The organism is Pseudogracilibacillus auburnensis (assembly GCF_003201975.1).
Classification (GTDB): Bacteria; Bacillota; Bacilli; order Bacillales; family Amphibacillaceae; genus Pseudogracilibacillus; species Pseudogracilibacillus auburnensis.
Window position 1 is genome coordinate 57,672 of sequence record NZ_QJJQ01000005.1, and the last position, 57,671, is coordinate 115,342.

Here is a 57,671-nt window from a genome sequence, read left to right on the forward strand (position 1 = left end):
TTTTGCTGGAACTGTGCATTCCTATTTTGAACCCTGCATTTTTTGCTGGAAATGCGCATTATTGTACTGAACTCTACATTTTTCGTTGGAAATGTGCATTATTGTACTGAACTCTGCATTTTGCTTCTGACTTTCCTTAGCGAAGGGTGAAAGCGAGGACGGAGACCCCGAAACGAGTGAGGCGGGTTAAGGTCGCAACGTCCTTTCGCAACACCCGAACTAGCACGTTCTAGGACTGCGATTACTCGTCGCAATAAACATTGTGCGTTAGAGGCTTAGCAGCCGCCCACGGAAAAAAAGACACTGTGAAAGTGACCAAAGGGAGCTTGAAAAGATGTCGCGCTATTGACTGTAGTGAAAGCGTAGTGCATTTCCGTAGCGGTTGGCTAAAATGTTAATGCGCAGTTTATTTCAATTGTGTGTTAATAGCGACAAACGTAAGAAAAGAGCTAGTGGAGTCTAGATGTATACAAACTGCTTAGATCCGAAGTCAACTTGAGCACTGTATCTTCATCCCACTTAATTCTATGATGGCTTTTTATCAATGTCACTCTGCGAAAGTTGAGTTAATCATTATTATACAGTCGGTATGTTTGATTGATTAGCTGTTGTAGCAAGATATTGGCTAAGTAACTGGCACAAAAGTATTATTCCTTCTTCTAGTAATTGATCTTCTACTGAGGAAAAACATATACGCATATGATTCGTTTCAGGTTCTCCTGGGTAACAAGCTGAACTAGGTAAAAAAGATAGCCCTAATTTATTTGCTTCGATAAAGATTTCATCTGTATGATAAAAAGGAGGAAGCGTTAGCCAAATATTGAGTCCTCCTTGACAAGTATTCCAATGAACCCCGTCTGGAGCATATTGATTAAGCAATGAAACTACATGGTCCCTTCTAATCTTCAAAGTAATTCTAAGCTTCTGCAAATGACTTTTCATTTTGTTTGATTTAATAAAAGATAAGATAGCTTTTTGAGTTACTAAAGGACTTCCCAGATCAGCCATCGTTTTAGCTGAAAGTAATCGATTATAGATCGTGCCAGACGCAGCCACTACACCGATACGGCATCCAGGTGATAAAGTTTTACTAAAACCTTTTAAATAGATTACATGCCCTTCCTCGTCCATACTTTTAAGGGGCAGTGGAGGTTTGCTGTCAAAATATAGCTCACTCAATGAATCATCCTCAACAATGATAGCGCCGTGCATCTGGGCATACGTAAGTAACTTAGATCTTCTTTTATTGCTAAGTACAGTTCCTGTTGGATTTTGAAAAGAAGGAATTGTATAAATCAATTTTGGTTTTTTGTCTATTTTAGAAAGAAGTTCTACTTTCATTCCTTCTTCATCAACAGGAATCGGTATAATTGTTGCACCCCGTCCACGAAATACATCAATTGCTACTGCATAGGTAGGTCCTTCCGTAATTACGATATCTCCTGGGCCGATAAAACTGCGAGCAACTAGATCAATTCCTTGTTGAACACCATTTGTAATCAAAACTTCTGATGGAGCGAGTTTCAATTTAAATTGCTTTAAATAATTGGTTAGCTCTTTTCGAAATTGAAAATCTCCTTTAATATCTCCGTAAGTTGATAAAATCTGTGGATCGTCGGAAAGAACCTTTTTTATTTCTTGTTCAAGATGACGATTCGGAAGTAGTCCGGGATAAACTGTTGATTGAGAAAGTTGAATTCTTTCGTGTCTATTATTGAATCGAATAGACTGTGCCCTTGGTAAATAGTCTGAAATTGTTAATTGCCAGTTAAATGATGGTGACTGTTCTTCTAATCCTGAAAGTGCTTTATTTGTCTTTTTTTGGACAAACGTTCCCTTTCCCTGGATCCTTGTAATTAATCCTTCTTTTTCTAACGTTTCATATGCTTTATTGGCAGTCATCATACTAACGTTACATTTTTTAGCCAAATTTCTAATGGAAGGTAAGGGACTATTTTCCTTAAGAAGATTGGAGCGAATACGATCAGCAATATGATCATGAATTTGTTGACTAAGGGAAATATCAGATTTTCTATTTAATACAATTTTCATTATTCCACCCCCAAGTGTTATGCATACACCTTGACTGTTATAGCTATTATTATTGTAAAATATGATAAAACAATTATAACACATAACAGTAATGGAGTTATAGAGGGAATGGAGAGTAGAAAATGGTAGAAGAGAATGTGCAATCTCTACAAGAAATGAATAAAAAAGATTCTTTTGTCGCTGGTGTTCATGCTTGTCTTCCAACAATTTTAGGATATTTAAGTATTGGATTTGCAGCAGGAGTAGTTGAGAAAACGGCTGGGTTAAGTATTTTGGAAATCGCATTAATTTCTTTATTAATGTATGCAGGCTCTGGTCAATTTATTGCCGCAAGTATGATTGCCGCCTCTTATTCTCTCACGGCTATTGTCATGATGATTTTCTTTATTAATCTCAGGCATCTATTAATGAGTGCTTCGATGGTACCATATTTTAAAAATCTAACGGTAAAACAGAACATCCTAATTGGCTCTCAAATAACAGATGAAACTTTTGGAGTCGCAACAACTGAAATAAATAATAAAAATGTAAACCGCTATTATTGGATGCTTGGTTTAAATTTAGCTGCATATATAAATTGGGTTTTTGCTAATATCTTAGGTGGATTATTTGGAGAACTAATTTCAAACCCGAAAGCTCTTGGTATAGAATTTGCCTTACCCGCAATGTTTGCTGGGCTTCTTATTTTACAATTGATTAGTCGTGGCAAATTAAGAGTGGATTTCATCGTGATTGTTATTTCCGTTATCTTGGTCGCATTTATTCATTTAATTATTCCTGGTAGCTGGGTTGTAATTTTGGCAACGATCATAGCCACTACAGTTGGGATGTTGATTCAAAAATGGAAATAAACACATATATTTTATGGATCATTATTGGAACTGCAGTCGTTACTTTTATTCCAAGGGTTCTTCCCTTCATTATTTTAAGTCGATTAGACCTCCCGGAGTGGGTCTTAAAATGGCTTGAATACGTTCCTGTCGCTGTAATGGCTGCATTACTAGCTCAGGAAGTGCTGATATATGATAATGAACTTAGTTTTTCTTTTCAGAATTTAAAATTGTTGGCGATTGTCCCAACATTTATTACCGCCATCATTACTCGTAGCTTAATAGGAACCGTTTTAGTAGGAATCTTATCCATGCTGATCTTACAATATGTTTTTATATGAGTTATATCTTTAAAATAAATCATGCATCTACTTATCTGAGAAAAGATGAAGATCAAGCACCGAATATTGGCATCAGGAAAATTGAATTCTTTCTGAATACGTAAAGAAACCGACTCAAATAAGAGTCGGTTTCTTTAGTGTCCTAGCAATACATGATGTAGCCCATGTATATCTATATTACAAAGTCTAACCGTAAAGTACAAGACTTAACTATTATGTTGGTTATTTGTCACAAACTGTTCACTAATTACTCAATTGATCTTTTAATTCGTCTGAGGTGTTTTCCCACATATCTTCATTAAAATCTTGCAAAAAATGTTCAAGTAGTTTTTTCGATTTTTCATCCATATGCTCGACGACTACTTTTCCTTTTAATGATTTCTCCATATGTGTCACATGTTCAGGCATTGATTTATAGGCACGTTTATTCGGACGATCGACCCGTAACTCGCTAGCAGCTACTCCTGCATAATATGGCCCATTTTCTCCACGTTCAACTGTCACCCAAACGATCCAGTACAATAACCCATCTGGTACTTCATTTCGATCAGAGTAATAACGAACTCTCCGTTCAATATTACTACGAGCATGCATGGCATCCATATCAACGTATGCTTTGTTTTCATTTGGGTCGACAATAACAGATGACATATTTTCCAATGAAATAGAGCCCATCCCATAACCACCATGCCCATCTGTTGAATCATCTTTAATAATCGTGAACTGTTGTTTTTGCTTTTTATTTTTTTCCATTCAGTCAAGGCTCCTCCTCTCACATATTATTCTATAAGCTATTGTATCATATTCTAATGGTCACGAAAGTTTAACAACTTAAATATTTGCTCCTTGATCGCATGATCCTCAATTGACCTTATCTTTTCAATAGGAAAATATAGTTTATGATCTTCACGGGTTTTCCCTGTAATCGCATCAACAATGACAGAATGTGTAGATAATTCCTTTTCTTCTCCAGAAGGCATTTGAAGATAAATTGGTATTCGCCCTTCTCCAGAGCGATAAACATCATATGGGAGGTCGGATGAAGAATCAATGACTAAATAATAATTTGGATCAATCTGTACCATTTCAAAAAGTTCGCATAATCGGTCATATGTATCCCGTTCTATTTCATGATTAAATTCGACATATTTAAACAACTTTCGATCAATAAATCGGCTACATAAATCGTTTAAAATCGGGTCTGTTTCTTCTTTCCATCTTTGAAAGTAAAAGTAAACGGCAGGATCATCTAATTGTAAATAATCTTGTAATTCCACATCATTTTGAAATAGAGACAAGAGTAAAGTAGGCTCCATTTGAAATTTGTATCCATTTTCATATAAATATTTTGCTCGATGGAATATTTTTGTTAAAATAACTTCTGCACTTCTTGTTACAGGATGAAAATAAACTTGCCAATACATTTGATAGCGTGACATAATATAATCTTCCACAGCGTGCATTCCAGTTGATTTAATGACAATTTCATCTTTTGTTGGACGCATGACGCGTAATATTCTTTCCATATCAAACTGACCATAGCTTACTCCAGTATAGTAAGCATCGCGTAATAAATAATCCATTCGATCGGCATCAATTTGGCTTGAAATAATGCTTACGACGAGTTTATCTTCATATGTTTTATCTATTACTTTAGCAACCTTTTCGGGAAAACCATCCTCTACTTGGCGTAGAATGGTGTGTACATTCGTATGTTCTAAAATGATTCTTTGTGTAAATTGCTCATGATCCAATGAGAATACTTTCTCAAATGAATGGGAGAAAGGGCCATGTCCTAAATCATGTAATAAAGCGGCACATAAACAAACGAGTCGTTCGTCTTTATTCCAGTCTTCTCTATGTTCAATCTTTTTTATTATTCGTCGGACAATTTCATACACACCTAAAGAATGATTGAACCTACTATGCTCAGCCCCATGAAACGTTAAATACGTTGTTCCTAATTGTTTAATTCTTCTAAGACGTTGAAACTCAGGCGTGGCAATTAAATCCCAAATGACTTGGTCTTCCACACGAACATACCGGTGAACAGGGTCTTTAAACACTTTTACTTCATGTAATTGTTCATCTTTATATGCCAATATTATCAACCCGTTTCTTTTCATACTTTTCACTTAGAGTGCGTGTTCAAAAAGGTCGATAAAAAGACCGAGAAGTTCAAGGCGGCGTAGCTCCCGGGAACAGAGCGTATGTTTTTACATACGCGAGTACCAGAAAAGCAAGCCAACGTAGAAATTCGATGTGTCATTTTTGTTGGACTTTCTGAACATCCTCTTATATTATATAATAGTTTCAGAATAGTTTAAACAGCGTAATGATAAGGAGTTTATTCGTGAAAAATAATAATCAACTAATTAGTAAATCAACTATCCGTTTTATTGATCATTCAAATGACAAACTTATTTTTAATGTTCCCAATAACGCTTTAGCTTCTTTTGCAATCGATGATGCCATTGCTACAACGGTTGGAGAAAAAGTTGCACCTGTTACAGTGAGAATTTGGGTTCATGATCAAACAATCGTCCTTGGTATTCCGGATTCTAGACTTCCATATCTTGAAAGAGGATTACAATATATAAACGATAAGGGCTATCATGCAGTGATTCGAAACTCTGGAGGGCTTGCTGTTCTTTTAGATAAAAACGTACTTAATATGTCGCTTATTCTCCCGGGTGATCATCATCTTTCTATACATGATGGGTATCATTTGATGTATTATTTCATTCAAGAACTATTTAAAGAGGACACAAATGAGATTAAAGCATATGAAATAAAAGGATCCTATTGTCCAGGTGATTATGACCTTAGTATTAATGGGACGAAATTTGCTGGCATCTCACAGCGCCGAGTTCGACAGGGAATCGCCGTTCAAATATATATCGATATTGCAGGTAGTAGTTTTGCGCGTGCTTCGATCGTTAAAGATTTTTATCGCATTAGTAAACAGGATGAAGTAACAAAACATCATTACCCTGAGATTAATCCATCTGTAATGGGATCAATCAATGAATTGTTTCACAAAAATTATACGGTGGAACAGATAACTAGCAGGATAGAGCAATTGTTTATTGATAAAGGAAATGAGCTTGCTCCTAATCGATTATTGCAGCATGAACAAGAAATTTTCAACAAGCGTTTAGAGCAAATGTGGAAAAGAAATGAAAAAATAGCCGCTTTTAATCCATGAAGAGAAAAGGTCAAGAATTTCCATTCCTGACCTTGTTGTTTTTCCATTACAATAGACACTCAAATGAAGAATGTCCTTCATGCGAATCCTATACCTTTTTAATCATTACATCAAGTAAATGACCGTATTTGACCGGAATATCATGAATAAGTTTAAATGTTCCATATGAATAACGAGCGAACGTTCTCTCCGTCACCTATGTCGCATTGTAAATACTAGTGTTAATTATTTTTCCAGGAAGAAGAAATTTTCTATGCTTTCCATTTTTATTCGATCGTTTACATGTTCAAAGTAGTGAATTTATAATAAAGGGAAGGTAGTACAATACTTATCAAAACAAAAAAGCGTATTCCTATGAAAATGGTCGTTTTTTCATTTTACACCTATTTATTTACATACTATTATTATGCTAGTCTACTTAACATACAACTTTTTTTATACGTAAAAAAGGTTGCCCGTTAAGTAGACAACCTTTTCGTTTTACTCGACTTGTGCCGCTGTAATTAATGCCAATTTATACACATCTTCTTCACTACAACCACGAGATAGGTCATTTACTGGTTTGTTTAACCCTTGTAAAATTGGACCAACTGCTTCAAAGCCACCTAAACGCTCCGTAATTTTATAGCCGATATTTCCTGCTTCAAGACTTGGGAAAACAAAAACAGTCGCATCGCCTTTAATATCAGAATTTGGCGCTTTTTTTGCCGCCACACTTGGTACGAATGCTGTATCAAATTGGAATTCTCCATCGATTAAGAGAGATGCATCCTTTTCCTTGGCGATTTTTACCGCTTCTATGACACGTTCTGTTTCTGCAGACTTTGCAGATCCTTTTGTTGAAAAACTTAACATAGCAATCCGTGGGTCAACATCAAATAATGTTGCTGTTCGGGCGCTTTCAATTGCTATTTCAGCTAAGTCATCACTCGTTGGCGCAATATTAATCGCACAATCTGCAAACACATACTTTTCTTCGTCACGTACCATGATGAAGACACCAGAAGTTTTACTGACTCCTTCTTTCGTTTTAATAATTTGTAGAGCAGGACGAACTGTATCGGAAGTTGAATGTGCAGCACCACTTACTAACCCATCCGCCTTATTTAAGTGGACCAACATCGTACCAAAATAATTTTCATCTCTTAACACATGTTGGGCGTCTTCTTTTGACACTCTTCCATTTCTTCTTTCTATAAATGCATCTACCAATTCATCAAAATGTTCATAGGTGTTCGGATCAGTGATGTCACAACTATCAATATCAACGTTTAGCCTTTTCGCTAATTCATTCACTTCATTTACTTTTCCTATTAACACTGGTGCAACTAATTCCTCTTTTGCTAATCTACTAGCAGCAGTTAAAATTCTTTCATCTGTCGCTTCTGGAAATACAATTTTTTTGCGTGTTTTTTCCCGTAAACTTTGCTTTAATCCTGTAAATAAATCACTCATCCGTAATTCCCCCAATAATAAATAATAAAGACTTGCTAAGAATAATAATGCATTACCTGAATAATTAGATAAATCTCATTATAACAACGATACACGATAATTCAAGAATTCTTTGTGACATTATTTTCAAATGTCGAATTTCCTGCTTGAATTGTGGTATAGTATGGTTGTCTACAATCTTGTGAATGGAGGAAAATAATGATGGTTGAAGCAGTTGAAACTTTTGACGGATGGTATAGTTTACATGATTTACGCTCCATTGATTGGACTGCCTGGAAGTATGCAAAAGAAGAGGAACGCCAAAATGCAATAGCTGAATTTACCGAGCTACTTTCAAAATGGGAAGCAGTGGAAGAAAACAAGCAAGGTAGTCATGCTTTTTACAAAGTTGTCGGCCAAAAAGCAGACTTTATTTTTATGTTTCTTAGACCAACGATGGAAGAATTGAATGAACTTGAAACTGAATTAAATAAATCAAAATTTGCAGAGTTTCTAATACCTGCACATTCATATGTTTCCGTTGTAGAAATCTCTAGATATCAACCAGAAAAGCCAGGAGAAGATTTAGAAAATACTCCTTATATTCAAGGGCGTCTATATCCTACCCTTCCAAAATGGGACTATATGTCGTTTTACCCAATGGATCGAAGACGTGAAGGAAATGATAATTGGTATACGCTTGAAAAAGATGTACGGGGAAAATTGTTATATGAACATAGTAAAACAGGTAGAAAATATGCAGGGAAAATACAACAAGTAATCACTGGTTCAATTGGATTTGACGACTGGGAGTGGGGCGTTACATTGTTTGCACACGATGTCATCCAGTTAAAGAAAATTGTCTATGAAATGCGCTTTGATGAAGTAAGTTCACGTTACGGTGAATTTGGTGAATTTTTTGTCGGTACAATTATGAACAAAGAAGAACTAGCTAACTATTTAGCAGTATAGATTAATTAAATAGAGAGTAGGACATAAGTGTTTCAGTCCTAGAAAAATCCGAACGATGATGCAAATCTTCAATAAAAATTTGCATTCGTTCGGACTTTTTATTTGCTGCTGTTAAATACGTGTTGCCAATTGTCCATGAATTGCGCAATATTCCCATGAACTGTGCATTCCTGTATGGAACTCTGCATTATTTCCATGAACTGTGTAGTAACTTCGATTAGTGAATGTCCCATCGCTTCGAAAATATGGTTTTAATCGTACAAGACATTTTTGTTTCCATTTTCCGATGGTTGTTTTTTGCTATCGATCATTTTAAATGCGTGAAAATGTCGGAAAAACATGCACATTTTCAACAATGATGTGTCATCGTAGAGGATATATGGCGGTTCTTTGCGATTATATGGCGCATCTTCGCAATTATATGGCGCATCCTCGCAATTATATGGCGCGTCTTCGCAATTATGTGGCGATTCTTCGCAGTTATATGGCGCATCTCGAATTATGTTATGTGCCACAAAATTCAATTATGTGCTGGAATCGTGAATTATGTTGGTCTTCCGCAACGGTGGACCAAGCAGTTATTGCACAGTTTAGTTCAACTACGTCTATACTTAAAACCCAACCACTTTAAAACTAGCCACCCTGTAACCGTTCTTCTTTTAGAGTAGAATCTTTTGTTATAGCCCGCCCTTTTTTAATGTGCTTTAAACTTACCATATGATTCATATAATGGATAATGCTCACATATATTTACATCAACACTAGAAGAAGAGGGTTGATAACTATGCACCATCAACGTGACAAATACAATCAAATTAGTATCGTTTCGCTTCTTCTTGCATTCCTTATTGGACTCTTTGCAATGATCAAGTCATATCAGCTAATTATTTTATTTTCTCTTTACCTACTTACATTAAGTATTGTGACGGAAGCACTACTATTAAATATGTCACTCCGAAAGACAGAAAGTATCAAACAACTTATCCGTGGTCTAATCTTATTTATTTTAATATCGTATTTATTCATCAAATTTGTCAGAGGCTCATAACAGTTTCATCATGGCATAGCCAAATAAAATCCATCCAATCAAAAACACGATCCCACCAAAAGGAGTAATCATCGCCAAAGAGCGAACCCCTGTTGTAGAGTATAAATATAAGCTGCCGGAAAATAAAATAATTCCTAATATAAACAACCACCCAGCCCATAATAGTGCACTAGACTGTAGTTTAAATAGGGCAACCCCTGTAATAAGTAAACTAACAGTATGAAACATTTGATAATGTACCGCTTTTTCCCATGTTTTCAATGCTTGATCAGAAATTTTTCCTTCTAAGCCATGTGCTCCAAATGCTCCTAGAGCGACAGCCAAAAAGCCATTTACTGCACCAATTACTAAAAATGCCTTCATTCTATTCTATCCTTTCTTCTCAAATTTTTTGTAAAAACAGTTATACCCTTCTTAGAAATCGAAAATAGACGATTGGTCATCTGGAATGTGTTTCGTGGCGGTCTGTCCCTCCGCACTTTTCTGTTCATTGTTTAGAGTAGTAACTTCATTTATTTTCGGTTGATGTTCCCCTTCATATTCATCTAAAATTAACTCGCTTAAAAGTTTTACCTTCGATATATGATTGATCACTTCTAAGTTATTATGCATGGAATTTTTGGCTGCTTGTAGTTCTTCCATCATTTTATTGATCACTGTATCTTTTGATATTGTCATAGTTTAAACCTCCACTTATCAGTATAGCATTATCGCTTTTACATTTGCATTATATACTTTCCAACGACGAATAAGTCTTATCTTTATAAGATAAGACTGGTGATCTACCTCTATTTATTTGGTTTCCATTTTTAACTCTTCTTCCTTCTTATGCTTCTCATAAACCCACTTCAAAAAATCAATTTCTTGTTGTTTCAGTTCCCTGTCGAGTTTCTTCTTTGTCATTTCATACATTTCTATCCATCCGACCACACGACAGACCCCTTTCCACAAAACACCAATTTTCATTTATTATACAATTGACTATCTAATTTATCAATATGTTTTCTGGATAGATGATAAAAAAATGTGCTCTAAATGGGGCACCTTCATAAAAGAAGAACGTTTTTTTCATTTTTGAGACACATGTCCTTTATCTCTGAATAGCTATTGTCTTATAATGAGATAACTACGTAGGGAGATGTAAATGCATGATAAAACTTTTTAGATGACGAATTACGTACCTCATATATAGATCAATATAACCTTGCTTCCATATTTCCAATTTCAAACCTGGATATGTCGCTATATGCGTTCAAATCAAAAAAAATTTTATGCATGGAGGGAGAGCAATTAAAAAACATTTTTTACTTGTGAAAGGAAAAGTAAAAAACTATAAATCTCTCCTAGATGGAAAACAACTCATTGTCGCATTTAATTCTCACAATTTTCGATATTCAGATGAGGAAGAATGCTAACTGCTTAACATGTGCAGTTACTTGGGGAAGCCACTCCAAAGAAAAGCTTCAAAGTGAAAATCCAACATATCTTATTGATGATGTACAAGCTCTTCTAAAAATATAACCGTAATGGTAGTTTGGTGAGATAAAATAATATGGAAGAACAATACTATTTTAATCAGTATTGTTCTATTGCTATATTCATCAACCGCTTAGGCAGTATGATTATTTTTTTACTGTAACGACTACTTAATAAACAATTTTCTCTCTACATCAGCAAGTACTTCACAACCGTTTTCAGTGACACGGAATGTTTCACTAATTTCAATTCCGTAAGTATCCATCCATATTCCTGGAATCATATGGAAAACCATATTCGGTTGTAAGATTGTCGTATCCCCAGGCCTTAAGCTTGCAGTATGCTCACCCCAATCAGGTGGGTAGTTTAACCCTGTTGAGTAGCCGATACGTGATTCTTTTTCAAATCCTCTTTTTTCAATCGATTTTCGCCATGCAAGTTCTACCTGTTCACAAGTTGTACCAGGCTTAATAACATCTAGTGCTGCTTCAATTCCTTCAATTGCTGCATCTGCTAATTCTTCCATTTCAGGTGTCGGCTGTCCAATAACCAATGTTCGTGCTAATGGTGAATGGTAACGTTTATGACAACCAGCCAATTCTAAAATAACAGGATCTCCTTCTTTGTACTTTTCATCTGTCCACGTTAAATGACAAGCAGATGTTTTTTCTCCGGAAGGTAGTAATGGAACAATGGAAGTATAATCGCCACCAAATTCATCTGTTCCTGAGATTTGTTTATGAAATATATCAGCCACTACATCACATTCACGGACTCCTGCATTTATTTTTTCAATTCCTTTATACATTGTTTGTGTCACGATAGTTGCTGCCTTTTTAATTAGGTCAATTTCACCATCTGACTTCACAATTCGAATCCAATTAACTAGACTTGTTCCATCGACAAATTTCGCATTAGGTAACTTTTTCGTTAATTGAATGTAGTTTTTTGCCGTAAAGTAATATGCGTCATATTCAGCAGCTATCGTTTTATTTGCTTGCCCTTTTTCTTCTATTATATTCGCTACAAAGTCCATCGGGTGTCTTTCTGTTGATTGGACATAATTATCTGGGTATGGAATAATACTCTCTTGTTTTAACCATGTCGTTATTTCAGCGGCACTTGCATCAATTCCACGACCAACCCATATTGGCTCTTCTTCATCAGCGATGACAATTAATAATTGGTGAACATAAAATGACCATGCATCAAAGCCTGTTAAGTAATTCATGTTCGCTGGATCTGTTACTAATAAAACATCAATTCCTTGTTTTTCCATACTTTCTTTCGTTTTCGTAAGTCTATTTTTGTATTCGGATACAGAAAAAATTAACATAATTTTCCTCCCTTTCTTTTAGAAAACTTAGCTTTCGCTAAAGAAAACACACCGATTGGCGAGCTGACAGGCGATGACAAAGGTGATGTTGCTCTTATGTAAGTAAACTAGCGGATAGCTAGTTTATGACGAAATAAAACACGCCAATTGGCAATCCATTGTAGTAATGACAGAGGCGATATTGCGCTTATGTAACTAAGTGGTTACCTTATTTACCAAGTAGCTAACAGCGAGAACTAAAGTCGTATTTAGGACGCACAATGTTTATAGCGACGAGTAATCGCAATCCTAAAGGCTTTTTCGGTAGGGCGATACTTATTACCAATCCCGGGATATCGTGCTTTTAACCAATGAGTAATAAGCTTTTCTACTCTGCTAAAAATGATCACATATCCATTATTTAACCCATGAAAAAAAGGAGTCCATTTCAAAAAAGATTGAACAATATGAAGTTAGACTCCCCATGAGTAGTGTAAAATTAAATCCGTCTCTATTTATTTTTTGAGCGTGCTTTTATTCACCTAATTCTGCTTCTGCCTCTTCAATTTCTTTTTCAAGCGTTTCTATAATTTCTTTTGCTGCATCGCTTTCTTTCTTGTACTCTTCACGTGCATCCAATGATAATTCTTTAAATGCTTGTCTTTGTTCAGACGTTAGTTCAACAATCTCAATGTCTTCCGTTTTAATACCTTCTAACGCTTTTTCGGCTTCTTCATCCTGCATGTCAAATGACCAGTCATTTACTTCTTGAACTACTTCTCGAATGAGGTCTTGATTTTCTTGTGACAATCCTTCAAAGAAGTCTTGGTTTGCCGCAGTTACAGTCGTATAAATATGATGTTTGGAATCCATTAAGTAGTCTTGAACTTCATGGAAATTACTGCTATACACATAAAACAGTGGGTTTTCTTGCCCGTCAATTCCTTTTGTTTGTAGCATCGTGTAAATTTCTCCAGAATCTGTTGGAGTCGGGTTAGCTCCCATAAGTTCATATGACTTAATAATTAAACTTGTCGGCATCGTTCTCATTTTTACACCTTTCATATCATCAGGTGTTGTAATTTCTTTATTCGCTGTCCACCACATAAATCCTTCTAACCAGAATTTAAATGGTGTAATTCCTTTTTCTTCATACTTTTCAGCTAATGGTCCATATAATGCTTCACTTTCGTTGAGCACTTTTTTATTCACTTCTAAGTTATCAGAGAATAAAAATGGAATAGCCATAATTTGTGATTCTGGGATCACATCTCCCGAAAACCCTGGTGATGTAATGGCAATTTCAATTGCCCCAGTTTGAAGTGACTGTAGAACGTCCATATTACTTCCAAGTTGCCCAGCAGTATAAACATCTACTGTTATGTTTCCATCAGATTTTTCTTCAATTAATTCTTTAAATTTATTTGCATATAAATCTTGTACATCTCCCTGACCTTCTTCATGTGCAAACTTTAAATTAATTTGTTCACCACTTGCTGCTGCATCATCATTTCCACTATCGGTTTCTGCATCTGTATCAGCACCATTGCCAGCATCATCACTATCACCACCACAAGCGATTAAAGCGATTGATAATACAAACATTAACATGAATACATATAGTCCTTTTTTGTTAAACAATACATTTCCTCCTTATATTTTTCTAAAGTTTACGTAAGACCCCCAATTTTAAAGGAAATTAAACACCCCCTATAAAAGGTTTAACGAAGCTATCATTATTAACCACCTTTAGAAGAACCAAAAATATCTTGATATACCATAATTATTTCTGGATAAATAATTAACAGTAAATTAATTGCTAAAAAAATGATTATATATGGGGCAATTCCCCTTACCACTTCTAAATAAGGCTTTTTAAATATCGCACACGCGGTAAAAATATTAACACCGAATGGTGGTGTTACAGTTCCAAGTGTTGCTTGCATCGTTATTAAAATCCCAATAGCAACAGGATGTATATCCGCTGCCATTGCAATAGGGAAGAAAATTGGTGTTAAAATAGCTATTGCAACTAATGAGTCTACAAACATACAGGATATTAAAAAGAATAAAGACATAATCAACAAAATTTGAAGTTGAGTAGGGTCATTCCCTAAAAAAGTCTCTGTTAGCATTTGTGGAATCCGCAAATAAGAGATAATCCAAGAAAATGCTCCACCTGCTGCCAGTAAAATAAACACAATACTCGTTACTACCCCTGTTGATACTGCAATTCGATAAATATCTTTAATTTTTATCGATCTGTAAATAACTAATTCTAACAACATTGCATACAATACCGAAAATGCCGCAGCCTCAGTTGGACTGAACATTCCTGTATAAATACCACCAAGAATTAGGACTGGGAATCCAAAAGTCAAGAGAGCTTTTCTAAATGAATACCAACGCTGTCCCCAAGTTGCCTTTGGCTCAACTGGAATATCTTTCTTTATTGCAATAAAGAATTCCCATAAAGCAAATCCTACAAAAACCATTAACCCGGGAATAATTCCAGCAATAAATAAATCCCCTACTGACGTTCCTGTCAACATACCGTAATAAATCATCACAATACTTGGAGGTATCAAAATTGCAATACCAGCAGAGTTAATAATTAGTCCAATAATATGAGAATCTTTATATCCATATTCTAATGCCCTGTTTCTCATCGGGCGTCCAATCGCAGCAATGGTTGCTTGCGCTGATCCTGAAACTGATCCAAACATCGTACTTGTTGCGGCGGCAACAATACCTGTTCCTCCACGAATATGTCCAAATAAATCTTTGACAAAATCTAGTAACCTATTTGCTGTTCGTCCCTCTACGATAATATCAGCAGCAAAAATGAACATTGGAATTGCTAATAAGACATAAGATTCAACACTACTCGATAATTGTTGGACAAATATAACAAAGCTAACATCCGGTGCAAAAACGATCATCATTAAAAGTGCTGAAACTAGTAATACGATCATGATTGGGAAGTTAAGAAATAACATTACGAACAACAAAGCAATAATTAACCATAACATGTCTATATATCCCCTCCACTCTTTAAAATTAATACGTTATTTTTCCTCGACTTTAGTTAGTAACCGATCAAAGAAATCGACGATATATCGAACAGTCGCTAAAAAGAAACCGATTGGAATAACCATCATGGTTAAATATAATGGTATACGTAAAATGGTTGATACTTGATTCAATATATACAAATGGATAACGTATTCGATTGCTAAATACGTACAAAATGCTAAGACAAGAGCGGAAAGTAAGTTGATAAAAATGGATAAGACACGTTGCATTTTTAATGACATCATATCGTAAAAGCCAGACATTTCAATATGCATCTTTTTCCTAGCTGCATATCCAAGCCCCATAAAGGTTAAAACAATAATACCAACCTTTCCAATTTCCTCTGTAAAGGGCCAACTTTTATTAAAAAAATAACGACTGATCGCATTTCCAACTAACATTAAACTCATTAAAATAGTCGTTATGCTTAGTATGCCTTTCTCTACCTTTTCCCACAGTAAGTCAATTTTCTGCAAAATTTTCATCTCAGACACCCCCCTTAAAATTGCGTCAAATCCTGTTAAACGCTTTCAAATCAACATAATTCATTGAAACGACATTTCACTTATTGATAAGAAATACGTAACAATGTCTAATTCTTTATCTATAAAATAATTCACCGAAACCTTTTATTTGTGTTCCCACACCACTTAATCTTAATGAATGCCAAAAAGTAGCCTGATTTGAGGTAATCACGGGTTTTTGTAAATCCTCTTCTAGTTCTTGAATCATATGGACAGCTTGTAATCCTGTACAAGAAATAAACAATGCGTCTGCATCATCTGTGTTTGCATTAATGGCCATGCGATAGATCGTATTACTATCTAGATTAGAAATTTCATAGTCATTCATGATCCCTAGTCCAGTTATATTCGTAACGGTTAGACCACTTTCTGTAAAATAACGATGTGCTAACTTATTTACTTCCTCGGAATATGGAGTTGCAATGGCGATATGTTTAACTTGTAAAGCTTTGGTCGCCTCCATAACCGCTGTCGTCGTTGTAGTACACGGAATATTAGCAATATTCTCCATTCGATTAATCATTTGACGATCATATTTTACGCCATTTACAAAACTACCACTTGTACAACCGAAAGCAATGACGTTTAAAGGTGCCTGAGCTAGTAATCTTGTTGCTCGAATGGCATCTTCTTCTAAACTAGACAGATCATCGATAGAAAAATGCTCTGGTTGATCTGACAACGCAATTCTTGTAGTATGAGTCGTTACTCCTTTTGGTGCCATATGGTAGAATTCAACTTCCATGGAGTAAGCTGAAGCGATATAAATTAAACCAATTTTTGCTCTCCAACCGTATGGTAAATCCCCCAATCATACCCTCTCCTTTCCTCTTGATGTTTTGTTTTTTAATGCATGTACGTTTTTTACTTTGGAAGTAGGGAATGATTACATTTCACTATTGAATAACTTTAATTATAGAAATCGTATTATTGTAAATCAATGTTTAATTTGTAAGAATATATTATCTCTATATCAGACAATTTGTTTAATAGCTTTTATTATGAATGCTTTTGTAGCACTTATGCTGTAAAAAAGTTTATACTTTCTTATTTGCATAGAAAGGCGAAGTGTCATTTTTACGAGACTTTTTAAACAACCTCTATTATGTGTAAAAAAAACAGGGGAGTAGTGTGTTACTCCACCTGTATTTTATTCATTATAATACTGCCTGAATAGACTCATTCACAATAGTAATCATTTCATCCATCTGTTCTTTATTAATGATGAACGGCGGAGCGAATGCTAAAGTGTCTTGACCATCATATACGACTGCACGGCAGATTAATCCTCTTTTTAAAGCTTCAGCAACAATTTTTGGTGTTACGGGCTCAACATCTGCTGATTCTCTTTCCAGACTAATTGCACCTAAAAGGCCAATACCTCTAACATCAATTACTTGTTTATTCTGTTCTTTAATCCACTCAAAACCTTCTAACATATGTTTGCCCATTGTACGAACATTTTCAATTAGATTTTCATTCTCAATAATTTCTAGGTTTTTAAGTGCTACTGCTGCTGCAGTCGGATGGCCACTATATGTGTATCCGTGCCAAAAGTTACCTTCTGTTTTTTCATAAATTTCTTTATGCAATTTTTCAGAAATAACCATACCTCCAAGTGGCGCATAACCACTTGTGACACCTTTTGCCATCGTAATAATATCTGGTACGATTCCGAAATTCTCCATACCGAAGTTTGTTCCAGTACGACCAAATCCACAAATTACTTCATCTGATATGATTAAAATATCATTTTCATCACAAATTTTTCGTATTTCTTTAAAATAACTGTCTTCAGGTAAATTCACTCCACCTGAACCTTGAACTGGTTCTGAAATAAAGGCTGCAATTGTATCTGCACCTTCTTTTTCAATCATTTCTTTCAATGATTCTATCGTACTATCAACATAGTAAAAGTCTGGTGCAATTGATGTTGTGAATGTATGGAATTCAGGAATACCCGTTGCACTCGTGGCTCCCATTGCTACCCCATGATACGATTTTTTACGAGAAATGATTTTTTTCTTTTCAGGCTTCCCATTTATTTTCCAATAATGACGCACTGTTTTAAATGCCGTATCATTCGCTTCCGATCCACCTGATGTAAAGAATGTTACATTCAAATCACCTGGCGTCCATTTAGCAACTTCAGCTGCAAGTCTAATGATTGGTTCATGGCTCCAATTACTAAATGCTGAAGTAAAGGCTAATTTACCCATTTGCTCTTTTGCTACTTCACCAAGTTCTTCTCTTCCATGCCCAATGTTAACATTCCATAATGAAGATAAACTATCAATTAATGTTCTACCTTCTACATCTTTTAGATAGATTCCGTCCCCTTCTGTAAAAATAAAAGCAGGACCTTCTTCTTGTAGTTGTTTCATGTTTGACGTCGGATGGATAAAATGCTTTTTATCCAATTCCACTAATTCATTTTTTAATTTTTCATTTGTAACTACTGAAGCCATATTATTTCCTCCTAAGTGTCATTTGATCAAAATTACCCACTTATTTGTACAATGAACGAAGGAATTCTGTAAGAAAATGAACCATTTTTACCCTACTCGCATTTATACTTGGTTATTGTACATGGTATAATTTTAGATTTCAAATGATATAAATATTGTTTTTTTGTAAATTCCCTCGCTATTTCACTCGTCATGCCGATTAGAGGTGTTCAAAAATACCGGTAAAAAGGATCGAAAAGTTCAAGGCGGCGTCGCTTTGAGGAACGGATTTTCACAGGATGTGATGACTTCCGTGTTGCCCACAGGACGTGGGCGAATGTAACGGAAGATCCTCTGAAGCTTTTCCATACGTGAGTACCTAAAAAAGCAAGCCAACGCAGAAATTCGATGCGTCATTTTTGTTGGGGTTTTTGAACATCCCACTTTTGAGCAATTTATAATTTAAATTGAATTACTTTTGGTTCGGTCATTTCTTGAATCGTATATTTTACTCCTTCACGCCCAAGTCCAGATCCTTTTACACCACCGAAAGGCATTCCATCAATTCGATAATCACTACTATCATTGATCATTAAACCACCTACTTCTAATCGCTTGATTGCTTCAAAGGCTAGTTTAATATCTTTTGTGAAAATTCCGGCCTGTAAGCCATAGTTTACGTCATTAGCTTTTTCAATTGCTTCGTCAAGATCCTTCACTTGGAACAATAACACGACAGGTCCAAATATTTCTTCTTTCGCAATTTTTGCATCAGTCGAAACATTTGTTAAAACCGTAGGGGAATAAAAAGCCCCATCTCTTTTTCCGCCAGTTAATAAAGTTGCCCCTTCATCTAGTGCTTCATTTACCCACTCTTCTACACGGATTGCTTCCTTCTCACTAATAAGTGGCCCCATATTGGTCGCTTCATCCTTTTTATCCCCTACTTTATACGTATTTGTTTTGGTGATAAATTTTTGGACAAATTCATCAAAGTTAGACTCTGTAACAAAAATTCGTTGTACACCTAAACAATTTTGCCCAACTGCCCAAAATGCACCTGATACACAACTGCTAACTGTATCCTCTATATTAGCATCGTCTAAAACGATTACCGGTGAATTAGAGCCTAATTCCATGCTTAACTTTTTCAGGCCTGCTTTTTTAGCAATTTGTTCTCCTGTTTCAAGTCCACCTGTAAACGAAACCATACGAATGGAAGGGTGTGAAATTAATATGTCGCCTATTTCACTTCCACTACCGGTAATGACGGATAATACTTTTTCAGGTAATCCCGCAGCATCAAATGCCTCCGCTAAAAGGATCGCACTTATTGGCGTAAGTGTTGCTGGTTTAACGATGATCGCATTACCTGATGCAACTGCTGGGCCAATTTTATGAGCCACTAAATTTAATGGGTCATTAAACGGTGTAATAGCAGCAATGATCCCAATTGGAAATTTATAATAATATCCAACACGATTTTCATGTCCTGGCATTTGATCAAAAGGGATAGTCTCCCCGTTGATTCGTCTTGCCTCTTCTGCGGAAATACGTAGTGTATCCACACATCTTGACACTTCTGCCCTTGCTTCTGTAATTGTTTTACTTCCTTCACTTGCAATTGTTTCAGCATATAGTTCACTATGTTCAAGTACATAGTCTGCTGCTTTATTCAAAATAGAAAGTCGTTCATGTACAGGCATTTGTGCGGCAATTTTTGCACCCTCTTCAGCTGCCTCTATAGCATGTAACATATCCTCTTTTGTCGCTTTTGGTACTGTTGAAAAAATTGTATTATCTTGAGGGTCATAGACATTAATCGTCTCTTCTTTCTCGATCCACCTACCACCAATTAACATCCTTTTTCCCTTGATCTTAGTCATCATACTTTCACGCACCTCTCTGAATAGAATTCCTTTTTAAAGGATGATGTGATTCTTCACGTTTTAAAAAACGATTCACCGCTGCTACGAATATTGCTGTTCCAATCGGCAAACAATTTTCATCAATGTCAAAAATTGGTGTGTGAAGATCACGGTCTAATCCATCTTCAAGTGAACAGCCTAGGAAAAACATGGATCCCGGAATCTCTTCAGTCATATACCCGAAATCTTCACCACCCATTCCAAACGGCTCCCAATGAATATGCATATCTGGATAAATTTCACTTATCGCTTGTTCAATAACCATATTCACTTCCATATGATTATTTAATGCAGGTTCACCTTTTTCTAGTTCAAACTCATAGGAACCTCCGAACGTTTCCACCAGTTTAAAAACTTGCTCTACTTCTTCTGCCAACTTTTCTCGAGCTTCTGGGGAGTAGGAGCGTAATGTTCCCTCTACTTTCACTTCAGCTGGAATCACATTACTAACAGCACCTGCTTCTATTTTTCCAATACTGGCGGCAACGATGTCTAATGGGGATATTCTTCGTCCGACAGTTCCGTAAAATGTTTGTAAAACTGCCCCTAACATCCATAATGGATCCGTCGCTAAATGGGGATATCCACCGTGACCACCTGTTCCTTTAATCGTTGCCTCAAATACATCTACATTCGCCATACTAAAACCAGTATTCATTTGCACAACCCCGACTGGATGCCAAGGACAAACATGTAAAGCGATAACCGATTCAACATCTTGTAATACTCCATCGCGGATCATATACGGAGCACCAGAAAGTCCATGTTCATCTGTACTTTCTTCTGCAGGTTGGAAAATAAACTTCACAGTCCCTGTTAATTGCCCTTTATTAAATTGTTCCGATAGTAAATGGACAGCACCAAGTAACATTGCGGTATGTGCATCGTGACCGCAAGCGTGCATAACCCCTTCATGCTTTGAAACGAAAGAGTGATCATTTTCTTCTTTGATTGGTAATGCGTCCATATCCGCTCGGACAGCTATTGTAGGCCCATGACCAGAAGTAAGTGTTGCAACTACACCATGCCCACCAACATTCGTTTCAATTTTAATATTGTCGATCTTTTTAAGTTCGTTTACGACAAATTTTGCTGTTTCAACTTCCTCAAAACTAAGCTCGGGATGTTCATGTAAATAACGACGCCAAAACTTTAATTGGTCAAATAAGGATTCAGCTCCTTTTACTATTTTCACATCACATCAACTCACTTTTCTTCTGTTAATTTTTTATAGGCATAAAGTGCAATTCTAGTATCTTGTGCACCTGTGCCGGTTAGATCAGCTACTGTAATATCATCAACTTTTTTTCTCGCCATTTCTTTTTGCGAGGTGATCTCACCTAACTCCACAATGCCGTCCGTTTTTTCAACTATGTTTTGTTCTAAAGCCGAACGCAATTCCCCGAGTACTTCACATTGAGAAATAACATCACATACGTACAGGTTAGCCTTTCGTAAAATTTCCGGGTCCAGTTCTTGCTTATGTTCTGCATCTGAACCCATTGCTGTAATATGTGTTCCAGGTTGAACCCATTCACTTTGTATGACCGGTTCGGTTGCAGGAGTAGTTGTAATGACGATATCACTATTTTTAACTACACTTTCTGCATTTTCTTTTATCGTTACTTTTACTTGTAGTTTTTCTTCCATTTCATGTTTAAATTCAAGAAGTCGTTTTTTAGTTCGGCCACAAACATTAATTTCCTTAAAATGACGAACTTCCCTTAAAGCCATTAATTGATAACGAGCTTGGGCTCCTGCCCCGATTACACCAACTGTATGAACTTTTTCTTTTGCCATATATTTAGCTGCAACAGCGCCTGCTGCAGCAGTACGTATATCAGTTAAATAACCATTGTCGTATAAGAGTGCTTCTGGCTGTCCGTTTAAAGCATTGATTAAAAACATTAATCCGCCTGTACTTGGCAAACCAAGTTTGTAATTATTAAAAAACCCTGATGAAACTTTTAAAGCGAACATCTCATGTCCAGGAATATACGCAGTCTTCACATCGACTTCTCCATTATTTTCTGGAATATCCACACGCATAATTGGTGGCATTTGAACATTTTTAGACTGTAAATCGGTGAAAGCCCCTTCAACCTCTTGAATGACTTCATCGTTTATTTGTACATATTTCCTAATTTCCTCTTCTGTGAAAATTAACATCGACATGCCCCCTTAACCACTTATAAAACAATTTCAGCTTGAAAATATCGTACCTCTATTATAAGATTCATTCCTTATTGGAAACAATTGCTACAATGTATGAACTTTTCATGACAGTTTATATACAAATTGTATGAAATTGTTCATTTTGTATTTTTAGTCCGTCTATTTCTCTGTTTAACTGTTCGTAGAATGAAAAAACCCCTAGCAATTTTTTCGCTAAGAGTCCATGTGATAATGAAAATTTTCTGTTGTTTTTAAAGCACCTGTTAACCATACTTTAATACTAATATTTAATAAGAAAACATCGTCTGGGTTATCAAGTGATAAATTGGTTAAACTTTCTATTTTCCTTAAACGATATAATAATGATTGGCGGTGTAAATTTAAAATTCGTGCTGCCTGACTAACATTGCCGTTTTGATTATCGTAAGCGATAAATGTGTCGATTAAATCCATTTCTCGTTTTTGTTCGTATTCAATGAGTGGAGCAATGGTCGCTAAGGTTATATCACGAACTTCATGATTGTTCGCTAGATGGAGAAGCAAGCGATTTAATTGGGTGTCTTCAAAACTAATTCGTTGTCCAGGTCCTTTTTGTTTTCTACCCATATCAAGTGCTGAACTAGCCTTTTTATAGCTTTCATGAAATTGCATGATTCCGTCCAAATGCATACCGATTCCCCACGAAAAAAGTACTCCTGGTATGAGCGCGTTTAATCGTTTATCTACCAAATCTAAAAAGTGATGAACGGTACTATGTTCCTCATTTTTGGATTCTAAATAAATAATGAGTCGATCATCATCAAATGTAAATGCAACTGTTTTATTTACTACCGAAGCTGCATATCGTACTTCTTCTTCAATATAGTAAATAATATTTTTAAAGCCAAAGTCTTGCCCACCGTATTGCCCTTCTGAAAAACTATCGAAATTTTCTGAATACCCAACCATACATATATACGGTACGTTCAGATTATAGCCGAAAAGTTTCGCTCGTGACTGAATGTTATCATCAAAAATCATTTGTGGCGTTTTTGCTAATCCCCAAATAAATTCATTTCGAAGGCGAATCTCCGTTTTTACAATTGCATCCTCACGAGAAATCCATAAAGCTGTTGCAGCGGACAAGCTTTCCATTACTTGAAGGGCATTATTTGTTAGCAAATTTTTATTTTTCATTAAAATAATAAAATACCCTTGTGCTAAATTTCTAGATCCAGATGTAATTTCTTTTTTAAGTAAATACCCATCTTCATAGGCAACCTTTTGAATATGTCTGAAAGATGATTCATCCATATTGATCTCATCATCTGTCTCAAAACTATACCAGAGGTCAATCATTTTTTCCGGATCTGCTCCTGATGATTTTGCCCGCCCTTTGCTATCAGCAAATACAATGGCACAATCTAATTCACGTTCGACAAATTTAATAATTTCCGATAGGTCTTTTCCGTGAATAACGAAATCTATGAGCATCTTCTGTGTTTGTCGAGCCTTTTCTGAAAAGCTTTCTTGCCTTCTATTTATTTCTTTCATCGTTTCTCTTTGAATATCTGCAAATCTTAATTCCCAAGGTAATTCGATGAGGACGAATCTTTTTTCCTCTGCAAAATCAATAATGGTATCTGGAATATCAAATATATAACGTCCAATGGCGATTCCTAGAGCCGAGGCCCCAGACTCATAAACATCTTTAACAAATTGAAACAATAATTCAGGTTCATTTTCACAACCCATTCCAGTCGTAAGGACAAATTCTTGTTTTCTAACAAAGTTTTCTACGGGACCTTCGATTGCCGACATCCATTCTACATCACGCTTATCTAATATTTCGATTCCAGTTCTTACTTTTGCCGTATTGAAAATAGGGAGATTCACAATTTCCTGTACAGTTATAGGCATTTCTTCACTCTCCATTTCATGTGATAACAAAAGCTAGATGATTTTTTTCATTACGGATGGATCAACATTATTTCCAGTAATTATTGTGGCAACTTCTTTACCAGCTTCTTTTATTTTACCACTTACTATAGCCCCAACACCAGTTGCAGCAGCCCCTTCTACGATAAAGCGGTGTTCATGAAGCATAAAAGCCATCCCTTTAGCAATCTCTTCTTCAGAAAGTAACACAAATTCATCGATTAAATGTTGTACCATTGGAAATGTGTATTGATTATCTAACCCTATTCCACCAAGTAAACTATCTGCTAACGTATCTTGCTCTTTTAGCGAAACAGGCTTGTTTGCGCGAACACTTTCAAACATAACTGGACTTCTTTCCATGGAAACACCGATCAGTTTTATCTTCGGGTTATTCTTTTTTAACACGAAAGCAATACCCGCAAATAATCCTCCCCCAGATACAGGAATGATCGCCGTATCTATATGCGGAAGATGATGAAGTAGTTCTAATCCTATTGTTCCTTGACCAGCTATAACGAATGGATCATCAAAAGGTTTAATGACAGTCAATCCATGTTCCTTTTCTAACTTATAACTATACTGTTCAGCCTCATCTTGACTATCTCCAACCTTGATCACTTCCGCTCCTAATTGTTGTAATTTATCTACTTTTGCTTGCGGTACACGATTGGAAATACAAATAAGCGCTTTCACTCCTAATGTGTTTGCAACATAAGCTACTGCTAGACCATGATTGCCAGTCGAAAAGGTCGTCACCCCTTTTGCTCTTTCTTCCATTGTTAAAGAGAGCAGCTTGTTTGCTGCTCCCCTTATTTTAAATGCACCTATTTCATGCATATTTTCTAACTTTAAATGAACGGAGGCACCTAACAGTTCTCCTAACTTTGGACTTGAAATAAGTGGTGTCTCGGAAACGATATTACTTATGCGCTTTCTCGCTTGCCATACAGATGGCATTGTTACATCTTTTTCAAAACGTTGATTCCCCATACCTCTACCACCTTTTAATATTATTTATTTGTTGGTATTGGTTCCCCTGCAATTCCTGGCCGAGTCATTTCAAATGGATCTAGTATTTGGTCGATCGCCACTTCTGATAAAATATTATCTCTTAATACGATGTCCCGTACGGATACTCCTGTTTCTAACGCTTCTTTTGCTACTTTGGTTGCAATTTTATAGCCGACATGTGGATTTAATGCAGTAATGACACCAATACTTTGATCAACATATGCTTTACATACTTCTATATTCGCTTCGATTCCTTCAATACAATACTTTCTAAATGCATCAAGTACCTGATTCATCATCCGTAATGACTGATGGAGATTAAAGATAAGGACTGGCTCCATTACATTTAGTTCAAACTGACCAGCTTCAGATGCCATAGAAATTGTTTGATCATTCCCCACTACTTGAAAAGCTACTTGGTTCACAACTTCACATATGACAGGATTTATTTTACCTGGCATAATGGATGAACCTGGCTGACGGGCTGGAATATTAATTTCAGCAAATCCTGCTCTAGGTCCGGAAGACATCAATCGTAAATCATTGGCGATTTTCGACATATTGATCATACAAATTTTTAATGCAGAAGACACTTCTGTATACGCATCTGTATTCTGGGTTGCATCAACTAGATCTTCGGCATTTTTAAAAGGAACTCCTGTCAGTTCTCTTAAAATTTCTACAGACCTTCTCATATAACTTGGGTCTGCATTAAGTCCCGTTCCAACTGCAGTTGCTCCCAAGTTTACTTCTAGAAGTCCTTCATGGAGTTTACTAATTCTTTTTAAATCGCGTGATAAGACTCGTCCATAAGCTTGGAACTCTTGTCCTAAGCGAATTGGTACGGCATCTTGTAAATGCGTGCGACCCATTTTAATTACATGGTCAAATTCTTTTCCTTTATCAAAAAAAGTAGCCGAAAGTCGTTTAAGTGTTTCTTCTAATCGCTCAATAAATTGTAATGTAGCAATATGGATAGCAGTCGGAAAAGCATCATTCGTTGATTGAGCCATATTTACGTGAATATTTGGATGGATCACATCATACTCGCCTTTTTCTCTTCCGATCAATTCAAGTGCACGATTGGCAATGACTTCATTTGCGTTCATATTAACAGACGTTCCCGCACCACCTTGAATTGGGTCGACGATAAATTGATCATGCAAATTCCCGGAAATCACTTCATCTGCCGCACTAACGATAGCATTTCCAATCGTGTGGTCTAGGCTTCCAACTTCCATATTCGCAAGTGCTGCCGCTTTTTTCACTAAAGAAATTGCCACGATCAACTCTGGTTCAATGGTGTATCCTGTAATATTAAAATTTTCACGTGCTCTCACTGTTTGAATCCCGTAATAAGCGGAAGCAGGAACCTCCTTTTGTCCTAATAGATCTTCCTCAACACGATTTTGATTTACTACCATCTGCAATCATTTCCTCCTGATTTGGCGCTAATAATAAGCATCTCATTATATTTTATAGACTACCGCAATTTGATTTTATTATCTAAAGCGGGCAGTTTTTCTTATATCCATCTCGATTATATATTCTTTTTATTTAGTTTTCAATCCGATTTTAGAAAACTTTGACGTTTTCGTCTAAGGTTGTAGGGACAGTAATCTATTGAATCACTTCTTCAAGAACCTTTGCATTGTTATTTTCTTCGTCTTTTGCTCCAAATAATAATGTAATATCTTTATCTGTTTCCTTTATTATTTCTTTCAACTTGATAAAAGCTTCTTGTTGATCACCTTGTTTTAATTCTTCTTTATATTTCTCTTTAAATTGTGCAAATTTTTTACCCTCATGATTAAACCACTTTCTTAATTCATTTGAAGGACCAAGTTCTTTTAACCAATAATCTAACTGTGCCTCTTCTTTTGATACACCCCTTGGCCATAATCGATCCACTAAAATCCTTATTCCGCCATCTTCTTTCATTTTATCATATATTCGCCTTGTCTTAATTTTGGTCATTCCGATCCTCCTCTTATTATTTTTCCTCTCCTTTATTCTTATTCCCTAAATCAGATAAAAACCAACCGGCAATTGCGATAATAAGTAAGCCGAGATAAAATGTCATTTTCCAACCGGTTGAATGGACAAATTGTTCTGAAATAATATTAACTTCCTCATGCCCTAAGACGAGAACGGCAAGTTTTATTCCTACCCAACCAACAATAACAAATGCCGCTACTTCAAGGCCTGGGCGTCGATTTAATAAATCCACAAACATGTTTGCAGCAAAGCGCATGATAATAACACCGATCATTCCACCTGCAAAAATAACGAGAAATTGTCCGCCATCGAGACTCCCAATAGTGAAAATTCCCGATGGTGGGAGAGCGACAGCTAATGCAACTGCAGCCAGAATCGAATCTACTGCAAATGCAAGATCTGCAACTTCTACTTTTGCTACAGTCATCCAGAAACCACTCCCTGATTTCTTTGTTTTTTTCACATTATCTTTATTCATTGCTTTATCAGCCAAGTGTTTTATCGATATATATAGTAAATAAGCCGCTCCAATTGCCTGCACTTGCCAGACATCGACAAGAAAAGAAATAATAAATAAGGAACCAAATCGAAGAATAAATGCACCTGCTAAACCATAAAACAACGCTCTCTTTCTTTGTTTTTCTGGTAAATGTTTTACCATAATTGCCAGTACGAGTGCATTGTCAGCAGCTAATAACCCTTCCAAACCAATTAAAATAACTAACACCCATAAATATTCCACTAATAATTGTATGTCCACTGACATGTCTCCCTTATGTAAATTTGGAAAATCAAAAAACCTTTACCTTATTATGCTTGAAAGCAAAATGATTATCATTTCGCTAACAAACAAATAATGGTAAAGGTCTTGCTAACAACTTAGTTGCCAGTTAAGCCGGAGATTTCTCTCGGAATGACGACATTAACTGTACAGCTACTCCCCTTTATTTAATTACCTATTTTTTTAAGTTAAATGTAACGGTTGTACAATTATTTCTTGTAACGATTTTTCTAATGTGGATAATCGCTCATCTACTTCTTTCTCTGTTTTACCATAAGCACCGTAATACCATTTAACTTTCGGTTCTGTTCCTGAAGGACGTAAACATATCCAACATTGATCTTCTAATATATATTTTACCACATTTTCCTTAGGCAAATAAACTTTTTCCATTTTATTTTGACCATTTTTATATATTCTCGTGCTTTGTAAATAATCTTCCACATAAATTGTCTTCATATTACCATATGCCTGTTGCTCGTTGTGACGAAAATCATTGACGATCGAGGCAATTTTTTCTTGTCCCTCTAGCCCGTTCAATGTTAATGCATCCAATCCTTCTTTAAAATAACCATGCTTTTTATATAACTTTTCTAATGCATCAACTAAAGTCATGCCTTTGTTTTTCCAAAACTCAGCCATTTCACATGCCATCACTGCGGCCTGGACTGCATCTTTATCACGAGTAAAACTACTTATTAAATAACCATAGCTTTCTTCATACCCAAAAATAAACGTTTCACCAGTTGCATCAAATTCATTGATTTTTTCACCAATATATTTGAATCCTGTTAACGTATCGATCGTTTTTACTCCGTATTCATTCGCAATGGAACGACCAAGTTCCGTCGTTACGATCGTTTTAATCATTCGAGCATTTTTTAACACATGTTTATTTGTGTGCATTAAAAGATAATCAAGCATTAATGACCCAAGTTGATTTCCTGTTAAGATCACATACTTGTTTTCATTATTTTTCACTGCAACTCCAAGTCTGTCGGCATCGGGGTCAGTCGCAAGTAATATATCAGCGTCTATCTCATCCCCTAATTTTATTGCTTCTTTAAAGGCTTGTTTTTCTTCTGGGTTAGGAGATTGCACGGTTGAAAATTCCGGATCTGGTATAGCTTGCTCATCCACGACATGGATATGTTTAAACTGTAATTGCTTTAATCCATTTCTGACTAATGGTAATCCAGTTCCATGAAGCGGAGTTAAGACAATTTTAAGTTCTTTTTCCGCTAGTAACGCCTGTTCATCCATCTTGGAAATTTTTATTAATTGTTCTAAATATGCGTGATCTACTTCGCCATTCATCCACTCTAGTAAATTGTTTTCAACTAAATGTTTTTCAGTCAGCACTTCAATATGAAGCTCATCTTCTACTTGTTGAATATGGTGAATAATTTCATTTGCTTCGTCTAATGAAATTTGACTTCCTTCTTCATTATATACTTTAAAGCCGTTATACTCAGGAGGGTTATGACTTGCGGTAATCATGATTCCTGCAACGGTACCTAAATAACGAACTGCAAAAGAGAGTAATGGAGTCGGTTTTATTTCTTCGAATACATAAGCTTTTATACCATGTACCCCAAGAACTTTTGCTGCTTCAATAGCAAATTCTTTGGACATATACCGTGAATCATAGGCAATGACAACTCCACGGTCCCTATAGTTTACCCGATTTTCCTCTAAATAAAATGCCAATCCTTTTACAGCTTTTCGAATGGTATAAATGTTCATTCGATTGATCCCAGGTCCTAAAACACCACGCATCCCACCCGTGCCAAATGTTAATTGCTCATAAAAAGCATCTTGTAGTTCATTTTTATTAGATTTCATTTCGATCAATTGTTGTTTTAATATTGGATCTAAATTTTTAGCATCTACCCATTTTCGGAATGCATCTTCCCAGTTAACCAATGGATTTCCTCCCAAGCTACACATTTAGTCAAATAATATCACAAAATAGATAATTGTTCTACTCAAGGATTTTCACTTGTCATACATGTATCAAATCTACTAAACTATTAGTAGGAGTGATGAACATGACTAAAAAAGAATTGGAAGCAAAGTTGTTAGAGTTAAAATCTGACTATATACGAATTCAAGGTGATATGGATAAATTAGAATTTGTAAGAGGTAGAGTGTCTGCAGCTGAAGAACAACTTATTCGTTTAGAAGAGGAAATTGCTGGAGTAAATAAACAACTTGAAAAGCTTGATTTTGATAAATAAAGATTGTGGCTAGGATAAAAAGTGTTTTCGCCAAGGGATGATCCGAATGGTGATGCAAATTTTCATTGGAAAATCTGCATCACCGTTCGGATTTTTCATTTTGCAATATTAAAGCATATTGCACATTATTCATAAACTAACTTCAATTAGCGGGATGTCCCGTCGCTACGGAAATACACTCCGCTTTCCGCGGGCAACACCTCAACTAATTTCAAAAGTTTTATTCAAAACTTTTGAAATGGATTTTCGGCTGTTGCTTTTCCCGCAGGAGTCTCCGTGTATTTCCTTCGCTAGTATGGTGTTAAAAACAGTACGATGTATTTGCTTCCACTATTCTGATGGTTGTTTGGAGCGAAGGATCATTGACTCCTGGGACTGCACTTCCGTTCGTCCCACCGTAAAGGTTTGTGGGAAAAGCAAATGTTCTTCGATGGGACGAGCATTTAGCGCAGTCCCACGTGTCTGAAGACCCCGCAGCGGAAAACAACTTAGCAGTTACGGCGCAGTTTATTTCAAGTTTGCGTAAATTAAAATTGAACCGCTGTAAAAGTAACATTCTACATCTCCATCCCAAAATCGTTCGTTTTTGGAGTGGAACCTTTTGTTTTGTCCTGCCTATTTTATTTTTTATTATTTATTTGTCTTTGGATCTCTTTACTCGGCGGAGTTAAACTAATAATGACGTCCCCCGAACTAGGTGTGCTCCGCATATCGACTGCATAAAAGTATATTTGCCCCGTCGGTTTAATGAAATATAAAAAAACAGCCTCGTCATCTTTTTCTTCTTTATATTGCTCATAACCAAATTGATCTGTTAGTGTCGTTTGTTTGAAAACATATCCATTTGCTATTTTTTCATTTAGTTCATCTAATGAAACCTCTTCTACACATAAAGATCTACCACCAACACGAGCCACAATATCACCGTTATTTTCGTCTTCATTCGGGTCTACTTTAAAGACATTCATTCTCCCATATTCAGGCATAAATGTTGTACACACTAGTGAATTATAGGAATGATAATTCGTCGCCGCAATTATAAAGTCGTATGGAATCGTATCTAAATTATATTCCGTTTGCTCTGACAATATTTCGCCATGATAAAAAGGGACTCCCTCATTCCTTGCATAGCGTAAATTTTCCCATGAAGAATCAACAACTAAAACCGGTCGTTCACCTTTGCGGAATGACTTTGCCAATTCAACTGTAAACGGATTACTACCAACAATTATCACACCGGGATTTCCTTCGATCGATAAGTGTAATTTTTTCGCTAGTGGACTGATCGAAAACCCATGGGAAACGACGGTAAAAAAGACGAGTCCAAACGTTAAAGTAGTTAACAGATCCGCATCTTGATAGCCTGCTTCTTTTAATATTGTCGCAAAATAACTTGATACGGTAAGTGCAACAATCCCACGTGGTGCAATCCAACCGACGAGTGATTTTTCTTGGATCGTTAACCCTGAGCCAATCGTCGATAAGAATATGGATAACGGGCGGACGGCAAACATCATAAGAAGTACATATCCAATTATATGTGGATTAAATATATGCAAAATCGTTTCTAATTGTAACGATGAAGCTAGCATAATAAAAATAGCAGAAATAAGTAAAATCGACACATTTTCTTTAAAATGACGAAAATCATTTAAGGAGCTTATTCCTATATTCGCAAGCGTCATTCCCATCGCTGTGACGGATAACAATCCTGTACCATGAACAACTTCATCTGGTAAAGTGAAACAGAAGATAACAACAGCTACTACAACAGGCGACTTTAAAAACTCTGGTATATAACCTGTTTCAAACATCCAACCGATCGTTTTTCCACAAAACCAACCGAGAAACACTGCAAATATTGCAGCTATAAAAAATAACAACAAAGTTGAACCGTCTTTTGCATCAGAGGTGAAAAAGGTAATAATTTCAAATGCAAAAACAGCGAGGAGTACACCGATTGGATCAACAATGATTCCTTCCCATTTTAAAATTTTGGCTGGACGGGGTTTTAATTTCGATTGACGTAAAAGTGGCATAATAACCGTCGGTCCTGTCACAATAAAAAGTCCGCCAATGACAAAGGCTACTTCCCATGAAAGTCCTGCCATATAATGGGCTGTTAACGAGCCCAAAATCCAGGCGATAAACGCTCCGATTGTAGCAATACGAAAAATCGGTCTACCTAAACCACGTAATTCTTTAAAGCTTAAGTTCAGACTGCCTTCAAATAAAATAATCGCTACTGCAACTGAAATGATTGGATTATATAAATTTCCGAAGCTTGCCTCAGGATTCATGATCCCTAGAAATGGTCCTACGATTAAGCCAGCAATAGACATAATGACAATAGCAGGTAAATTGTATTTCCACGCTAACCATTGTGAGCCAATTCCTAACACACCGATTAACATGATAACGAATAATAAAGAAGTTTCCATTGTTATCCACCCCACAACTTTGCCTTTTCGTTCGATGCTAAAAATGGATGTAGGGAATATTGTAAAGATCATTAGTTGGAATGTAAAGGAAAAGTATCGTACATTTTTGCTTCCTTTTTTGGGCAAGAACAAAATCGCTAGCACGCTTACAGGCTAAAAGTGCGGGACCTTTTCGTTACCTCAAAACTAGAATGGATGCATCGTCGTAATCATGCACTCTGTCGTGTGAACGTTCAAGGAGTGAAAGTTGGGGATAAAAAATCAAATATAGTCTCTTAGACAAGAAAAGAACATATAATAAGATTATAAGTTCCCCTATTATATGTTCTTTTATAACCTTTAAAAGTCTATCGCCCAAGTACCTTTTCGGAATATCGGTTCTGTCGTCCCATCTTCCTTCACACCGTCAATATCCATCTCAGCAGAACCAATCATAAAATCAACATGAACCATGCTATCATTTATGCCATTTTTATCAAGTTCCTCTTGATCCATAGCTGAGCCACCTTTCACATTTGTCGGATAGGCTTTTCCGAGTGCAATATGGCAAGATGCATTTTCGTCAAATAACGTATTATAAAAAATGAACCCAGACTGTGAAACGGGTGACTCATCTGGAACGAGAGCAATCTCACCGATTCGTTTTGCTCCTTCATCTGATTCAAGTAGGTGTTTTAACACTTCCTCGCCTTGTTTTGCTCCATATTGGACCACTTTTCCATCTTCAAACGTTAAATGAAATTCATCAATTAAATTACCACCATAATTTAACGGTTTTGTACTTGCAACTGTTCCATTTACGTTATATTTGTGAGGGGCTGTGAAAACTTCCTCTGTCGGCATATTAGGATTAAAAATAATACCTTGTTCCGACTCTGCTGTTCCTCCCTGCCAAATATGGTCTTTAGGTAATCCTACTTCTAAATTTGTCCCTGGTGCCTTCAGGACAAGTTTTTCATATTGTTTCTCATTTAAATAATCATTTGCTTTTTCAAGGATATCGTTATGTTTATCCCATGCAGTAATCGGGTCTTCTTGATCGACCCGAACCATTTTAATAATTTCGTCCCATAAAAGTTCTACTGCTTCAGTAGTCGATCTGTCAGGGAATATTTTTTTGGCCCACGATTCGGTTGGAATGGAAATAACTGTCCATGTCACTTTGTCATTCATAATATATTCTCTAAACTTTTTGAGTGCTACACCCGCCGCTTTACTTGCAGCAGCAACTCTACTTGCATCAACTTCTTTTAAAAGGTCAGGATCTGTAGCATGAATCGAAATAAAAGCTGCACTATCTTCTGCATAGGATTCTTGCAGTTTTATTTTCCACTCCGGAAAGTGATTGATTACTTCCTCTGATGCATATGTATAGGTAAGTCTTGTTATCTCATCGTCAGCCCAGCTAATATGAACATCTTTAGCCCCTAATTCATATGCTTTTTTTGCCATAATTCTGGCAAAAGAAGCACCCTCGATCGGCGCGTTAATAAAAACTGGTTGATTTTTTTGGATATTCACACCTTTTTGCAATACTAAATCAGCATATGTTTCTAATACACTTTGTTTTACCATTTGATAAAAGCCTCCTTTCCATTATTCCGATCCAAACATTTTCGCCATTTTTTGCGATTCTTTTCTTCGTTCATTCCGACGTTCCCTTCGCCGTGATGCACCTTCAAATAAAACTTTCTCTTGTTCTGTTTCCGGATAGATCCGTGGAACAATATCTGGTTTTCCATTTTCACCAAGCGCAACAAAAGTTAAAAACGCTGTTGCACAAACTGTTTTTTCAGCAGTCAGTAATCCTTCCTTGACAACTTTTACAAACACTTCCATCGATGTATTATGTACAGCCGTAACAAAACCTTCTACACAAATAGAATCACCGACTTTTACTGGTTGAAGAAAATCAACGGAATCAGTCGACGCTGTTACAACAGATTTTCGTGCATGTCTTACTGCAGAAATTGCAGCGACATCATCAATATGCGCCATTAACTTCCCACCGAATAAAGTGCCATATGCGTTTGCATCTGGTGGTAATATTTGCGCTGTTTTCACTGTCCTTGAGTTTGAACAAGGTTTCTTTTCCATCTAAACCTCTCCTTATAAAATCGGGGATAATAGTCTTGAAATTGACTCCTTAAATCGAATCCCAATTGATCTTTTTTCATACAAGCTTTTCGTCATTTGTGTTGATAACATCACATCTTTTTTAAAGGCGTCCACTAATCGTTGCGCAATATCAATATCATATAAAAACGCATTTACTTCAAAATTTAGTCTAAAACTTCTTACATCAATATTTGCTGTACCAACGGAAGATAATTTCCCATCGACAACAATTGTTTTAGCATGTAAGAACCCATTTTGATATAAGTAAACCTCTGCCCCCTCATTGAGCAATTCTCCAATACTTGATAAAGTCGCCCAGTAGACAAACATATGGTCCGGTTTATTCGGGATCATAATTTTTATTTCAACACCAGAAAGAGCAGCAATGCGTAGTGCATCCATTAAGCTTTCATCTGGAATAAAATATGGAGTTTGAATATAGACATATTCTTTCGCCGCTAAAATCATTTTTACGTATCCATATTTAATTTGCTCCCATTCTTGGTCAGGTCCGCTTGAAACAATTTGAATTCCGACATCTCCCTCTTCTCCGCCTATAAAATAACGCTCATTATATTCGATATGATGTCTAGAAGCTTGGTTCCAATCAAGAATAAATCTTGTTTGCATCGTCTTTACAGCATCACCGCGAATTCGTAGATGTGTATCCCGCCAATACCCGAACTTTTCAGATTTTCCTAGATACTCATCGCCAATGTTAAATCCACCAATATAGCCAATATGACCGTCGATGATCGCTAATTTTCGGTGATTTCTAAAATTGATTTTAAAATTAATTTTCGGAATTTTCGGCGGAAAAAAAGCACCAACTTGGATGTTTGCATGTTCAAGTCGTTTTATAAATTTACGACTTAAAAGCCTAGAACCCATATCATCGTATAATAACCGAACTTCAACCCCTTCTCTAGCCTTCTTAATTAATACATCCGCTATTTTTGTTCCGAGCTGATCGTGTCGAATAATATAATACAATAGATGAATATGATCTGTTGCTTGTTCTAAATCGTGAATAAGTGCAGAAAACTTCTCTGTGCCATCTGTAAATAAATCAACCTTATTATTTTGTGAGTAAATGGCGTCATTATGCTTTAAATGTAAATAATAAAGTTCTTTGTACTGTTTTAACACATCTTGTTTATAGGGAAGACGATCAGATTCGATAATTTTCAGTTGTGATTGTACTGATTTTTCAACGCCTAATCTACTTTTTGTATCCCATGTAAAAATACGTTGATTACTTAATTTTCTACCTAAAAGTAAATAAAGAAAGAATCCGAGTATTGGAATGAAGAACAGAACCATTAACCAAGCCCACGTAGAACTAGCATTTTTCCGCTCCAAGAAAATGATTGTAAAAGCTAACCCAATATTCGCAATCATAATAGAGCCTAATAACAATAAGATCAATTGCATAGGCATCGACTCCTTTTAATATTGCCGTTTATTTACTATATCTAATAAAGTAATGAAGCTTCATGATTTGGTATATGTCCCCCTATATATTACCACAAAATGAATTGTTTACATTAAAAGGTATGAAGAGCCTGCTCTAAATCTTCCCAAATGTCCTCCCAAGCTTCTAATCCAACCGATAGGCGAATTAAGTTATCTTTAATGCCCATTTTTATTCGCTCCTCTTCTGGAATAACGGCATGTGTCATTGTTGCCGGATGTTCAATTAATGTTTCTGCATCACCTAAACTGACTGCTACTTTAGCAAAGGTCAGTTTATTTAACATTTTCTGGGCATCTTCTTTGCTCCCTTTTATTTCAAAAGCGATGACACCACCACCACGGCTCATTTGTTTGGAATAAACATTTCCTTCATCTTTTTTCGGATAATAAACTGCTGCTATTTTTTCATGGTCTACTAATTTTACGACAATTTTTTCAGCATTATCACAATGTCGATCCATCCGCAGTGGCAATGTTTTCATTCCTCTTAATAGAAGCCATGCATCAAACGGGGCTAAAACAGCACCGATGTCCTTTTGAGTCGTTGCAGCAACTTCGTCAAGAAAGTCTTTCTTCCCAACAGCAAGCCCTGCGATTACATCTCCATGTCCATTTAAATATTTAGTCGCACTATGAACCACAACATCACAGCCTAATTCGATTGGACGTTGTAAATATGGGGATGAAAATGTATTATCGACAACGACTGGGATGTTAAATTCCTTCGCTACTTCAGCAACTAATTGTAAATCAATTAACTTCATTGTTGGATTTATTGGTGTCTCGACGTAAATAACTGCTGTTTCTGGTTTAATTTGTTTACGGATCTCTTCTTTTGATGTGAAATCAGAAAAATCAACAGTCATATTATATTTCTCTTTCATCATCATTAATAATCCGAATGTACAACCATATAAACCAGAGGAGCAAAGGACATGATCATTCGCTTTCGTAAGAGCAATGAGTACCGCAGAAATCGCACCCATGCCTGAACTAAATGCAAGTCCACTCTCCGCTCCCTCAAGCTCAGCAATTCTTTTTTCTAATACGTGAACGGTTGGGTTTCCGATTCTCGTATAAATATATCCTGTATCCTCTCCACGAAAACATTTTTCGCCATGTTCTGCGGATTGAAATTCATATGTGGATGTTTGAAACAGTGGTGTAGAAAGACTACCCAACATTTGTTTCGCGTCATAGCCTTCATGGATTACTGCCGTTTCGAATCTTTTTTTCCCCATGTTCGTACCTCCTATAAAAAATATAAAAGCTACTTCTATTATAGTCTATTCAGCAACCGCTTAAAAGACATGATTCTCTATCTGAATAACTTTACCTAAAACAGAACAATTGCTTTTTTTCTATAATACTTTTACATTTAAATAGATAAGGGACTTTTGTTTTACAAGTTAACTGAAGTGAGGGCTTTATATGACAGGCAGAAATATCAAACGTGGAATTACCTTTGGAGTAAGTGCTTATTTTATTTGGGGGCTGCTTCCAATGTATTGGAAGTTACTTGAAGAAACTCGAGCGGATGCCGTTTTAGCCCACCGTATAATATGGTCATTCGTATTTATGACTGCCTTTATTATTGTCTCGAAAAAAGGAAAATCGTTCATCTTAGAATGCAAAAGATTGGTACAAAATAAAAAAACATTGCTCATTATAACAACGGCCTCTATCATCATAAGTTTGAATTGGCTTATTTTTATTTGGGCAGTACAACAAGAACTTGTCATTCAAGTGAGTCTCGGCTATTATATTAATCCATTAATGAGCGTATTATTAGGTGTTCTCTTTTTGAAAGAAAAATTATCTAAAGCACAAACCTTATCTTGTATATTAGCGGCTATCGGGGTTATATATTTAACCTTTTTTTTCGGCGTTTTTCCTTGGATTTCTTTATTATTAGCGATCACCTTTGCCCTGTATGGATTACTAAAAAAGATTGTAAATATTGACTCTGCATTTAGTTTAACGATTGAAACATTTATAGTGACACCAATTGCGCTTATTTACCTACTTTCCGTATTTGGGGTTCATTTCGGCTTCAATCATATTTCTTTAAGTACTGATATTTTACTTATCACTGCAGGTATTGCAACCGCTGTTCCTCTATTATTATTCGGTAATGCCGTTTTACACTTGCCATTATCAATGGCGGGAATTTTACAATATATTGCTCCAACAATTATGTTATTCATTGGTGTTTTTCTTTATGGAGAAGTATTTACTTATGCACATTTCGTTACATTTACACTTATTTGGATATCTCTTATCCTATATATGTCTACATCATTAAAATTTAAAAAAGATAAAAAAACGAAACAAAAACTTGCTTAATACTTTTATCTTTATAGTTGACAATCCCGATAAACAATGTATAATTGGTACTAATTTCAAAATATGAATATCTCTTATCAAGAGCGACGGAGGGAATAGGCCCGATGAAGTCCAGCAACCTTAAAGTATAATCGTATGCTTTTTACGGTGCCAAATCCTACAGGCGAGGCTCGCCTGGAAGATAAGAGGAGGAAACGAGCGACAATTCACCCTCTTCTATCTTTTATAGAAGAGGGATTTTTATTTTCCTTCTCTATCAGAAAGTGTTGTATGAAAGACAGTACTACTATTATGGAAATGGGGCTAGCCCCAAAAAATCAAAGGAGGAATTATTTTATGTCTAAGTTTCAGTTTCAGAAAGAAGAAACAATCTTATTACACGGAGGTCAAGAACCAGACCCAGTAACAGGTTCTAGAGCTGTACCAATTCACCAAACAACGTCATATGTTTTTAAAGATACAGAACATGCCAAAAACTTATTTGCCCTTGCAGAACCGGGAAATATATATACAAGAATCATGAACCCAACGACAGACGCATTTGAACAACGTGTTGCTTTACTAGAAGATGGTTCCGCTGCGGTGGCAACTTCATCTGGAATGGCTGCTATTACGTATGCTATTTTAAACGTCGCAAGTGCTGGCGATGAAATTGTTGCTGATAGTAATTTATATGGTGGAACGTATAATTTATTCATTCATACATTGCCTCGTTTTGGGATTAATGTAAAACTTGTCGACGGAACAGATCCAGAAGCAATTAAAGGAGCAATTACAGATAAAACAAAAGCTATTTTTGGAGAAACAATAACAAATCCAAGCTTAAATGTCTTTGATATCGAAACAGTTGCAGACATTGCACACGATCACGGAATACCGTTAATAATCGACAATACGTTTGCACCTAAGTTTGCAAAACCAATTCAGTGGGGAGCAGATATTGTCGTTCATTCGGCAACTAAATGGATTGGAGGACATGGTACATCAATCGGTGGAGTAGTCGTCGATGGAGGGCGTTTTAACTGGGATAGTGAAAAGTTTCCTGAATATACGGAGGCAGATGAAAGTTATGGCGGCGTCCGCTATGCAGACTTAGGACCAATCGCATTTGCCATTCGCCTCCGGGTTCAACTATTAAGAGATACTGGTGCTTCATTAAGTCCGCATAATGCATTTCTATTATTACAAGGACTTGAAACACTACATGTACGTCTTGAACGTCATAACGAAAATGCAATAAAAGTTGCAGAGTATTTACAAAGTCATCCAGCCGTAGAGTGGGTTAACTTCCCAGGCATTAAAGATCACCCATCCCATGAACTAGCACATAAATATTTTACAGAAGGATACGGATCGATCATTACTTTTGGTATAAAAGGTGGGCTAGAAGCTGGTAAGAAGTTAATTGATCATATTGAGTTATGGTCACATGTTGCGAATGTCGGTGATGCGAAATCTCTCATCATTCACCCTGCATCGACAACACATCAGCAGTTAAATGCAGAAGATTTAAAGAAAAGTGGAGTAACAGAGGAGTTAGTAAGACTATCCATTGGAATTGAATCGATTGATGATATTATCCAAACATTAGACGAAGCAATTGAAAAAGCAACAGGAATTTCCACATTAGAAGCAACGAAAGAAGATGCTATTCAGTGGTTATTTTCAACACCGTTTGATCGTACTGAAGGATTAAGGAAAAAAACAATCGCAGTGAGCGGATCTGACAAGTTAGTAAATAAAGCCAATAGTCTAGCATCCCATGGATATAACATAATAAAGCTTGAAGACGTAGAAAATGAAGTAGTAGATGCCATTTATACGGATTCAAATACGGTAAACGAAGACTTTGATCGTGCTAACATTATTTGGACAGAGGGAACGATTTCTGGAGAGCCTGTAAATGCGACGATCATTAGTGAAAAAGATCTTATCAATGAAGCTAAAAGAGTCCGATCCAACAAACCCGAATCAATTTTAGTTAAATAATTGAATGAATGCAATAAACTAATCTCTCTCCGCCTTGACACAAGGGCGGATTTTTTTTATGATGATTTACTAAAAGTGCGTGTTCATCAAAAAGGAGAAAAGGAATCCGCGATTGGCTAAGATCGTAGGTGTCGATAAATCACACTTTACCAAAAACTTTTGCGATTGCGATTACTCGCCACAGTCCGATGCGGTGTATCTCCAATAGTAATATAGCGCATAAATTTTCCATGAGTGGTTAAACAAGCAAACCAACAAATGTGACGTTATTCTTACCGAAAAATTATGAACAACCGCTAATAAACACTATCTCCTCTTCGCACATTGCCTTTAAAGTTTAGATAATGTCTATTTAAGGTACACTAGATAAGTAACCATTATTAATATGTGAGTAGAGAACGGTACAACTTTGGTTGAAATAGCAGATAAAACGATAGAATGACCATATTTTCTTTATACATAAAACGGTTATGTTTCATAATATATATAAACAACCATGATTTAGGTGTGATTCATATTAAAAGGCTAACAATTATTACATTCATTTTAATTACTGGACTAATATTAACAATCTTTTTCATCAAAAAGGCAGATATTCCGACAAATCCAATGGAAGAAATTCTAAAACAAGAGGAAGTCAACATGGAGAAAGATTTAGAAAACGAGGGTGAGCAAGAAAAAGAAGTAGTTGCTGTTCGTGAAGACCCTGTAAAAGAATTCTTATCAGAAAAGCTAAAAAAGGCCGTTAGCTTCTTTTTTACCCAAGAAATAAAAGTGGTGACACTGGGTGATTCATTAACGGAAGGTATTGGTGATGAAACGAATAATGGTGGATATGTTGGAATTCTAAATGATACAATTAATGCAGAAAAACATATAGTGCAGTTTCAAAACTTCGCCAAAAGAGGGAGTCGAAGTGGGCAATTATTGAATCGTATAGAAGACGAAGAAGTAACTGTTGCCCTTGAAGATGCCGATATTATTCTCATCACTATTGGAGCAAATGATATCATGCAAGTATTTAAAGAAAATTTTACCGATTTAACTTTGGATAAATTTACTCAAGAGCAAATTCGTTATGAACAACGATTAGAAATGATTTTTAATGAACTTCGAGACATTAACGAACATGGAGATATTTATTTAATTGGTTTTTATAACCCTTTTAAAGAATATTTTGCTGATATTGAGGAATTAGAATTTATCGTCGATAGTTGGAACCAAATTGGGTCTGATGTTACAATGCGATATGACAATGTACATTATATTCCTATTAAAGACATGTTTGATGACCCACCTGTTAATTATTATTCAGAAGATAATTTCCACCCGAATCATCTCGGTTATAAAATGATTGCTGAACGCGTTTTACACTACGTTATGAATGAAGGTGAACGTAATGCAACAAATGAATAGCGATCCATGGAAAAAGCGATTTTTGCTCCTTAGTGTCATTAATGGAATTGTTTTGCTTATTCTAGCACTCTACCTATATTCACCGATTCCAAAGACAGAATTAGAATTAGCTGGTGATAAATACAAATCCGAAAACAGCTCTGAATTTGTAGTAAGAACGACAAAACAAAACTTAAATAATTTAGTTAACGCTTATCTCGATAAATTATTAGCTGGTACTGATCATCACTATTCGATCAACTTAGATGATGATGTACAATTGTTCGGGGAATTACCCTTTTTTTCTACAACGGTTCCATTACTTATTCACCTTGAACCAATTGTGCAAGAAAATGGAGATATCGTGTTAAAACAGAAGTCTATTTCAGTTGGTCAGCTTCAGTTACCAAATAAAAAAATAATGCAATATGTAGCGAAATATTTACCTGTACCAGAATGGGTTGTGATTAATCCTCGCGAAGAAGAAATATATGTTAAAGTAACAGAAATGGAGATTAAAAGTAATTTCAAAGTAGCTGTTGAGCAGTTTGATCTAGAGGCGAATAATCTAGCTTTTAAAATTAATGTTCCTTATAAAACACTCGGAATTGACGTATTAAAAGAGGAAGAAGCAAAATAGATGTGAGGCAATGGACTTCACATCTATTGATAATTTTCAACCATTTTCTTTACTTCATCCTTCACTTGTTGAACTAACACTTCAGGGGAAAGCACTTGTGCCTTTCCTCCCCACTTTAAGATCCAACTGATGAGCCCATCCGACAATTTGGCTTTTGTTGTTAAGATGAAATGGTCAGAACCTTCAGGCATGATGTCAATATCAAGTCCAAAGTGGTCAAAAATTGCATTGATTAAACTATTATCAAACCTAATTTTCATCTTAACTTCATCGCCGCTGTACATATGAAACGTGTTATCGACATACTGTTGTAATACGAATGTGCAGTCTTTGTCAAAGGAAGTATCTGTTATTTCTATTTCCCTAATCCGATCAAGACGGTAATGGCGGATTTCGTTCGTTTCTTGAAAGTGTCCTATTAAATAGTACAAGTCGTTTTGCCAAATTAGGGCATATGGTTCAACATAATACCAATTTCCCTCCCGCCTGTAATCAAATTTTTTATGTACATTATATTCTCCATATTTATATCTAACCACTTTTTCTTCTGCAATAGCCTGATGCACTTTGTCGATATTTAACTTTATTTGTTCATAATCCAAATTAATTGTCTGACTAAACAAAACCGGTTCTGGTAATGTTTTTCTAATATGAACACTCGTTAAATCTTTTAATTTATCAATTAGTACTCTCTTTTCTTTTATCGTTATAAAACGTGCGGATAAAATTGCATCCACTAATAAGCGAATTTGATATGTTTCAAATAACTTTGCTTGATGACTGTAATAAATTTTACCGAATTTCCGCCGATTTTTCATAATTTCAAAATCCATCGATTCTAACGATTCTAAATCATTTTTAATCGTTCGGTTATCAATATTTTTTATATCTAAAACTTGTAATAACTTTTCTTTTAATTCATAAATATCGAGCTCATGTTTCTCATCTGTTTCATTAAACAGCAACTCTTTCAATTGTAATAGGCGATAATTATTTTTTTGTTTCATGTTAACCACCCTTTTTTTAAAATGAAAATTTATTCTTATTATAACAGTTTTAGTAATTTCCATAAAATCTAATTATTGACGAATGCAAGATAATCACTTAAGCTTACTAGGAAGCTATTTAAACGGAGGAAAGTGTTATGATCAATGTGACAAACGTTAGTTTGCGTTTTGGAGACAAAAAACTATTTGAAGATGTAAATATTCAATTTAATAATGGAAATTGTTACGGCGTAATTGGAGCAAATGGTGCTGGAAAATCTACATTCTTAAAAATATTGGCGGGGGAAGTAGAACCACAAAAAGGGGAAGTTTCCCTTGCGAGTGATAAAAGGCTCGCCGTATTAAAACAAGATCATTTTGCATATGAAGAAGAGCAAGTATTAGAAACAGTTCTTATGGGCCATGAACGATTATACAAAGTAATGAAGGAAAAAGATGACATTTACTTAAAAACTGAATTTACGGAAGAGGATGGAATAAAAGCTGCGGAACTTGAAGGTGAGTTCGCTGAATTAAATGGTTGGGAAGCACATTCTGATGCCGCTATTTTATTAACTGGGCTCGGGATAAAGGAATCATTACATGAAAAGAAGATGTCAGATTTAACAAATGAACAAAAAGTGAAAGTGTTGTTGGCACAAGCATTATTTGGTAATCCCGATGTACTACTGCTTGATGAGCCGACGAACGGACTTGATATTCAAGCAATCCATTGGCTAGAGGACTTTTTACTTCGTTTTGAAAATACCGTGATTGTCGTTTCTCATGACCGACATTTCTTAAATAAGGTTTGTACCCATATTGCAGATGTCGATTTTGGAAAGATCCAAATTTATGTCGGAAATTACGATTTTTGGTATGAATCTAGCCAACTTGCAGCCAAAATGGCAAAAGAAGAAAACAAGAAAAAAGAAGAAAAAATAAAAGACTTACAAGCATTTATTGCTCGCTTCAGTGCGAACGCATCAAAATCGAAGCAAGCGACTTCTCGCCGGAAGCTTTTAGAAAATATTACATTAGATGATCTAAAGCCTTCATCACGAAGATATCCATATGTTGCCTTTTCTCCGGAACGAGAAATCGGTAATGACTTATTACGTGTGGAAGGACTGACAAAAACAATAAATGGTCAGAAAGTGTTAGATAATGTCAGTTTTATTTTAAATAAAGATGATAAAGTTGCTTTTGTAGGGAAAGATGATCTTGCCAAAACGACATTATTCGAGATTTTAACAGGAGAAATGGAGCCAGATGCTGGTGAATATCATTGGGGTGTTACGACATCACAAGCATACTTCCCCAAGGATAACTCCGCTTTCTTTGAAAACAACGAATTACCATTAGTCGATTGGCTTAGACAATTTTCACCTGAAGATGAAACGGAAACATTTTTACGTAGTTTTTTAGGAAGAATGTTATTTTCTGGCGAAGAAGCATTGAAAAAAGCGAATGTATTATCAGGTGGCGAAAAGGTACGTTGTATGTTATCTAAAATGATGTTATCAAAGGCAAATGTGTTAATCTTTGATGAACCAACGAGTCATTTAGATTTAGAATCTATAACCGCAGTAAATAACGGGCTAATCAAGTTTAAAGGCTCCATTTTGTTTACATCAAGCGACCATCAATTTGTGAATAGTATTGCGAATCGTTTAATTGAGGTAACACCAAAAGGAATCGTTGACAAGCAAATAAGTTATGATGAATATGTACGTGATCAAGATTTACAGAAAGAAATTGAGCAAATGTACATGGTTTAAAAGAATTCATTTTTATTAAAAGTTGTTTTACCCTCAAATATTAATACATTCATATCAAATTGGAATAATGAAATAATCAAAGGATAGCTGAGCATAATAGGTTTTGCTCTACCTATCCTTTTTTCCTATATTTACCTACTACACAACATCTAATTTTACCACAACAAAACGAAATAAATAAATTTGGTATTGGACTGTTAAATAAGCATTTTGATGATTTAGTGGTTCGTATCGATTATTAAAAATTAATATAAAACAAGACTTTTATTGATATGATTCTGTACATAATTCTTCTCCCAATCTTGAAGGAGAGTCTAGCAATAACAAAACACCAAGTTTGCTTTATTCAAAAAAGGGATATGGTAATAGTATCTTTGAATGAAGTGTGATAATTTTTACGGTCGGGAACTTCCCTTGTAAGAACGCATTAACCTTTCATTTTCTGTCGTGAATCAAGGCTCTATGGATGGCTACGGGGGCTTTACTTTAATAAGGGCAAGACTTTTTCTAGTTCAAGTAACCGGCAGAATAGTTTATAAGAAGGATTAAGGCATTATCATATAGAAATTAGCATATGGCGAGTAAACGAGGAGGGGGAAAAAATAAACTATCAAGTTATTATAAACATTCCGATATCCAATAATGAAGTACCTGAATTAAGAGAACTTGTTGGCTGGGGTAGACGAGATGAAGATTACCCGATATTGCTTGAACGTTGTAATTTCTGGGCAGGGGTTAGAAATGAAAATAATAAACTAATTGCCTTTGGTTATGTTTGTGGAATGGGCTTAGAACATGGGTATATGAAAGATATTATCGTTCATCCAGAGAATCAAGGACAGGGAATTGGGGTTGATTTGGTAAAAGAATTATTGCGTGAGTCTGAACGTTTTGGATTAAGTATTGTAACGGTAACATACGAGGAAAGCAATACGAACTTTTATAAAACCTGTGGCTTTAAACTAGGTTCAAGTGGAGTATAGCAATCAAATTAGTAGTAATCTTCCTTCACTAACAGTGATGCTTTAGTTGACAACAGAAAACATGGTTGTTGTAGTAAATGACGTCATTTGTTGCATAAAAGGATAGATGAATACGGGCATGTATATGTCAGACTGAAACTATTGTTCAACAATGGTTTGTCGATAAAATTAGGGGGCAATCCTTCTTTAGGAAACGCACCTTGTTCTTATTTATCCTTCAAATATGTTGGAACACTGACCAGACCAATTTCATCGAATTTGGACTATTTAACGATGTATTTCTTCAAAAAGCCAGACAATTAATAAGATCCTTGTATTAATAATTATACTAATCTGTTTTAACACTGTATTTTGTCACTATATTATGATGAAAATAAATAACCAACCATTCACTATCTATTTTAATTAACCCTCTTTCATCTCCAAGATAGTAAACGATGTTATTTTCCGTTTTAAAATACTCCGTTTCAGTAGGCTCTCCTAGTAACTCATATATTTCTTCTTTCGTCTTTCCTATAAAATGATGTTTACTTAATAAGTCATCAACGATATAAACTCTTTCCTCGTGTTTATCTAACCATTTTTCTGTAGTGAATGTTGCCCGTTGTTCATTTATACCTAACATGATTCCACAGGAAAGTGGTAGTAGCAAACAAAAAACGGAGAGGATGATACATTTAGTTGAGACTTTCTTTTCTCGGGTTGATTTGTTGATTGTCCAAAACATCCATTGAAAGACCAATAAAAGAAAGAACGGTAAAAGTATAGCTGATAAACTAACTACGTTATAAGTAGAGCGTAACAAGTGGATGTATAGAATATATCCCAAATAAAGAAACATATAAAAAATAATATAGATACTAAATAATGTTCTAGCTATCACTTCATCACCCTTTTTCACTTCAAACTACTTATGAATTTAGATTATACAGTAAAAGACGATATTAAAATATACTTATACCCCTATTAATATTATTGAATATCGTACTTAGTTATTTGCTAAAGCGTTCTAGTTTAACAATTGAGTAACTTTATATAACGTAATCTTATTACTGAACTTTTATTTTCCAAAATAGCATGCACCCACTATTCTATACTTTGATGGATGTAAACCTGAAACGATTCATCTATCATTCCTAAATTTGTTTGTTCACAACTAGTGTGTTAGCTCAAGCATTAATTGTAGATATCTTTTTCTTCCATACTCCCTCTGTTTAACTTGTTTTGCCCAATTTTTTACATCATGTCTATATGTGCCATTCTTTATATACAGATGTTGGTGAGTACATAACAGCCCCCTTTTGCCGTCTCACCGTTGTATCCCGAAACATGAATAAAAACCTAGAAGTATTACAGCGCTATGAATGTATGATCACTTTCTTGGTGCGAAAGCCCTGTTCCTTTTTATCGTTTATTTATTAAACTCAGTACGATAACGGTCATCATACATATGGCAGGCGACCCAATGATCTTGTTTAACCTCTTGGAAGATTGGTTTTTCTTTTGCACAAACATCGTTTGCAAGTGGACATCTCGTTCGAAATACACAACCACTCGGTGGATCAATAGGACTTGGCATCTCTCCTTTTACCTCGATCCGCTTCCTTGTCCTTTCAAGTTTTGGATCCGGGATTGGTACGGCACTTAATAAAACTTTCGTATATGGGTGTAATGGATTTTTATATAATTCTCTACTTGTTGCAACTTCCGCCATATTTCCTAAATACATGACGCCGACACGATCACTAATATGTCTAACCATCGATAAATCATGGGCAATAAATAAGTAGGTTAATTCCTGTTCTTTTTGTAATTTCTTCAGTAAATTGACGACTTGTGCTTGAATCGATACATCAAGAGCTGAAATTGGCTCATCAGCTACGATAAATTCTGGATTTACTGCTAATGCCCTCGCAATGCCAATCCGTTGCCTTTGCCCACCGCTGAATTCATATGGATATCTATTTCCATGTTCTCTATTTAATCCTACTGTTTCCAAAAGCTCGTTCACCTTTTGAATTCGTTCTTTCCTCGAATTGGAAAGGCCGTGAATGTCTAAACCTTCTGCGATAATATCAATTACTGTCATTCGTGGGTTAAGAGATGCATAAGGATCTTGGAAAATCATCTGCATTCTTTGGTTGAATACCTTTAACTCATGTTTTGATTTCTTTTCGTGAACCTTTTCTCCTTTAAAAAGTACCTCTCCATCTGTCGCCTGATAGAGGCGTAAAATTGTTCTACCTGCAGTAGATTTACCACAACCCGATTCACCAACAAGGCCAAATGTTTCCCCTTTATAAATATCAAAATTCAATCCATCTACGGCTTTTACTGTATTGTGTCGATCTAATTTAAAATACTTTTTTAAATTGCTTATTTCTACTAATTTTTTTCTCGAATTACTCATCATTTCGCCCTCCCCCAACGTTTATAGGCGAATTGACTTTTGGCGCACGTTCATCTAGTAGCCAACATGCTGTCTTTTGGGTACTTGATGTTTTTATATAATCAGGCATATGTGTATCACATACTTTCATGACGTGAGGGCAACGAGCAGCAAATGGACAGCCCTTTGGGGGACTTTTTAAATCCGGCGGTGAACCTGGGATAGACTGTAACTCTTCCTTTGCATCATTTAACTTTGGCATGGATGCAAGTAATCCCCAAGTATATGGATGTTTCGGATTATAAAAAATTTCATCAACAGTACCAGTTTCAACCATTTTCCCACCATACATTACGGCTACTCGGTCTGCCGTATTAGCTACTACTCCCAAATTATGTGTAATTAAAATGATAGCTGTTTTCATATTTTGTTGAATCTCTTTTAATAAGCCTAATATTTGTGCTTGAATGGTGACATCTAATGCAGTTGTTGGCTCGTCTGCTAACAATATTTTTGGATTAGAAGCTAAAGCGATCGCAATCATCACGCGTTGTCGCATTCCACCAGAAAATTCATGTGGATATTGATTAATCCTTGTGATTGGATTAGGTATTCCGACAAGGTTCAGTAACTCCATTCCTTTCTCATAGGCTATTTTTTTCGACATTTTTTGGTGTTTTATTAAACCTTCTGTTATTTGCCTACCAATTCTCATCGTCGGGTTAAGTGATGTCATTGGATCTTGGAAAATAACACCTATTTCTTTCCCTCGTATTTCTTCCATTTGCTTTTCTGACTTTTGCACTAAATCTTCTCCATTTAATAAAATGGATCCAGAAATAATTTCACCAGGAGGCATAGCGATTAGTTGTAAGATTGACTGAACGGTTACACTTTTACCGGAGCCAGATTCGCCTACAATTGCAAGTGTTTCTCTTTCATATAAGTTAAAATGTACATTGCGCACTGCTTGCACTTCTTCACTATCTGATTTAAATGAAACAGAAAGATCGTTCACTTCTAACACTCTTTTCAATTTTATCCCTCCAAACTAACGTCGACTTTTAGGATCTAGTGCGTCTCTCATTCCATCCCCAACAACATTAAATGCTAACATTGTTAAACAAATAAAGAATGCTGGGAAAAATAACTGAAATGGGTAATATCTAAATGACTGCAATGCATCTGAACTCATCGTTCCCCAACTTGCAAGTGGAGCCGGTACACCAAGTCCGAGAAAGCTTAAGAATGCCTCTGTGAATATCGCAGTTGGCACCGTTAATGTCAAAGTGACTAGGATCGGACCAAAAGTGTTTGGGATTAAATGTTTTGCTATTATTCGCAAACTACCTGCACCGAGTGATCTAGCAGCTATGACGTATTCCTCTGACTTTAACCGCATCACCTCTCCACGAACAATTCTCGCCATATTTATCCAGCCTGTTATGGTCATAGCGATGATTAAGGTCCATAATCCTGGCCGCATAATCACCATAAGTAAAATGACGACTAATAAATACGGAATACCTGCTAATATATCTGCAATACGCATCATATATTCATCCACTCTACCACTTAAATATCCGGAAATAGAACCCCAAATGATCCCAATAACTATATCAATAAAAGCAGCTGTTAAGCCGATAAATAAGGATATTTTTGCTCCATACCACGTCCTTGCAAAGATGTCTCTTCCTAAATTATCTGTACCAAACCAGTATTCGGCTGACGGTGATTGATTTGCATTAATTAAATCATTATCATAATAATTATGTCCCGATATTGGGGCTCCAATAAAAGCCATTATTCCTAAGAGCAATATAATAAAAGTCCCTGCAACAGCTAATTTGTTTTGTTTAAATCGACGCCAAGCATCCTTCCAATAAGATGTACTTTCTCCGACAATTCTTTCCGCATCAAATTGTTTCATTTCAATTGGTTCAAAGTCAGTTTCCTTTAACGGTAATTGTGACATTACTGATCCCCCTCTTTTCTTGTTAATTTGATACGAGGATCAATAAAACTATAAATAATATCAACGATTAAAATGGAGACTAATAATAACACACTAAAAAAGACGGTTGTACCCATAATTACCGTATAATCACGATTTGTGACACTTTCAACAAATTCATTTCCTAATCCCGGTATGGCAAATATTTTTTCAATAATAAAACTACCCGTTAAAATGGTGACGACTAAAGGACCTAAGTAAGAGACGACTGGTAAAATGGCATTTCTTATTCCGTGTCGGTAAATCGTTACCCGTTTAGTTAACCCTTTTGCTTTTGCTGTTTTTATATAGTCAGAGTTTAATACGTCCAGCATACTCGAACGCATTAACCTTGCAATAAATGCAAGAGGAGTTGCCGCTAACGCTATTCCAGGTAGAATAGAATGTGCAAAAGAATCAAATTTTGCAATTGGAAATAGTTGTAGCTTTAATGCAAAAACATATTGAAGAATGGTTGCTAAAATAAAACTTGGTACCGATATCCCTAATACCGCGATAACCATTGCCATATAGTCCCCAAATTTATTATGGTATATTGCAGCAACAACCCCTAATAAAACTCCTACTGCCAATGCCAGAAAAATAGCCTCCAGTCCCAAAATTAGCGAATATGGAAAACTACGACCTATGATATCGTTTACACTTTGTCCCACATATTTAAAGGAAGGCCCAAAATCCCATTTTGCTACCCTAGTAAGGTAGTCAATGTATTGAACATGAATTGGATCATTTAATCCATATATTTCATTCATCTGCTCTTCTATTTTCGGAGGAAGCTTGCGTTCAGATGCAAAAGGTCCCCCTGGTGCTAACCGCATAAGGAAAAAAGTGATCGTAACGATAAAAAATAACGATATTACTATATAACCGATCCTCTTGAATACATATTTCACCACCGTACACACCCCCCAAGGAAGTTCTTAAAAAGTTACCAAACCATTCATTGAAGTTCAAACGGGAAAAAGGGTGAAATAAATCACCCGTCACCGTTCTTTATATTTATTCAACTTCAATATAGCCCCATTTAAGCTGAAAACTACCAACTGGAGAAACTTCAATACCCTTCACATGGTCCTTATACGCATAAACGAATGTATAGAAGTAAACCGGTGCAATCGGTAATTCTTCCATATATAGTTCTTCCGCTTCTTTTAAAATTTCCATACGTTTATCTGAATCTAGTTCTCCACGTGACGCTTTTAATAATTCTTGATAGTCTTTACTTTCCCAGTTCGTATAATTGTTACCACCGACTGTTTCAAAGAGTTCTAAAAAGTTAATTGCATCGTTAAAGTCGGCTATCCATCCGATACGCCCTATTTGGTAATTACCTTCGCTTAAAGAGTCAAGGTATACGTTCCACTCTTCATTATTCAGCTCAACATCAACCTCTAAATTTTTCTTCCACATATCTTGAATAGCTTGGGCAATCGCTGCATGTTCTTCATCTGTATTATAAGAAAGTTTAACTTTTGGAAGTTTATCTAAACCTAATTCTTCTAATCCCTTTGCTAAATGTTCCTTTGCAAGTTCTACGTCATTATCTTTGAAATATCCCGTTTCACTTTCCGGGAACATGGACGGTGGAACTAATGCCATTGCTGGTTTCTGTTCCCCTTTACTAATGTTCTCCACGATTCCTTGACGATTAATCGATAAAGCAAATGCTTTTCGGATATTTTTATTTGCAAATAATTCATCATCATGGTTAAGTGTATAATAATAAAGACCTGCACGATCCGAAATGTGTAATTCACCAGAGTCTTTCATTGCTGGAATCGCGGCTAAAGGAATCTTATCAATAGGGTCACCTACCCAATCAAGTTCCCCGTTTTCATACATTTGTAATGCTGTTGCTTCATCATCAATCATTTGCATATTAATTGTTTCTAATTTTACTGTGTCGGCATCCCAATAATCTTCATTTTTTTCAATGACAATCTTATCCTTATGATCCCATGAAACTAGTTTAAAAGGACCGTTAGATACATAATCTTCACTAACATCTAATGCCCACTTATCATTTCCCTCGACCACACTTTCGTTTACTGGATAGTACGTGTGGAATGCAGTCAATTCTAAGAAATAATCGGTAGGTTGTTCAAGCTCTACCACTAGCGTATGATCATCCTCAACAGTAATACCAACATCGTCTAATGAGCCTTCATTTTCTTTCGCATCTTCTGCACCTTTTATTGGGTACAACTGATAAGCATAGTCAGTATCTGCGTTTTCAGGATCTAAAACCCATTTCCAAGCATACTCAAAGTCACCAGCAGTAACTGGATCTCCGTTTGTCCATTTTGCATCTTCACGAATTTTAAATGTATAAATTAGTCCATCATTAGATATATCGATTTCATCAGCCATAGCCGGTTCAGGATTACCTTCTTGATTAACTCTCGTCAGTCCCTCAAACACTTGGTCAAGTACAGCACTTGAAGTTGTATCTGTAGATGTTCCAGGATGTAATGAGGGTGGTTCTGATTTAATGTTAATGCTTAATACTTGTTCGTCAGCATCTTGTTTGTCAGCATCCTGTTCGTCAGTATCCTGTTCCTCTCCAGCTCCATTTTCACCATCAGTATTTTCTGTTGCATCATCGTCACCGCTACCACATGCCGTTAGAAAGATACTGAAAACAAAAACGAAGGTGAGTAGTAAAAACCACTTTTTCCAGTTCATAAAAAATACCTCCTTTTTACAGATATGTAGCCTTATCTGCATATTATGAAGGTAATTACTTTTTTATTACTTGAAAAATAATACTTATGAAGGTTACTAATATCGCGACGATGATTGCTACTTGAAACATATGTTCAAAACCCGATTTCATCACACTTGCGACGATGGACAAGAGTTGCTCTTGTAAGTACGGATCATCAACCTTTTCAATTTCAGCAATTATTTCACCATACCCCTCACCTTTATTCACATGCTCAAAATCGATCATTGTGTCACCAAATACGCTCTGAAAAGTTGGTTCAATTTTAATAACACCTGTTGTAACAAAACTAGCAAACACTGTAGGAAATAACGTAAGACCAATTTGCCTCGTCAGTGATAATGTTCCAAGCGATGTACCGTATTGTTCTTTACTGGCACTTTCCCCTACAAGAACATTTAATGGGGCGCCGAGTAAAAAACCTAATCCAATCCCCGCCAAAACACTTGCTAGTACGAACATCGTTAGATCGTCTACGAAAGAATAGAAAAGAAGAAAGCCACTAAAGCCAATGACTCCTGCAATAAAAATAGTTCGGATTGCACCAATTTTATCTGTTAAAAACCCTCCCAGACCTGCGCCAATACCAGATGCTAAAGCTAGCGGTGTCAGCCAAAATCCTGCATTTTCAGGTGGAACCTGTAACACTTGTTGCACGTAGGAAGGGATAAAAATAATCGTTGCCAAAAACCCACCCGATAAAAATCCTAATAATAATGTTAGAAGGAACGTTTGCTTCTGTAGTAGTGAATAAGCAATAATTGGATCTCCACCTTGGATCTCCAACCTTTTTTCATGATGAAGAAAAAAATATAACAATAAGATTCCTGCTATTAAATAAGGTAGTACGGCAACTCCAAATATACTTTGTAAAAAGGCTGTACTATCGATATTTGTAATACCAAACATAAATGCGATAATAGTAAGGGATAAATAAATAGTTCCTTTTAAATCAATTGCTTTAGAAGAAGGTTCTTTTGTTTCCTTTATTTTAACGAATCCCATAATAACTAAAAAAATCGCTATTGGTATATTGATCAAAAACATCCATTGCCATGTTCCTGTTATATGTAAAATGAACGCTCCAACATTTGGTCCAACAACAGCAGAAAGACCGTGCATGCCCCCTAAAAGACCAAGCGCTTTTCCTTGGTGTCGCTTAGGAAGCGTTGCTAAAACATGAGAGCTTCCTATAATGAAAATCCCTCCACCACCGATTGCTTGAATAAATCTTGCAATAAGTAAAACGGTAAAATTCGGGCTTAATGCAACCAAGAGTGATCCTAAACCAAATAACACTATTTCAATGAGAAAAAGACGTTTTCTACCAAAATTATCGGATAACTTACCTATAATTGGAACAGATATAGCGATCCCTAATGTGTATAATGTAACCGTCCAAGCTCCCCATGTAGGAGATACCCCGAACGAATTGTATATTGTTGTCAAGGCTGCACTTATAATTCCATTATCAAGACCAGCCATAAAAACACCAATTGTAAATAAAGCAACTGGCCATTTTTGTGATACTTGTCTTTGTTTCACTACATCACCTGCTCTTATTAAAATGTTTAATAGAAAGAAGATGGGCATAAATAATTTAGTCATAAAAAGATCCAAACTAAAAAACAAATTTCTTCCATAAAAAATTTCATTAGTTCGGATATTTTATTTGTCAGCTTAAAAAAACGGATTGCTTATTAGAACAAAACTGTTTAGGCCACCGCTGCGGAAGACTAACATAATTCGCGATTCCGGCACATAATTCGAGATGCGCCATATAATTGCGAAGAATCGCCATATAACTGCGAAGATGCGCCATATAATCGTGGAGAATCGCCACATAATCGCAGAGATGCGCCATATAATCGTGGAGAATCGCCACATAACCGCAAAGAACCACCATATACCCTCTGAGGTGACGCATCATTGTTGAAAATGTACATGTTTAACTCGGCATTTTCACACATTTAAATGATCGGTAGCAAAAAACAACCATCAGAATAGTGGAAACAAAAAGTCTTGTACGATTAAAACCATATTTCCGAAGCGATGGGGCATTCACTAATCTAAGTTACCGCGCGGTTCCATCGAATAATGCAGAGTCCAATACAAGAATACACAGTTCATGGGAATACTGCGCAGTTTATTTCAACTTTGCATAAATTAAAATTTAACCCGCTGTTAAAGTAATATTCAAAGCACTTTATAATCGTTCGTCTTTGGAATGGAACTCTTTGTTATGTTTTACCCCCCTATTCTTTAAAGATAGAAGCTATTTTATCGATTAAGTCTTTAAAGAAGTTGGTCACTTTATCCCAAAATCCTTCATCTAAATTTAATTCGCCAATCCGGTCTTTAATGGTTGAAGTAATATCTTCTAATTGATCTCTCACCTTGTCAAAGTCAATATCCAAGTCACGCATTTTTTCAAAAAGATCTATTAATAACTGGCGATCTTCTTCACTTAAATTGATTTCTAATTTTTCTAATTGCTCTTTGACGATTCGCTCCACATCTTCTCTTGTAGCCGGATCTTGATCAGCGATCGCTTTTTTAATTTCCGTCATAAGCTCTGTTACTTCTTCTTGTGAAATACCACTTTTTTCAGCTAAATCGGTCGTTACATTGAGCTCTTCATTTGCAACTTCCATTCTATCTTGGTCAAGTTCTGCACCACTTGCATCATACGCTTTATAAATACCTGTTAGTGCTGAATGCCCTGTTACTTGAACAGGTGAAGCTACCTCAATTAATGCATTTTCGACCCCCGCTGTTAAAAGTGCATTACTATACATATCACTTGTTACTTGTGTAATATTATCGGCTGTAACAATATTAACGACAATCCCATGTCCTTTATCTTTGTGCGTTATTTTTACTGATGAAAACATCCGAGAATTCGGGTTTCCACCAATATATTTAGCAATATCTTCTCCAGTTACTGTTAATTCATTGACATCATTTTGATCTACTTCAAGTAATCTTCTGACTTCTTCTTTCTGACCGTCTGTTAAATTACCACCATAAACAACGACTGGTTCTCCTAATAATTCATTTATTGCCTTATCCCCTTCAGCAGCATGAATGACCACTGTTGAACCAAAGGCAAGTCCAAATACAAGCATTGTTATTAAAAACAGTTTGCTAAAATATCTCATTTTTCAAAACTCCTTTTCGTCTACCAACAAGTTTGTTTCTAACATGGTAGTAGTTTAGACAAAGAGAAAAATTATCTTAAACTATGTATTGTTTTCAACTTATACATAGTTTATGCTTATTCAGCGCAAAATACAATTGAAATAATTAGTACAAATCATTAGAAAAGTGGAATATAATGTTTGAGGCGCAGAGCAAATCCATTGCTTTGCCATATTTTATATGGTACAAATAAAAAATAAAGAGCTTTAGAAAGTGTGAATATAATGGGTATTGTTATTGTTGATATATGTAGTGCGAATGCAATTACTACATTAAATATAGAAAAAATTATTGAGGGAGAATTTCCAGAAGTTGCCGTTATTATGAATAGTTGTTTATCCTACTGTGGACTCTGTGCAAATAGTCCTTATGCCCATGTAAACGGAAAGCTTATTCATGGAAAAACCCCCGA

General features: G+C 35.8%; 49 protein-coding genes and 1 riboswitch (1 of these 50 only partly in view). Of the genes, 13 read left to right on the forward strand and 36 right to left on the reverse strand.

Annotation, left to right across the window (positions count from 1 at the left end):
• Window positions 1–576 precede the first annotated feature (576 nt).
• Complete coding sequence (gene pdxR / locus DFR56_RS08485; RefSeq protein ID WP_110395006.1) at window positions 577–2,052, reverse strand: MocR-like pyridoxine biosynthesis transcription factor PdxR; 1,476 nt, start codon at window positions 2,050–2,052, stop codon at window positions 577–579.
• A gap of 122 nt (window positions 2,053–2,174) precedes the next feature.
• Between pdxR and DFR56_RS08490 the strand changes: the two genes are divergently transcribed.
• Together DFR56_RS08490 and DFR56_RS08495 are read left to right on the forward strand one after the other, a co-directional pair.
• Window positions 2,175–2,903, forward strand: coding sequence for an AzlC family ABC transporter permease (locus tag DFR56_RS08490; protein WP_110395007.1), 729 nt, complete (start codon window positions 2,175–2,177; stop codon window positions 2,901–2,903).
• The gene (locus DFR56_RS08495; RefSeq protein WP_110395008.1) at window positions 2,894–3,223 is read left to right on the forward strand and encodes an AzlD domain-containing protein; all 330 of its coding nucleotides are present in this window, start codon (window positions 2,894–2,896) and stop codon (window positions 3,221–3,223) included. The genes DFR56_RS08490 and DFR56_RS08495 overlap by 10 nt, the downstream gene beginning before the upstream one ends.
• Before the next feature lie 243 nt (window positions 3,224–3,466).
• Here the strand turns inward: DFR56_RS08495 and DFR56_RS08500 are convergent, their stop codons facing one another.
• A complete protein-coding gene (locus DFR56_RS08500; RefSeq protein ID WP_110395009.1) occupies window positions 3,467–3,976 on the reverse strand; it encodes a YwhD family protein in 510 nt (169 codons plus the stop codon).
• 53 nt (window positions 3,977–4,029) lie between these two features.
• Window positions 4,030–5,325, reverse strand: coding sequence for an HD domain-containing protein (locus DFR56_RS08505; protein ID WP_110395010.1), 1,296 nt, complete (start codon window positions 5,323–5,325; stop codon window positions 4,030–4,032).
• Window positions 5,326–5,576: 251 nt separating this feature from the next.
• On the opposite strand from DFR56_RS08505, the gene DFR56_RS08510 reads away from it, so the two are divergent.
• Window positions 5,577–6,431: a lipoate--protein ligase family protein gene (locus DFR56_RS08510; protein WP_110395011.1), complete on the forward strand. Its 855-nt coding sequence runs from the start codon at window positions 5,577–5,579 to the stop codon at window positions 6,429–6,431.
• Between the two features lie 480 nt (window positions 6,432–6,911).
• Here DFR56_RS08510 and pta read toward each other — a convergent pair whose 3' ends face one another.
• A complete protein-coding gene (pta, locus tag DFR56_RS08515) occupies window positions 6,912–7,886 on the reverse strand; it encodes a phosphate acetyltransferase (RefSeq protein ID WP_110395012.1) in 975 nt (324 codons plus the stop codon).
• A 201-nt stretch (window positions 7,887–8,087) separates the two neighbouring features.
• Here pta and hemQ point away from each other — a divergent pair, with 201 nt between their 5' ends.
• Window positions 8,088–8,837: a hydrogen peroxide-dependent heme synthase gene (gene hemQ / locus DFR56_RS08520; protein ID WP_110395169.1), complete on the forward strand. Its 750-nt coding sequence runs from the start codon at window positions 8,088–8,090 to the stop codon at window positions 8,835–8,837.
• A 784-nt stretch (window positions 8,838–9,621) separates the two neighbouring features.
• Window positions 9,622–9,885, forward strand: coding sequence for a hypothetical protein (locus tag DFR56_RS08525; protein WP_110395013.1), 264 nt, complete (start codon window positions 9,622–9,624; stop codon window positions 9,883–9,885).
• Here the strand turns inward: DFR56_RS08525 and DFR56_RS08530 are convergent.
• The 18 genes from DFR56_RS08530 to DFR56_RS08610 form a co-directional block, all read right to left on the reverse strand.
• Window positions 9,880–10,248: a DUF423 domain-containing protein gene (locus DFR56_RS08530; protein ID WP_110395014.1), complete on the reverse strand. Its 369-nt coding sequence runs from the start codon at window positions 10,246–10,248 to the stop codon at window positions 9,880–9,882. The genes DFR56_RS08525 and DFR56_RS08530 overlap by 6 nt on opposite strands.
• 51 nt (window positions 10,249–10,299) lie before the next feature.
• Window positions 10,300–10,563, reverse strand: coding sequence for a DUF5327 family protein (locus tag DFR56_RS08535; protein ID WP_110395015.1), 264 nt, complete (start codon window positions 10,561–10,563; stop codon window positions 10,300–10,302).
• A 114-nt stretch (window positions 10,564–10,677) separates the two neighbouring features.
• Window positions 10,678–10,815 (reverse strand): hypothetical protein, encoded by a 138-nt coding sequence (locus DFR56_RS22910; RefSeq protein ID WP_211320624.1) that lies wholly within the window; start codon window positions 10,813–10,815, stop codon window positions 10,678–10,680.
• 712 nt (window positions 10,816–11,527) lie between these two features.
• Window positions 11,528–12,697 carry a M24 family metallopeptidase gene (locus DFR56_RS08540; protein ID WP_110395016.1) on the reverse strand — a complete coding sequence of 390 codons (1,170 nt, stop codon included), beginning with the start codon at window positions 12,695–12,697 and terminating at the stop codon, window positions 11,528–11,530.
• 513 nt (window positions 12,698–13,210) lie between these two features.
• Complete coding sequence (gene dctP, locus DFR56_RS08545) at window positions 13,211–14,317, reverse strand: TRAP transporter substrate-binding protein DctP (RefSeq protein WP_110395017.1); 1,107 nt, start codon at window positions 14,315–14,317, stop codon at window positions 13,211–13,213.
• A 98-nt stretch (window positions 14,318–14,415) separates the two neighbouring features.
• Entirely contained in the window at window positions 14,416–15,708 is a 1,293-nt protein-coding gene (locus tag DFR56_RS08550; protein WP_110395018.1) for a TRAP transporter large permease, read from the reverse strand.
• Window positions 15,709–15,744: 36 nt separating this feature from the next.
• Window positions 15,745–16,236, reverse strand: a complete 492-nt coding sequence (locus tag DFR56_RS08555) for a TRAP transporter small permease (protein ID WP_110395019.1) — start codon at window positions 16,234–16,236, stop codon at window positions 15,745–15,747.
• Window positions 16,237–16,351: 115 nt separating this feature from the next.
• Window positions 16,352–17,086 carry a maleate cis-trans isomerase family protein gene (locus DFR56_RS08560; protein WP_110395020.1) on the reverse strand — a complete coding sequence of 245 codons (735 nt, stop codon included), beginning with the start codon at window positions 17,084–17,086 and terminating at the stop codon, window positions 16,352–16,354.
• Window positions 17,087–17,432: 346 nt separating this feature from the next.
• A complete protein-coding gene (locus tag DFR56_RS08565) occupies window positions 17,433–18,743 on the reverse strand; it encodes an aminotransferase family protein (protein WP_110395021.1) in 1,311 nt (436 codons plus the stop codon).
• Window positions 18,744–19,177: 434 nt separating this feature from the next.
• Window positions 19,178–20,611, reverse strand: coding sequence for an aldehyde dehydrogenase family protein (locus DFR56_RS08570; RefSeq protein WP_110395022.1), 1,434 nt, complete (start codon window positions 20,609–20,611; stop codon window positions 19,178–19,180).
• Window positions 20,612–20,615: 4 nt separating this feature from the next.
• Complete coding sequence (locus DFR56_RS08575; protein WP_110395023.1) at window positions 20,616–21,845, reverse strand: M20 metallopeptidase family protein; 1,230 nt, start codon at window positions 21,843–21,845, stop codon at window positions 20,616–20,618.
• An 11-nt stretch (window positions 21,846–21,856) separates the two neighbouring features.
• On the reverse strand, window positions 21,857–22,819 hold the full coding sequence (locus tag DFR56_RS08580; protein WP_110395024.1) for a cyclodeaminase: 963 nt from the start codon (window positions 22,817–22,819) through the stop codon (window positions 21,857–21,859).
• Between the two features lie 219 nt (window positions 22,820–23,038).
• Window positions 23,039–24,724 (reverse strand): PucR family transcriptional regulator, encoded by a 1,686-nt coding sequence (locus DFR56_RS08585; RefSeq protein WP_211320620.1) that lies wholly within the window; start codon window positions 24,722–24,724, stop codon window positions 23,039–23,041.
• Window positions 24,725–24,757: 33 nt separating this feature from the next.
• Window positions 24,758–25,735, reverse strand: a complete 978-nt coding sequence (gene eutB / locus DFR56_RS08590) for a hydroxyectoine utilization dehydratase EutB (protein WP_110395026.1) — start codon at window positions 25,733–25,735, stop codon at window positions 24,758–24,760.
• A gap of 20 nt (window positions 25,736–25,755) precedes the next feature.
• Window positions 25,756–27,180 (reverse strand): aspartate ammonia-lyase, encoded by a 1,425-nt coding sequence (gene aspA, locus DFR56_RS08595; RefSeq protein ID WP_110395027.1) that lies wholly within the window; start codon window positions 27,178–27,180, stop codon window positions 25,756–25,758.
• 196 nt (window positions 27,181–27,376) lie between these two features.
• Window positions 27,377–27,733 (reverse strand): DUF488 domain-containing protein, encoded by a 357-nt coding sequence (locus DFR56_RS08600; protein WP_110395028.1) that lies wholly within the window; start codon window positions 27,731–27,733, stop codon window positions 27,377–27,379.
• A 16-nt stretch (window positions 27,734–27,749) separates the two neighbouring features.
• Window positions 27,750–28,514 carry a TerC family protein gene (locus DFR56_RS08605; protein ID WP_110395029.1) on the reverse strand — a complete coding sequence of 255 codons (765 nt, stop codon included), beginning with the start codon at window positions 28,512–28,514 and terminating at the stop codon, window positions 27,750–27,752.
• Window positions 28,515–28,718: 204 nt separating this feature from the next.
• The gene (locus DFR56_RS08610; RefSeq protein WP_342353152.1) at window positions 28,719–30,461 is read right to left on the reverse strand and encodes a phospho-sugar mutase; all 1,743 of its coding nucleotides are present in this window, start codon (window positions 30,459–30,461) and stop codon (window positions 28,719–28,721) included.
• 125 nt (window positions 30,462–30,586) lie between these two features.
• On the opposite strand from DFR56_RS08610, the gene DFR56_RS08615 reads away from it, so the two are divergent.
• Entirely contained in the window at window positions 30,587–30,775 is a 189-nt protein-coding gene (locus DFR56_RS08615; RefSeq protein WP_110395031.1) for an SE1832 family protein, read from the forward strand.
• A gap of 620 nt (window positions 30,776–31,395) precedes the next feature.
• On the opposite strand, the gene DFR56_RS08620 is transcribed toward DFR56_RS08615, so the two are convergent.
• The 5 genes from DFR56_RS08620 to megL form a co-directional block, all read right to left on the reverse strand.
• Entirely contained in the window at window positions 31,396–33,216 is a 1,821-nt protein-coding gene (locus DFR56_RS08620; protein ID WP_110395032.1) for a cation:proton antiporter, read from the reverse strand.
• Window positions 33,217–33,555: 339 nt separating this feature from the next.
• Window positions 33,556–34,791, reverse strand: a complete 1,236-nt coding sequence (locus DFR56_RS08625; RefSeq protein ID WP_110395033.1) for an aminopeptidase — start codon at window positions 34,789–34,791, stop codon at window positions 33,556–33,558.
• Window positions 34,792–34,812: 21 nt separating this feature from the next.
• Complete coding sequence (locus DFR56_RS08630; RefSeq protein WP_110395034.1) at window positions 34,813–35,313, reverse strand: acyl-CoA thioesterase; 501 nt, start codon at window positions 35,311–35,313, stop codon at window positions 34,813–34,815.
• Between the two features lie 12 nt (window positions 35,314–35,325).
• Window positions 35,326–36,768, reverse strand: coding sequence for a cardiolipin synthase (cls, locus tag DFR56_RS08635; RefSeq protein WP_110395035.1), 1,443 nt, complete (start codon window positions 36,766–36,768; stop codon window positions 35,326–35,328).
• Window positions 36,769–36,881: 113 nt separating this feature from the next.
• On the reverse strand, window positions 36,882–38,051 hold the full coding sequence (gene megL, locus DFR56_RS08640; protein ID WP_110395036.1) for a methionine gamma-lyase: 1,170 nt from the start codon (window positions 38,049–38,051) through the stop codon (window positions 36,882–36,884).
• A gap of 190 nt (window positions 38,052–38,241) precedes the next feature.
• Between megL and rarD the strand changes: the two genes are divergently transcribed.
• From rarD to DFR56_RS08660, 4 genes are all read left to right on the forward strand, one after another.
• Window positions 38,242–39,156 carry an EamA family transporter RarD gene (gene rarD, locus DFR56_RS08645; RefSeq protein WP_110395037.1) on the forward strand — a complete coding sequence of 305 codons (915 nt, stop codon included), beginning with the start codon at window positions 38,242–38,244 and terminating at the stop codon, window positions 39,154–39,156.
• A 71-nt stretch (window positions 39,157–39,227) separates the two neighbouring features.
• Window positions 39,228–39,344, forward strand: a riboswitch (SAM riboswitch).
• Between the two features lie 148 nt (window positions 39,345–39,492).
• Entirely contained in the window at window positions 39,493–41,145 is a 1,653-nt protein-coding gene (locus DFR56_RS08650; protein ID WP_110395038.1) for an O-acetylhomoserine aminocarboxypropyltransferase/cysteine synthase family protein, read from the forward strand.
• A gap of 507 nt (window positions 41,146–41,652) precedes the next feature.
• Window positions 41,653–42,561 carry an SGNH/GDSL hydrolase family protein gene (locus tag DFR56_RS08655; RefSeq protein WP_158525575.1) on the forward strand — a complete coding sequence of 303 codons (909 nt, stop codon included), beginning with the start codon at window positions 41,653–41,655 and terminating at the stop codon, window positions 42,559–42,561.
• Window positions 42,545–43,180 carry a YpmS family protein gene (locus tag DFR56_RS08660; RefSeq protein ID WP_110395040.1) on the forward strand — a complete coding sequence of 212 codons (636 nt, stop codon included), beginning with the start codon at window positions 42,545–42,547 and terminating at the stop codon, window positions 43,178–43,180. The genes DFR56_RS08655 and DFR56_RS08660 overlap by 17 nt, the downstream gene beginning before the upstream one ends.
• Before the next feature lie 23 nt (window positions 43,181–43,203).
• Here DFR56_RS08660 and DFR56_RS08665 read toward each other — a convergent pair whose 3' ends face one another.
• Complete coding sequence (locus DFR56_RS08665) at window positions 43,204–44,187, reverse strand: helix-turn-helix transcriptional regulator (protein ID WP_110395041.1); 984 nt, start codon at window positions 44,185–44,187, stop codon at window positions 43,204–43,206.
• A 137-nt stretch (window positions 44,188–44,324) separates the two neighbouring features.
• Here DFR56_RS08665 and DFR56_RS08670 point away from each other — a divergent pair, with 137 nt between their 5' ends.
• Window positions 44,325–45,947 (forward strand): ABC-F family ATP-binding cassette domain-containing protein, encoded by a 1,623-nt coding sequence (locus DFR56_RS08670; protein WP_110395042.1) that lies wholly within the window; start codon window positions 44,325–44,327, stop codon window positions 45,945–45,947.
• A gap of 632 nt (window positions 45,948–46,579) precedes the next feature.
• A complete protein-coding gene (locus DFR56_RS08675) occupies window positions 46,580–46,930 on the forward strand; it encodes a GNAT family N-acetyltransferase (protein WP_342353157.1) in 351 nt (116 codons plus the stop codon).
• Window positions 46,931–47,258: 328 nt separating this feature from the next.
• Here DFR56_RS08675 and DFR56_RS22915 read toward each other — a convergent pair whose 3' ends face one another.
• The 8 genes from DFR56_RS22915 to DFR56_RS08715 all read right to left on the reverse strand — a co-directional run bounded on the left by DFR56_RS22915 (window position 47,259) and on the right by DFR56_RS08715 (window position 57,219).
• Window positions 47,259–47,831 (reverse strand): hypothetical protein, encoded by a 573-nt coding sequence (locus DFR56_RS22915; protein WP_158525577.1) that lies wholly within the window; start codon window positions 47,829–47,831, stop codon window positions 47,259–47,261.
• 510 nt (window positions 47,832–48,341) lie between these two features.
• The gene (locus DFR56_RS08685; protein WP_110395045.1) at window positions 48,342–49,340 is read right to left on the reverse strand and encodes an ABC transporter ATP-binding protein; all 999 of its coding nucleotides are present in this window, start codon (window positions 49,338–49,340) and stop codon (window positions 48,342–48,344) included.
• Window positions 49,333–50,355 carry an ABC transporter ATP-binding protein gene (locus tag DFR56_RS08690; RefSeq protein WP_110395046.1) on the reverse strand — a complete coding sequence of 341 codons (1,023 nt, stop codon included), beginning with the start codon at window positions 50,353–50,355 and terminating at the stop codon, window positions 49,333–49,335. Before DFR56_RS08690 ends, DFR56_RS08685 begins: the two co-directional genes overlap by 8 nt.
• Window positions 50,356–50,370: 15 nt before the next feature.
• Complete coding sequence (locus DFR56_RS08695) at window positions 50,371–51,294, reverse strand: ABC transporter permease (RefSeq protein WP_110395047.1); 924 nt, start codon at window positions 51,292–51,294, stop codon at window positions 50,371–50,373.
• Window positions 51,294–52,229, reverse strand: coding sequence for an ABC transporter permease (locus DFR56_RS08700; RefSeq protein WP_110395048.1), 936 nt, complete (start codon window positions 52,227–52,229; stop codon window positions 51,294–51,296). The genes DFR56_RS08695 and DFR56_RS08700 overlap by 1 nt, the downstream gene beginning before the upstream one ends.
• Window positions 52,230–52,332: 103 nt before the next feature.
• Window positions 52,333–54,018, reverse strand: coding sequence for a peptide ABC transporter substrate-binding protein (locus DFR56_RS08705; protein ID WP_110395049.1), 1,686 nt, complete (start codon window positions 54,016–54,018; stop codon window positions 52,333–52,335).
• A gap of 55 nt (window positions 54,019–54,073) precedes the next feature.
• Entirely contained in the window at window positions 54,074–55,543 is a 1,470-nt protein-coding gene (locus DFR56_RS08710; RefSeq protein ID WP_242694563.1) for an MFS transporter, read from the reverse strand.
• A gap of 770 nt (window positions 55,544–56,313) precedes the next feature.
• Window positions 56,314–57,219 carry a DUF1002 domain-containing protein gene (locus tag DFR56_RS08715; protein WP_110395050.1) on the reverse strand — a complete coding sequence of 302 codons (906 nt, stop codon included), beginning with the start codon at window positions 57,217–57,219 and terminating at the stop codon, window positions 56,314–56,316.
• A gap of 264 nt (window positions 57,220–57,483) precedes the next feature.
• On the opposite strand from DFR56_RS08715, the gene DFR56_RS08720 reads away from it, so the two are divergent.
• Window positions 57,484–57,671: the 5' portion of a YuzB family protein gene (locus DFR56_RS08720; RefSeq protein ID WP_110395051.1), read on the forward strand. The gene runs 58 nt beyond the window's last position; the window shows 188 of its 246 coding nt (coding positions 1–188); the start codon lies at window positions 57,484–57,486; the stop codon falls past the right edge of the window.

What these genes read in the sequence shown, in the direction of transcription:
- pdxR (WP_110395006.1), bottom strand. Translation starts at nt 2,052, where the DNA reads ATGAAAATTGTATTAAATAGAAAATCTGATATTTCCCTTAGTCAACAA.
- DFR56_RS08500 (WP_110395009.1), bottom strand. Translation starts at nt 3,976, where the DNA reads ATGGAAAAAAATAAAAAGCAAAAACAACAGTTCACGATTATTAAAGAT.
- DFR56_RS08705 (WP_110395049.1), bottom strand. Translation starts at nt 54,018, where the DNA reads ATGAACTGGAAAAAGTGGTTTTTACTACTCACCTTCGTTTTTGTTTTC.
- DFR56_RS08585 (WP_211320620.1), bottom strand. Translation starts at nt 24,724, where the DNA reads ATGCCTATAACTGTACAGGAAATTGTGAATCTCCCTATTTTCAATACG.
- DFR56_RS08530 (WP_110395014.1), bottom strand. Translation starts at nt 10,248, where the DNA reads ATGAAGGCATTTTTAGTAATTGGTGCAGTAAATGGCTTTTTGGCTGTC.
- DFR56_RS08685 (WP_110395045.1), bottom strand. Translation starts at nt 49,340, where the DNA reads ATGAGTAATTCGAGAAAAAAATTAGTAGAAATAAGCAATTTAAAAAAG.
- DFR56_RS08540 (WP_110395016.1), bottom strand. Translation starts at nt 12,697, where the DNA reads ATGTTAATTTTTTCTGTATCCGAATACAAAAATAGACTTACGAAAACG.
- DFR56_RS08535 (WP_110395015.1), bottom strand. Translation starts at nt 10,563, where the DNA reads ATGACAATATCAAAAGATACAGTGATCAATAAAATGATGGAAGAACTA.
- pta (WP_110395012.1), bottom strand. Translation starts at nt 7,886, where the DNA reads ATGAGTGATTTATTTACAGGATTAAAGCAAAGTTTACGGGAAAAAACA.
- DFR56_RS08620 (WP_110395032.1), bottom strand. Translation starts at nt 33,216, where the DNA reads ATGGAAACTTCTTTATTATTCGTTATCATGTTAATCGGTGTGTTAGGA.
- DFR56_RS08625 (WP_110395033.1), bottom strand. Translation starts at nt 34,791, where the DNA reads ATGGTAAAACAAAGTGTATTAGAAACATATGCTGATTTAGTATTGCAA.
- aspA (WP_110395027.1), bottom strand. Translation starts at nt 27,180, where the DNA reads ATGGTAGTAAATCAAAATCGTGTTGAGGAAGATCTATTAGGACAAAAG.
- DFR56_RS08715 (WP_110395050.1), bottom strand. Translation starts at nt 57,219, where the DNA reads ATGAGATATTTTAGCAAACTGTTTTTAATAACAATGCTTGTATTTGGA.
- DFR56_RS08650 (WP_110395038.1), top strand. Translation starts at nt 39,493, where the DNA reads ATGTCTAAGTTTCAGTTTCAGAAAGAAGAAACAATCTTATTACACGGA.
- DFR56_RS08555 (WP_110395019.1), bottom strand. Translation starts at nt 16,236, where the DNA reads ATGAAAATTTTGCAGAAAATTGACTTACTGTGGGAAAAGGTAGAGAAA.
- DFR56_RS08660 (WP_110395040.1), top strand. Translation starts at nt 42,545, where the DNA reads ATGCAACAAATGAATAGCGATCCATGGAAAAAGCGATTTTTGCTCCTT.
- rarD (WP_110395037.1), top strand. Translation starts at nt 38,242, where the DNA reads ATGACAGGCAGAAATATCAAACGTGGAATTACCTTTGGAGTAAGTGCT.
- DFR56_RS08495 (WP_110395008.1), top strand. Translation starts at nt 2,894, where the DNA reads ATGGAAATAAACACATATATTTTATGGATCATTATTGGAACTGCAGTC.
- DFR56_RS08665 (WP_110395041.1), bottom strand. Translation starts at nt 44,187, where the DNA reads ATGAAACAAAAAAATAATTATCGCCTATTACAATTGAAAGAGTTGCTG.
- DFR56_RS08710 (WP_242694563.1), bottom strand. Translation starts at nt 55,543, where the DNA reads ATGGCTGGTCTTGATAATGGAATTATAAGTGCAGCCTTGACAACAATA.
- DFR56_RS08695 (WP_110395047.1), bottom strand. Translation starts at nt 51,294, where the DNA reads ATGTCACAATTACCGTTAAAGGAAACTGACTTTGAACCAATTGAAATG.
- DFR56_RS08670 (WP_110395042.1), top strand. Translation starts at nt 44,325, where the DNA reads ATGATCAATGTGACAAACGTTAGTTTGCGTTTTGGAGACAAAAAACTA.
- DFR56_RS08565 (WP_110395021.1), bottom strand. Translation starts at nt 18,743, where the DNA reads ATGGCTTCAGTAGTTACAAATGAAAAATTAAAAAATGAATTAGTGGAA.
- DFR56_RS08550 (WP_110395018.1), bottom strand. Translation starts at nt 15,708, where the DNA reads ATGTTATGGTTAATTATTGCTTTGTTGTTCGTAATGTTATTTCTTAAC.
- DFR56_RS08600 (WP_110395028.1), bottom strand. Translation starts at nt 27,733, where the DNA reads ATGACCAAAATTAAGACAAGGCGAATATATGATAAAATGAAAGAAGAT.
- eutB (WP_110395026.1), bottom strand. Translation starts at nt 25,735, where the DNA reads ATGGGGAATCAACGTTTTGAAAAAGATGTAACAATGCCATCTGTATGG.
- DFR56_RS08490 (WP_110395007.1), top strand. Translation starts at nt 2,175, where the DNA reads ATGGTAGAAGAGAATGTGCAATCTCTACAAGAAATGAATAAAAAAGAT.
- hemQ (WP_110395169.1), top strand. Translation starts at nt 8,088, where the DNA reads ATGGTTGAAGCAGTTGAAACTTTTGACGGATGGTATAGTTTACATGAT.
- DFR56_RS08615 (WP_110395031.1), top strand. Translation starts at nt 30,587, where the DNA reads ATGACTAAAAAAGAATTGGAAGCAAAGTTGTTAGAGTTAAAATCTGAC.
- DFR56_RS08630 (WP_110395034.1), bottom strand. Translation starts at nt 35,313, where the DNA reads ATGGAAAAGAAACCTTGTTCAAACTCAAGGACAGTGAAAACAGCGCAA.
- DFR56_RS08525 (WP_110395013.1), top strand. Translation starts at nt 9,622, where the DNA reads ATGCACCATCAACGTGACAAATACAATCAAATTAGTATCGTTTCGCTT.
- DFR56_RS08570 (WP_110395022.1), bottom strand. Translation starts at nt 20,611, where the DNA reads ATGATGACTAAGATCAAGGGAAAAAGGATGTTAATTGGTGGTAGGTGG.
- megL (WP_110395036.1), bottom strand. Translation starts at nt 38,051, where the DNA reads ATGGGGAAAAAAAGATTCGAAACGGCAGTAATCCATGAAGGCTATGAC.
- DFR56_RS08580 (WP_110395024.1), bottom strand. Translation starts at nt 22,819, where the DNA reads ATGTTAATTTTCACAGAAGAGGAAATTAGGAAATATGTACAAATAAAC.
- cls (WP_110395035.1), bottom strand. Translation starts at nt 36,768, where the DNA reads ATGCAATTGATCTTATTGTTATTAGGCTCTATTATGATTGCGAATATT.